At 69.7% G+C, this 55,023-nt stretch carries 58 protein-coding genes and 1 tRNA gene; 40 read left to right on the top strand and 19 right to left on the bottom strand.

Annotation, left to right across the window (positions count from 1 at the left end; translation table 11 throughout):
- Window positions 1–56 precede the first annotated feature (56 nt).
- Window positions 57–2,240, top strand: coding sequence for a fibronectin type III domain-containing protein (locus ACIBQX_RS31420; protein WP_397010851.1), 2,184 nt, complete (start codon window positions 57–59; stop codon window positions 2,238–2,240).
- A gap of 16 nt (window positions 2,241–2,256) precedes the next feature.
- Here the strand turns inward: ACIBQX_RS31420 and ACIBQX_RS31415 are convergent, their stop codons facing one another.
- Both ACIBQX_RS31415 and ACIBQX_RS31410 read right to left on the bottom strand, forming a co-directional pair.
- On the bottom strand, window positions 2,257–3,633 hold the full coding sequence (locus ACIBQX_RS31415) for a pyridoxal phosphate-dependent decarboxylase family protein (RefSeq protein ID WP_397010849.1): 1,377 nt from the start codon (window positions 3,631–3,633) through the stop codon (window positions 2,257–2,259).
- 21 nt (window positions 3,634–3,654) lie between these two features.
- Entirely contained in the window at window positions 3,655–4,407 is a 753-nt protein-coding gene (locus ACIBQX_RS31410; RefSeq protein ID WP_397010847.1) for a class I SAM-dependent methyltransferase, read from the bottom strand.
- A gap of 71 nt (window positions 4,408–4,478) precedes the next feature.
- Here ACIBQX_RS31410 and ACIBQX_RS31405 point away from each other — a divergent pair, with 71 nt between their 5' ends.
- Both ACIBQX_RS31405 and ACIBQX_RS31400 read left to right on the top strand, forming a co-directional pair.
- Window positions 4,479–5,048: a CGNR zinc finger domain-containing protein gene (locus tag ACIBQX_RS31405; protein WP_397010845.1), complete on the top strand. Its 570-nt coding sequence runs from the start codon at window positions 4,479–4,481 to the stop codon at window positions 5,046–5,048.
- A 145-nt stretch (window positions 5,049–5,193) separates the two neighbouring features.
- Window positions 5,194–5,331: a hypothetical protein gene (locus ACIBQX_RS31400; protein ID WP_397010843.1), complete on the top strand. Its 138-nt coding sequence runs from the start codon at window positions 5,194–5,196 to the stop codon at window positions 5,329–5,331.
- 239 nt (window positions 5,332–5,570) lie between these two features.
- Here ACIBQX_RS31400 and ACIBQX_RS31395 read toward each other — a convergent pair whose 3' ends face one another.
- Window positions 5,571–5,879 (bottom strand): hypothetical protein, encoded by a 309-nt coding sequence (locus ACIBQX_RS31395; protein WP_397010841.1) that lies wholly within the window; start codon window positions 5,877–5,879, stop codon window positions 5,571–5,573.
- A 412-nt stretch (window positions 5,880–6,291) separates the two neighbouring features.
- On the opposite strand from ACIBQX_RS31395, the gene ACIBQX_RS31390 reads away from it, so the two are divergent.
- The 4 genes from ACIBQX_RS31390 to ACIBQX_RS31375 all read left to right on the top strand — a co-directional run bounded on the left by ACIBQX_RS31390 (window position 6,292) and on the right by ACIBQX_RS31375 (window position 10,699).
- Complete coding sequence (locus ACIBQX_RS31390) at window positions 6,292–8,070, top strand: glycosyltransferase family 2 protein (RefSeq protein WP_397010839.1); 1,779 nt, start codon at window positions 6,292–6,294, stop codon at window positions 8,068–8,070.
- 72 nt (window positions 8,071–8,142) lie between these two features.
- Entirely contained in the window at window positions 8,143–9,162 is a 1,020-nt protein-coding gene (locus tag ACIBQX_RS31385) for an energy-coupling factor ABC transporter permease (RefSeq protein ID WP_397010837.1), read from the top strand.
- 74 nt (window positions 9,163–9,236) lie between these two features.
- The gene (cbiQ, locus tag ACIBQX_RS31380; protein WP_397010835.1) at window positions 9,237–9,944 is read left to right on the top strand and encodes a cobalt ECF transporter T component CbiQ; all 708 of its coding nucleotides are present in this window, start codon (window positions 9,237–9,239) and stop codon (window positions 9,942–9,944) included.
- A complete protein-coding gene (locus tag ACIBQX_RS31375) occupies window positions 9,941–10,699 on the top strand; it encodes an energy-coupling factor ABC transporter ATP-binding protein (RefSeq protein WP_397010833.1) in 759 nt (252 codons plus the stop codon). Before cbiQ ends, ACIBQX_RS31375 begins: the two co-directional genes overlap by 4 nt.
- Here ACIBQX_RS31375 and ACIBQX_RS31370 read toward each other — a convergent pair.
- Window positions 10,671–11,693: a potassium channel family protein gene (locus ACIBQX_RS31370; RefSeq protein ID WP_397010831.1), complete on the bottom strand. Its 1,023-nt coding sequence runs from the start codon at window positions 11,691–11,693 to the stop codon at window positions 10,671–10,673. The genes ACIBQX_RS31375 and ACIBQX_RS31370 overlap by 29 nt on opposite strands.
- A gap of 73 nt (window positions 11,694–11,766) precedes the next feature.
- On the opposite strand from ACIBQX_RS31370, the gene ACIBQX_RS31365 reads away from it, so the two are divergent.
- From ACIBQX_RS31365 to ACIBQX_RS31350, 4 genes are all read left to right on the top strand, one after another.
- Window positions 11,767–12,105: an STAS domain-containing protein gene (locus tag ACIBQX_RS31365; protein ID WP_189141294.1), complete on the top strand. Its 339-nt coding sequence runs from the start codon at window positions 11,767–11,769 to the stop codon at window positions 12,103–12,105.
- A gap of 49 nt (window positions 12,106–12,154) precedes the next feature.
- Entirely contained in the window at window positions 12,155–12,928 is a 774-nt protein-coding gene (locus tag ACIBQX_RS31360; RefSeq protein WP_397010828.1) for an SDR family NAD(P)-dependent oxidoreductase, read from the top strand.
- 25 nt (window positions 12,929–12,953) lie between these two features.
- Window positions 12,954–13,718: a crotonase/enoyl-CoA hydratase family protein gene (locus ACIBQX_RS31355; RefSeq protein WP_397010827.1), complete on the top strand. Its 765-nt coding sequence runs from the start codon at window positions 12,954–12,956 to the stop codon at window positions 13,716–13,718.
- A 125-nt stretch (window positions 13,719–13,843) separates the two neighbouring features.
- Window positions 13,844–14,467 carry a rhomboid family intramembrane serine protease gene (locus tag ACIBQX_RS31350; RefSeq protein WP_397010826.1) on the top strand — a complete coding sequence of 208 codons (624 nt, stop codon included), beginning with the start codon at window positions 13,844–13,846 and terminating at the stop codon, window positions 14,465–14,467.
- A 50-nt stretch (window positions 14,468–14,517) separates the two neighbouring features.
- Here the strand turns inward: ACIBQX_RS31350 and serC are convergent, their stop codons facing one another.
- Window positions 14,518–15,627, bottom strand: a complete 1,110-nt coding sequence (serC, locus tag ACIBQX_RS31345) for a phosphoserine transaminase (protein WP_397010825.1) — start codon at window positions 15,625–15,627, stop codon at window positions 14,518–14,520.
- Between the two features lie 187 nt (window positions 15,628–15,814).
- On the opposite strand from serC, the gene ACIBQX_RS31340 reads away from it, so the two are divergent.
- Entirely contained in the window at window positions 15,815–18,400 is a 2,586-nt protein-coding gene (locus ACIBQX_RS31340) for a hypothetical protein (RefSeq protein ID WP_397010824.1), read from the top strand.
- 77 nt (window positions 18,401–18,477) lie between these two features.
- Here ACIBQX_RS31340 and ACIBQX_RS31335 read toward each other — a convergent pair whose 3' ends face one another.
- Complete coding sequence (locus tag ACIBQX_RS31335) at window positions 18,478–19,584, bottom strand: citrate synthase 2 (protein ID WP_397010823.1); 1,107 nt, start codon at window positions 19,582–19,584, stop codon at window positions 18,478–18,480.
- Between the two features lie 175 nt (window positions 19,585–19,759).
- Here ACIBQX_RS31335 and pdxH point away from each other — a divergent pair, with 175 nt between their 5' ends.
- Window positions 19,760–20,413, top strand: a complete 654-nt coding sequence (gene pdxH / locus ACIBQX_RS31330; protein ID WP_397010822.1) for a pyridoxamine 5'-phosphate oxidase — start codon at window positions 19,760–19,762, stop codon at window positions 20,411–20,413.
- Between the two features lie 10 nt (window positions 20,414–20,423).
- Window positions 20,424–21,659, top strand: a complete 1,236-nt coding sequence (locus ACIBQX_RS31325) for an MFS transporter (protein ID WP_397010820.1) — start codon at window positions 20,424–20,426, stop codon at window positions 21,657–21,659.
- 59 nt (window positions 21,660–21,718) lie between these two features.
- Here the strand turns inward: ACIBQX_RS31325 and ACIBQX_RS31320 are convergent, their stop codons facing one another.
- Entirely contained in the window at window positions 21,719–22,357 is a 639-nt protein-coding gene (locus ACIBQX_RS31320; RefSeq protein ID WP_397010818.1) for a UdgX family uracil-DNA binding protein, read from the bottom strand.
- A 105-nt stretch (window positions 22,358–22,462) separates the two neighbouring features.
- On the opposite strand from ACIBQX_RS31320, the gene ACIBQX_RS31315 reads away from it, so the two are divergent.
- The 3 genes from ACIBQX_RS31315 to ACIBQX_RS31305 all read left to right on the top strand — a co-directional run bounded on the left by ACIBQX_RS31315 (window position 22,463) and on the right by ACIBQX_RS31305 (window position 26,304).
- Window positions 22,463–23,167 carry a metal-dependent transcriptional regulator gene (locus ACIBQX_RS31315; RefSeq protein WP_397010816.1) on the top strand — a complete coding sequence of 235 codons (705 nt, stop codon included), beginning with the start codon at window positions 22,463–22,465 and terminating at the stop codon, window positions 23,165–23,167.
- Between the two features lie 123 nt (window positions 23,168–23,290).
- Entirely contained in the window at window positions 23,291–25,510 is a 2,220-nt protein-coding gene (locus ACIBQX_RS31310) for a SpoIIE family protein phosphatase (RefSeq protein WP_397010814.1), read from the top strand.
- 17 nt (window positions 25,511–25,527) lie between these two features.
- Window positions 25,528–26,304, top strand: a complete 777-nt coding sequence (locus tag ACIBQX_RS31305; protein ID WP_397010812.1) for an alpha/beta fold hydrolase — start codon at window positions 25,528–25,530, stop codon at window positions 26,302–26,304.
- Between the two features lie 21 nt (window positions 26,305–26,325).
- On the opposite strand, the gene ACIBQX_RS31300 is transcribed toward ACIBQX_RS31305, so the two are convergent.
- The gene (locus ACIBQX_RS31300; protein WP_397010810.1) at window positions 26,326–26,487 is read right to left on the bottom strand and encodes a hypothetical protein; all 162 of its coding nucleotides are present in this window, start codon (window positions 26,485–26,487) and stop codon (window positions 26,326–26,328) included.
- A 180-nt stretch (window positions 26,488–26,667) separates the two neighbouring features.
- Between ACIBQX_RS31300 and ACIBQX_RS31295 the strand changes: the two genes are divergently transcribed.
- Window positions 26,668–27,852, top strand: a complete 1,185-nt coding sequence (locus ACIBQX_RS31295; RefSeq protein ID WP_397010808.1) for an RNA-guided endonuclease InsQ/TnpB family protein — start codon at window positions 26,668–26,670, stop codon at window positions 27,850–27,852.
- A gap of 78 nt (window positions 27,853–27,930) precedes the next feature.
- Here ACIBQX_RS31295 and ACIBQX_RS31290 read toward each other — a convergent pair whose 3' ends face one another.
- Window positions 27,931–29,076, bottom strand: coding sequence for an acyl-CoA dehydrogenase family protein (locus ACIBQX_RS31290; RefSeq protein WP_397010806.1), 1,146 nt, complete (start codon window positions 29,074–29,076; stop codon window positions 27,931–27,933).
- Between the two features lie 182 nt (window positions 29,077–29,258).
- Between ACIBQX_RS31290 and ACIBQX_RS31285 the strand changes: the two genes are divergently transcribed.
- A complete protein-coding gene (locus ACIBQX_RS31285) occupies window positions 29,259–30,608 on the top strand; it encodes a hypothetical protein (protein WP_397010804.1) in 1,350 nt (449 codons plus the stop codon).
- Window positions 30,608–31,393, top strand: a complete 786-nt coding sequence (locus ACIBQX_RS31280; protein WP_397010802.1) for a class F sortase — start codon at window positions 30,608–30,610, stop codon at window positions 31,391–31,393. Before ACIBQX_RS31285 ends, ACIBQX_RS31280 begins: the two co-directional genes overlap by 1 nt.
- A gap of 248 nt (window positions 31,394–31,641) precedes the next feature.
- Here the strand turns inward: ACIBQX_RS31280 and ACIBQX_RS31275 are convergent, their stop codons facing one another.
- Window positions 31,642–32,259, bottom strand: coding sequence for a hypothetical protein (locus tag ACIBQX_RS31275; RefSeq protein WP_397010800.1), 618 nt, complete (start codon window positions 32,257–32,259; stop codon window positions 31,642–31,644).
- A 141-nt stretch (window positions 32,260–32,400) separates the two neighbouring features.
- Between ACIBQX_RS31275 and ACIBQX_RS31270 the strand changes: the two genes are divergently transcribed.
- The 3 genes from ACIBQX_RS31270 to ACIBQX_RS31260 all read left to right on the top strand — a co-directional run bounded on the left by ACIBQX_RS31270 (window position 32,401) and on the right by ACIBQX_RS31260 (window position 35,056).
- On the top strand, window positions 32,401–33,156 hold the full coding sequence (locus ACIBQX_RS31270) for a class F sortase (RefSeq protein ID WP_397010798.1): 756 nt from the start codon (window positions 32,401–32,403) through the stop codon (window positions 33,154–33,156).
- 24 nt (window positions 33,157–33,180) lie between these two features.
- Entirely contained in the window at window positions 33,181–33,846 is a 666-nt protein-coding gene (locus ACIBQX_RS31265; RefSeq protein ID WP_397010796.1) for a hypothetical protein, read from the top strand.
- 64 nt (window positions 33,847–33,910) lie between these two features.
- A complete protein-coding gene (locus ACIBQX_RS31260; RefSeq protein WP_397010794.1) occupies window positions 33,911–35,056 on the top strand; it encodes an acetyl-CoA C-acetyltransferase in 1,146 nt (381 codons plus the stop codon).
- A gap of 45 nt (window positions 35,057–35,101) precedes the next feature.
- Here ACIBQX_RS31260 and ACIBQX_RS31255 read toward each other — a convergent pair whose 3' ends face one another.
- The 6 genes from ACIBQX_RS31255 to ACIBQX_RS31230 form a co-directional block, all read right to left on the bottom strand.
- Complete coding sequence (locus tag ACIBQX_RS31255) at window positions 35,102–35,359, bottom strand: hypothetical protein (protein ID WP_397010792.1); 258 nt, start codon at window positions 35,357–35,359, stop codon at window positions 35,102–35,104.
- Complete coding sequence (locus tag ACIBQX_RS31250; protein WP_397010790.1) at window positions 35,360–36,214, bottom strand: hypothetical protein; 855 nt, start codon at window positions 36,212–36,214, stop codon at window positions 35,360–35,362.
- Window positions 36,205–36,510, bottom strand: a complete 306-nt coding sequence (locus tag ACIBQX_RS31245; RefSeq protein WP_397010788.1) for a hypothetical protein — start codon at window positions 36,508–36,510, stop codon at window positions 36,205–36,207. Before ACIBQX_RS31245 ends, ACIBQX_RS31250 begins: the two co-directional genes overlap by 10 nt.
- Window positions 36,511–36,559: 49 nt before the next feature.
- Window positions 36,560–36,946 (bottom strand): YbaB/EbfC family nucleoid-associated protein, encoded by a 387-nt coding sequence (locus tag ACIBQX_RS31240; protein WP_397010786.1) that lies wholly within the window; start codon window positions 36,944–36,946, stop codon window positions 36,560–36,562.
- On the bottom strand, window positions 36,946–37,350 hold the full coding sequence (locus tag ACIBQX_RS31235) for a YbaB/EbfC family nucleoid-associated protein (RefSeq protein ID WP_397010784.1): 405 nt from the start codon (window positions 37,348–37,350) through the stop codon (window positions 36,946–36,948). Before ACIBQX_RS31235 ends, ACIBQX_RS31240 begins: the two co-directional genes overlap by 1 nt.
- A 183-nt stretch (window positions 37,351–37,533) precedes the next feature.
- Complete coding sequence (locus ACIBQX_RS31230) at window positions 37,534–37,680, bottom strand: hypothetical protein (protein WP_397010782.1); 147 nt, start codon at window positions 37,678–37,680, stop codon at window positions 37,534–37,536.
- Between the two features lie 294 nt (window positions 37,681–37,974).
- On the opposite strand from ACIBQX_RS31230, the gene ACIBQX_RS31225 reads away from it, so the two are divergent.
- The 4 genes from ACIBQX_RS31225 (at window position 37,975) to ACIBQX_RS31210 (ending at window position 43,127) form a co-directional block, all read left to right on the top strand.
- Complete coding sequence (locus tag ACIBQX_RS31225) at window positions 37,975–39,837, top strand: acyl-CoA dehydrogenase family protein (RefSeq protein WP_397010780.1); 1,863 nt, start codon at window positions 37,975–37,977, stop codon at window positions 39,835–39,837.
- A 185-nt stretch (window positions 39,838–40,022) separates the two neighbouring features.
- On the top strand, window positions 40,023–41,288 hold the full coding sequence (locus ACIBQX_RS31220) for an extracellular solute-binding protein (protein ID WP_397011535.1): 1,266 nt from the start codon (window positions 40,023–40,025) through the stop codon (window positions 41,286–41,288).
- Between the two features lie 70 nt (window positions 41,289–41,358).
- Entirely contained in the window at window positions 41,359–42,243 is an 885-nt protein-coding gene (locus ACIBQX_RS31215) for a carbohydrate ABC transporter permease (RefSeq protein ID WP_397010778.1), read from the top strand.
- On the top strand, window positions 42,240–43,127 hold the full coding sequence (locus ACIBQX_RS31210) for a carbohydrate ABC transporter permease (protein WP_397010776.1): 888 nt from the start codon (window positions 42,240–42,242) through the stop codon (window positions 43,125–43,127). Before ACIBQX_RS31215 ends, ACIBQX_RS31210 begins: the two co-directional genes overlap by 4 nt.
- Before the next feature lie 9 nt (window positions 43,128–43,136).
- Here ACIBQX_RS31210 and ACIBQX_RS31205 read toward each other — a convergent pair whose 3' ends face one another.
- Complete coding sequence (locus tag ACIBQX_RS31205) at window positions 43,137–43,871, bottom strand: class I SAM-dependent methyltransferase (protein ID WP_397010774.1); 735 nt, start codon at window positions 43,869–43,871, stop codon at window positions 43,137–43,139.
- Between the two features lie 123 nt (window positions 43,872–43,994).
- Here ACIBQX_RS31205 and ACIBQX_RS31200 point away from each other — a divergent pair, with 123 nt between their 5' ends.
- Together ACIBQX_RS31200 and ACIBQX_RS31195 are read left to right on the top strand one after the other, a co-directional pair.
- Complete coding sequence (locus tag ACIBQX_RS31200; RefSeq protein WP_397010772.1) at window positions 43,995–44,534, top strand: RNA polymerase sigma factor; 540 nt, start codon at window positions 43,995–43,997, stop codon at window positions 44,532–44,534.
- Complete coding sequence (locus ACIBQX_RS31195) at window positions 44,521–45,243, top strand: hypothetical protein (RefSeq protein WP_397010770.1); 723 nt, start codon at window positions 44,521–44,523, stop codon at window positions 45,241–45,243. Before ACIBQX_RS31200 ends, ACIBQX_RS31195 begins: the two co-directional genes overlap by 14 nt.
- Here ACIBQX_RS31195 and ACIBQX_RS31190 read toward each other — a convergent pair.
- Window positions 45,232–46,251, bottom strand: a complete 1,020-nt coding sequence (locus ACIBQX_RS31190; protein ID WP_397010768.1) for an adenosine deaminase — start codon at window positions 46,249–46,251, stop codon at window positions 45,232–45,234. The two genes, ACIBQX_RS31195 and ACIBQX_RS31190, sit on opposite strands and share 12 nt — an antisense overlap.
- Window positions 46,252–46,373: 122 nt before the next feature.
- Between ACIBQX_RS31190 and ACIBQX_RS31185 the strand changes: the two genes are divergently transcribed.
- Window positions 46,374–46,853: a hypothetical protein gene (locus ACIBQX_RS31185; RefSeq protein ID WP_397010766.1), complete on the top strand. Its 480-nt coding sequence runs from the start codon at window positions 46,374–46,376 to the stop codon at window positions 46,851–46,853.
- 54 nt (window positions 46,854–46,907) lie between these two features.
- On the opposite strand, the gene ACIBQX_RS31180 is transcribed toward ACIBQX_RS31185, so the two are convergent.
- On the bottom strand, window positions 46,908–48,116 hold the full coding sequence (locus tag ACIBQX_RS31180; protein WP_397010764.1) for a pyridoxal phosphate-dependent aminotransferase: 1,209 nt from the start codon (window positions 48,114–48,116) through the stop codon (window positions 46,908–46,910).
- Window positions 48,117–48,273: 157 nt separating this feature from the next.
- Between ACIBQX_RS31180 and ACIBQX_RS31175 the strand changes: the two genes are divergently transcribed.
- The 10 genes from ACIBQX_RS31175 (at window position 48,274) to ACIBQX_RS31130 (ending at window position 54,495) form a co-directional block, all read left to right on the top strand.
- Window positions 48,274–48,346: transfer RNA gene (locus ACIBQX_RS31175), tRNA-Trp, on the top strand.
- 77 nt (window positions 48,347–48,423) lie between these two features.
- Window positions 48,424–48,669 (top strand): preprotein translocase subunit SecE, encoded by a 246-nt coding sequence (gene secE, locus ACIBQX_RS31170; protein ID WP_397010762.1) that lies wholly within the window; start codon window positions 48,424–48,426, stop codon window positions 48,667–48,669.
- A gap of 65 nt (window positions 48,670–48,734) precedes the next feature.
- Window positions 48,735–49,523 (top strand): transcription termination/antitermination protein NusG, encoded by a 789-nt coding sequence (gene nusG / locus ACIBQX_RS31165; RefSeq protein WP_397010760.1) that lies wholly within the window; start codon window positions 48,735–48,737, stop codon window positions 49,521–49,523.
- Window positions 49,524–49,640: 117 nt separating this feature from the next.
- Window positions 49,641–50,072: a 50S ribosomal protein L11 gene (rplK, locus tag ACIBQX_RS31160; RefSeq protein ID WP_189141257.1), complete on the top strand. Its 432-nt coding sequence runs from the start codon at window positions 49,641–49,643 to the stop codon at window positions 50,070–50,072.
- A 59-nt stretch (window positions 50,073–50,131) separates the two neighbouring features.
- Window positions 50,132–50,851, top strand: coding sequence for a 50S ribosomal protein L1 (rplA, locus tag ACIBQX_RS31155; protein WP_397010758.1), 720 nt, complete (start codon window positions 50,132–50,134; stop codon window positions 50,849–50,851).
- 187 nt (window positions 50,852–51,038) lie between these two features.
- Window positions 51,039–51,869, top strand: coding sequence for a DUF1396 domain-containing protein (locus tag ACIBQX_RS31150; protein WP_397010756.1), 831 nt, complete (start codon window positions 51,039–51,041; stop codon window positions 51,867–51,869).
- 244 nt (window positions 51,870–52,113) lie between these two features.
- Window positions 52,114–52,638, top strand: a complete 525-nt coding sequence (gene rplJ, locus ACIBQX_RS31145) for a 50S ribosomal protein L10 (protein WP_397010755.1) — start codon at window positions 52,114–52,116, stop codon at window positions 52,636–52,638.
- A gap of 68 nt (window positions 52,639–52,706) precedes the next feature.
- On the top strand, window positions 52,707–53,096 hold the full coding sequence (gene rplL / locus ACIBQX_RS31140) for a 50S ribosomal protein L7/L12 (RefSeq protein ID WP_397010753.1): 390 nt from the start codon (window positions 52,707–52,709) through the stop codon (window positions 53,094–53,096).
- Window positions 53,097–53,500: 404 nt separating this feature from the next.
- A complete protein-coding gene (locus ACIBQX_RS31135; RefSeq protein WP_397010751.1) occupies window positions 53,501–54,001 on the top strand; it encodes a hypothetical protein in 501 nt (166 codons plus the stop codon).
- Window positions 53,998–54,495 (top strand): hypothetical protein, encoded by a 498-nt coding sequence (locus tag ACIBQX_RS31130; RefSeq protein ID WP_397010749.1) that lies wholly within the window; start codon window positions 53,998–54,000, stop codon window positions 54,493–54,495. The genes ACIBQX_RS31135 and ACIBQX_RS31130 overlap by 4 nt, the downstream gene beginning before the upstream one ends.
- The last annotated feature ends 528 nt before the right edge of the window (window positions 54,496–55,023 follow it).

The following is a 55,023-nucleotide window of genomic DNA, read 5'->3' as shown; positions in this document are numbered from 1 at the left end:
TTCGGGCTGATTCTCAGAATGATCGCCAACACCCCCGCCCGGAAGGGAGAGCCCTGGTGATCACCAGCTCGGAAGCCTGTTCGAGGGTCCTCACGCTGCTGGTCGCGGTGACCCTCTCGGTCACCGGAGTGGTGGCCGTGGCCCCCACCGCAGCCGCGGCTGTCGCGGCGGTCGCGGATGAGAACGAGGGCGCCGACTGCGTGGTGACCGGCCTGCCCAGCGAAGGATCGCTGCCGACCGACTCCAGGCTCCCCGACCCCTTCACCAGGCTGAACGGCACCCGTATCGCCGCCAAGTCCGACTGGCGGTGCCGGCGGGAAGAGATCAAGAAGCTGGCGGAGAGGTTCGTCTACGGCGAGAAGCCCGCGAAGCCGTCGAGCGTCACGGGCACGGTCTCCAGCAGCAACATCACGGTGAACGTGAGCCACAACGGCAGAAGCTCCACCTTCTCGGCGAGCGTCTCCCTGCCGAGCGGCTCCGGGCCCTTCCCCGCCGTCGTCGTCCTGGGCGGGTTCGGCGCGGACACCGCCGCCATCCGAGCGGCCGGCGCCGCCGTCATCAACTACGACCCTTACGCGGTCGGCCGGGAGGGCACCCCGCGCACCAACAAACAGGGCGCGTTCTACAGCGTCTACGGCTCATCGAGCAGCACCGGGCTGCTGATGGCCTGGGCCTGGGGCGTGAGCCGGATCATCGACGTCATCGAGCAGTCCGGCGGTACCGTACTCAAAGCCGACGCGACCGGTGTCACGGGGTGCTCACGGTTCGGCAAGGGCGCCTTCGTGGTGGGGGCGTTCGATCAGCGCATCGCGCTGACCATGCCGATCGAGTCCGGCAGCGCCGGTGTGCCCATCTTCCGTGGCATTCCCGGAGAGGGCGCGCAGAGCCTGAGCAGCGCTTACGGCGAGCAGCCGTGGCTGGGCGACGCGTTCGGCTCCTTCACCGGAAATCCGAACAGGCTGCCGGTGGACACGCACGAGATGGTGGCCATGGTCGCGCCGCGCGGGCTGTTCATCATGGACAACCCCCACATCACCAACCTGGGCCCCAGGTCCGCGAGCGTGGCGGCCCTGGGCGGCGCGGAGGTCTACAAGGCGCTCGGCGCGGGCGAGAACATCACCTACTGGTCCGACGTCCAGGACGGCAGCCACTGCGCCAACAGGTCCGAATGGCGGACCCCGCTGCAGCAGAACATCCAGAAGTTCCTCCTGAAGACGGGCAACGCGCCCGGCGCGATGAGGATCTCGTCCAGGGCGCAGGGCAACCTGGCGCAGTGGAGAGACTGGCAGACCCCGACCCTCGGCGACGATTCCAGTGACACCACCGCGCCGAGCACGCCGGGCACCCCGGCCGCGTCCGACGTCACCGCCACCAGCGCCACGCTGACCTGGAGCGCGTCCACCGACCAGGGCGGTTCCGGCCTGGCCGGCTACACCGTCCACCGCGAGCAGGGCGCCACCGACCCGCAGCTCGGCCAGTCCACCACCGCCTCGACCACCCTCACCGGACTGGCCGCCAACACCCAATATCAGGTGTACGTACGGGCGCGTGACGGCGCGGGCAACCTGTCCGGCAACTCGCCGGCGGTCACGTTCACCACGACCACCGGCGGCGGTGGCGACACCTCGCCGCCCACGGTCCCGACCGGCCTGACGGCCTCGGGCACCACGGCCACGGGCACGAGCCTGAGCTGGACGGCCTCGACGGACGACAACGGCGTCGCCGGGTACGACGTCCTGCGCGCGCCCGGCGCGAGCGGCGGCACGTTCGCCCAGGTCGGCACCTCGGCCACGACCTCGTTCAGCGACACGGGCCTGACCCCGGGCACCACCTACCGTTACCAGGTCAGGGCCCGGGACGCCGCGGGCAACACCTCGCCAGTCTCCAGCACCGCGCCGGTCACCACCCAGCCCGGCTCGTCCACCGGCACCTGCACGGCCGTGCCGACCGTGCAGACGCAGTGGAGCACCGGGTACGTCATCCAGCCGCTGACCATCACCAACACCGCCACCTCGGCGATCACCGGATGGACGGTCACCTTCACCCTGCCGGCCGGCCACACGCTGACCGGCTCGTGGAACGGCGGCGTCACCGTCAGCGGTCAGACCGTGACCATCGAGAACGCCGCCCACAACGGCGCCCTCGCCCCCGGAGCCAGTACCGGCAGCGTCGGTTTCCAGGCGACCCGCCCGAACGGCGACACCGCGGTCCCGTCCGGTTACACCTGCGCGGGACGGTAACTCTCCCGATGTCCGCTCAACAGGCGCGCGACAGCGCCTTGGCCACCCTGTCCACGTCGTCCTCCGTGGTGCGCCAGCTGCTGAAGGCCGCGCGCAGCGCCGGTACGCCGTCGTACACGGTCGTCGTCAGGAACGCCTCGCCCGAGTCGGTGACCGCCTGGGCCACCCGGCCGATGCCGGTGGGGTCGCCGGCGAGGGTGAAGCAGACCACGTTCAGCCTGACGGGGGCGAGCAGCCGGTAGGCGGGCATGGCGGCGATCCGCTCGCCCAGCCGGCTCGCCAGGGCGAGGTCGCGCCGGACGATCTCGGCGTGGCCTTCGCGGCCGTACGCCGCCAGGGTGAACCAGGCCGCCAGCGCGCGCAGCCGGCGCGAGTTCTCGGGGGTCAGGTGGACGAAGTCCGGGTCGTCGCCCGGAGAGCCGAGGTAGGCGGCGGAGTTCTGGAAGACCCGGGTCTGCAGGTCGCGGCGGCGGGTGAGCTGGATGGCGCTGTCGTACGGCACGTTGAGCCATTTGTGCAGGTCCACGCAGATCGAGTCCGCCTCGGCCAGGCCGTCGAGCAGGTGGGCGTGGCCGGGGGACAGCGCGGCGAACGCGCCGAAGGCGGCGTCGACGTGCAGCCAGAAGGGGTGGCGGTCGCGCAGGGCGGCGATGGCGCGCAGGTCGTCGAAGTCGCCGGTGTTCACCGTCCCGGCGTTGGCGACCACGATGGCGGGCTCGCCGTCCAGGGCTTCGAGGGCCGAGGCGAGGCGGGATACGTCGACCGCCTCCCTCGTGGGCAGCACGTCCACCGGGCGCAGGGCCGCGCGGCCCAGGCCGAGCATGGACAGCGCCTTGCCGACGCTGGAGTGCGCCCTGCCGGACAGTACGTGGACCGGTCCGAGGGCAGCCGTGCCGTGCTCGGCGATGGAGACACCGCGCTGTTCGCCGAGCCATTCGCGGGCGATGGCCAGGCCGGCGAAGTTGGACATGGTCGCGCCGCTGACGAAGGCGCCTTGGAGCGCGGCGGGCAGCCCGAGCAGCTCGCGCAGCCAGGCGATCGTCTCCCGTTCCAGGTCGGGCGCGGTGGAGTCGAGGCCGGAGGTCGGGTTCTGGTCCAGGACGCCGGTCAGCCAGTCGCCCGCCAGCGCGGCGGGGGTGCAGCCGCCGGTGACGAAGCCCAGGTAGCGGGAGCCCGCGCCGGCGGAGAAGCCGGGCTCCCACCGCTCGGCGAACGCCGCCAGCGCGCCCCGCGTCCCGGCTCCCGGGGCCGGCAGGGGGAGGGGCTCCCGCCGCGCGGGCGGTCGCGCGACGGGGCGCTCGGCGAGGCCGTCCAGGATTCGTACGGCGTACGCGCTGGTCGCGTCGATCAGTTCCGGGATCTGGGCGAGATCGTCACCGAGGCGGGAGTCCATACGGCCACAGTAGAAGCCTGCCTAACGCACGGCGCAGAGCAGGCGGTTGTTGCCGCGCTGCCAGAGGGTGCCGATCTCGCTGAAGCCCGCCTCCCGCAGCGCGTCGGTGTGCTGGGACAGCAGGTGGGACTCGGAGCCGTGGTGGTCGGCCCCGGCGGTGGTGCGGGCGGCGTTGAGCGCGGCCATGGCGGGGTCGGCCTCGACGGCGTCCCACCAGGCGCGCCAGTCCTCGGGCTGGTCTCCGGCGAAGGTCCGCTCGGTCTGCTTGTCGTGGACGGCGCGTTCGAGCCGGGCGAGGGTGGGGGTGGTGTCGCCCGCGTCGAGGTGGTCGCCATTGAGCAGCAGGCCGCCGGGGCGCAGGGCGGTGGCGAGCTCGGCGTACATGCGCTGCAGGTCGGGCGGCGAGATCCAGTGCAGCGCGGTGGTGCTGACGGCGGCGTCTGCGGGACGGTCGAGGCCGAGCGCGGCCGTCCAGCCGGGGGTGCGGAGGTCGGCGGCGACGAAGGTGAGGTGCGGGTAGGCGGCCCGGCCCAGGCCGAGCAGCAGCGGGTCGGCGTCCACGGAGATCACCCTGGCCTTGGGCAGGCGGCTCAGGAGGCGGGCGGACAGGGAGCCGGGGCCGCAGCCGAGGTCGATGACCAGCGGGTCGGGGCGGTCCAGGGCTTCGACGGCGTCGATGAGGGCGGTGAAGCGCTCCTCACGGTCGGGCAGGTAGCCCTCCTGCTGACGGTCCCAGCGCGCGATCCAGTCGAGTGCGGCATCGTGGGTGAGCACAGAAGTCTCCTTGTGACTGTCGTTTAGACTTTCGATAGTCACAAGCTAAAGCAGAAAGCGTAACTGGTCAATTGGACTTCAACAGTCACACGGATGGGGTCATCAAGGTGGCCGTGGGGCTGGTCAACAGCCTGACCCCCGGTGAGCGGCGAGGCCGGCCCGCGCCGCCGCCCGCCGACGTCGCCGCGGCCGCCACCGAAGGGCTGCGGGTCGGCTACCCCGATCATCGGCCCGCCACCGAGGCCGAGGCCGCCGAGCTGGTCGGGATCGCGCTGCGGCTGCGCGCGGTCTTCGAGGCGGTCGCGGCGGGAGACATCGACGCCGCCGCGCTGCGGGTCAACACCCTGCTGGCGGAGACCGACGCCAGGCCGACGCTCCAGCGGCACGACGGTGAGCCGTGGCACCTGCACTTCCACGGCCCCGGCGGCGCCATGGCCGGGGACTGGGCGGCGAGCTGCGCCACCGGGCTCGCGCTCGTGCTGGGGAGCGAGTTCGGCGACCGGCTGGGGGTGTGCACGGCGCCGCACTGCGATCGGGTGTACGTGGACGTCTCGCGCAACGGGACCCGCCGGTTCTGCTCCACGCCGTGCCAGAACCGGGTCAAGACCGCGGCGTTCCGGGCCCGGAGCAAATCCTCATAAGGCGGGAAAAGCTGCCATGGCCTGCGGAAACTGTCGGAGCGCCAGCCGGTCGAGAGGACGCGAACAAGACTCGCGGAGGCACCTGACGTGCGAGAATGGCGCCACTGTGATCTCCTCCCCGCCATTCCCCGTTGACCTCGTCGGCATGCCCAACGGCGACCTGCTGATGTTGCCCGCCGTCTGGCCCGTGCGGCTTTCGCCGGAGCAGCGGCGCCAGCTCGTGGAGCGCCTGCTCGCCGCCGACCCGGACGGCGACGAGGTGCTGCCCGGTCACGCCGACTGAGCGGCGTCCGCACGGCGGATGCCCCCTGCCCCAGCTCCCCGGCGTCACCCGGGGAGCTGGAGCCCGTTCATTCGGCGGCCAGCCGTTCCGCCTCTTCGTGCAGCGCCGCGATCACCAGCAGCTCCAGCCGGAGCTCGTCGAGATCGGTCGCCGCGAGACCGTCAAGGACGCGCATGTGGGCCTCCCTGACCTAGAGACGGCCCAGGAGCCACAGAGGTTCACAAGCGATAGGCGAACGGTCAGGCCACGCCGGACAGGCGGTCGCGCTCGATCTGCGCCTGAAGGATCTCCTGCCGCTCCTCGTTGATCCTGCGGCAGATGATCACGTACGCGTTCAGCACCTTGGCGTAGGCCTGACGGGCCTCCTCCAGCTCTCCGGTCAGGGTCAGCACCCGCCCCGCGTCGCCGCTCCGCTCGGCCTCGGCGAGCAGCGCGCGCGCCTCGTCGACGATCTCCTCCGACCGCAGCCTGGTACGTCGGAGCAGCGCGGAACATTCGTAGAGCTCTCCCAGCCGAGCTGAGGAGACGATGAATTCAGCAGTGTGCACAGCCGACCCTTTTCCTGCCATCCGTGTGCGGAGAACCGATCCCATAGCCGCCACCTCCACCGTCAAGGTTGCCTAACTGTAGACGCGTTACCCGCTCCTGTGGATCACTCGCCGGTGGCGGGGGGTACGGCACTGTTCCCTCGGAGAGGTTCTCTCCTCCCCAGGGGGATAACAACGCCCCTGAAGCCGATTCGGTGCCGGCTGAATGTGGTAATTGGCGGTCTTACCAGGGCATTTTTGGGGATTGCGATGAATGGCCATCCTGAGCAAAGCCGGAGTACCAAGACCCTCGATCGCCCCACGCCGCCCTGGCCCCTGGTCACATACTGATACGAGGCGCAAGCACGCTGTGACGCCGAGGGGCGGGTTGATAGTGGCGATGGTGACAACCGGCAGCGACGACGCGATTGATGTGAGCATCATCATTCCCGCCCACAACTGCCGGGCGTACCTGGACAGATGTCTCACCTCCGCGCTCGTGCAGCGCGTCCGTAAGGAGATCGTCGTCGTCGACGACGGGTCGACGGACGGCAGCGCCGAACTGCTCGAGCTGTACGCCGCCTACCACCGCAGCATCGTCAAAGTCATCCGGGTCGAAGGCGGCGTCGGCGCCGGCCGGCCGCGCAACGTCGGCCTCGACCACGCCGGCGGACGCTACGTGTTCTTCTGCGACGCCGACGACCACCTCGGCCCGGAGGCCCTCGAACGCCTGGTCGCGATGGCCGACAGGAACGACTCCGACATCGTGCTCGGCAAGATCGTGGGACATGGCAGGCGGGCGCCGTCCTCGATGTTCCAGCGCAGCGCGGACCGGGCGGAGCTGGGCGACAGCGCTGTCTACAACAGCTTGAGCTGCTTCAAGCTGTTCCGCAGGCAGATGCTGGAGCGGCACCGCATCAGGTTCCGCGAGGGGGTGCTGGTCGGCGAGGACATCTACTTCAGCGTGCACGCCTACTGCCACGCCGAGGGGATCTCCGTGGTCGCCGACTACGACTGCTACCACCTGGTCGCCAGGGAGGACGGCAGCAGCGTCATGCAGCGTCCGGACAGCCGGGATCCGGTCGCCTGGCTGGCCATGATCCGCGGGCCGATCCAGCTCATGGCCGAGCACATCCCGCCGGGGCCGCTGCGCGACCACCTCCTGCTGCGTCACTTCAGGCTGGACGTCTTCGCGCAGCTCGGCGCCTCGTTCCTGGCCGCGGGGGACGTGAAGCGCAAGGACATCGCGCAGGCGGTGGCCGGCCTCTGCGACCAGTGGCTCACCCCCGGCGTCTACCAGCGGCTGAGCGGCACCGACCGGCAGCGGCTGGCCGCCCTCGGCGACGTCGACCGGCTGGTCCGGCTGGCCGACATCGAGAGCGCGACCGTGCGGCGGCGGCTGACCGGCCTGCGCTGGGACGGCGACCGGCTGGTGGTGATGGGCGTCGCCGCGCTGGCGGGGGTCGGCGCGCACGAGGCCGTGTCCCTGGTGCTGCGCTCACGGCAGGAGCCGGAGTGCGAGCTGGTCGTGCCGGCCGAGCTCACGGGTGACCGGTTCACCGCCCGGATCGACGTGGGCGCGCTCGGCTCCGGGGTGTGGGACCTGCGGGTGGCCATCGAGCTCGAAGGCGTCGTCAGGTCCGGCAGGCTCGGCGCGGACCGGGAGGACGGGCTCACCCGCCCGGCGCCCCGGCTGCTCGACGGCGTGGTGGTGCTGCCGTACTTCACCAGGGAGAACGGCAACCTCAGCATCGACGTCGGCGGGTACGTCGTCGGGGTGCCCGGCAGGGTGCGCATCACCAGGACGAGCTGGTCGTTCGGCCGGCGGCTGGTCGTCGACGGCGAGATCACCGTGGTCGGGACCGTCCCGCCCGCCTCCGCCGTGCGGCGGCTGGTCTGGCGCGAGCGGCGCAGCGGCCGTGAGCGGGCCGAGCGGGTGGTCTCGCTGCCCGGCGGCGGATTCGTCGCCAGGCAGGCCATGGGGCGTTACACCCCCGGCACCTGGGACGCCTATCTGGAGCTGGAGCTCGGCGGGCCGCCCGCCAGGTTCAGGATCGAGACGGACGCCGAGACGGTCGCCGCGCCGCGCCGCTGGCTCGGCGGGACCGTGCTGCGGAGCGTGCGCCCGTACGCGACCTCGGGCAAGGGGCGGCTCAGCACGGTCGTGCGGCAGCTCACCGCGCGGATGGTCTTCCGAAGAATCATGCGCTAATGCCACCTATGTGCAACTGCAAGACGATGTCCTAAAGTAGGGACGTTTGTACTCTTTGTTCGGAGGATCGTCGTGCACGTACCCGATGGCTTCTTCAACGCGGCCGTGTCCATCTCGGCCGGGGCGGTGGCGGCCGCCGGGGTGGCCGTCTGTCTGCGCGGGGCCAAGCGCGAGCTCGACGACAGGACCGCGCCCATGGCCGGGCTCGTCGCCGCGTTCATCTTCGCCGTGCAGATGCTGAACTTCCCGGTCGCCGGGGGGACCAGCGGTCACCTGCTGGGCGGCGCGCTGGCGGCCATCCTCGTCGGGCCGTATACAGGCGTGCTCTGTATGACCGTGGTCCTGCTCGTCCAGGCGCTGTTCTTCGCCGACGGCGGGCTCACGGCGCTGGGCGTCAACATCTTCCTCATGGGCATCGTCACGGTGCTGGTCGGCTGGGGCGTCTTCAAGCTGGTCACCAGGTTCGCCACCGGCCGGGGCGGGATCGGCGCGGCGGCCTTCGTCGCCTCGCTGCTCTCCGTGCCCGCCTCCGCGCTGGCGTTCACGGCGCTGTTCTGGATCGGCGGCACCGCGCCGATCGACCTGGCCGCCGTCGCGGGCGCGATGGGCGGGGTGCACGTGCTGATCGGCATCGGCGAGGCGCTGATCACCTCGCTCACCGTGGGGGCGGTGCTCGCCGTCCGTCCCGACCTCGTGTACGGCGCCCGCGGGGTCACCCGGCCGCTGGAGCTGCGCGGCGCGGACGGGACCAGCACGGTCACGCCGCAGGAGCAGGCCGAACCCGCGCCCTCGGTGTCCTCGGTGGGCAGCAGGCCGTTCGTGTTCGGCGCGCTCGGGCTGACGCTGCTGCTGGCGGGCGTGGTGTCCTTCTTCGCCTCGGGCGACCCGGACGGGCTGGAGGCCGTGGGCGAGGAGCAGGGCTTCCTGGCCCAGCAGACCGACCACCTGTTCGGCACCTGGAGCCTGGCCGACTACGGTGACGTGGGTGGCATCCCCGTGGGCGTCGCCGGGATCATCGGCGTCGGGGTGACGCTGCTGGTCGCGGGGGTGCTGGGCTACGCCGCGCGGAGCAAGGACAAGACGCGGGTCTAGGCGATCGGAAGGCGGCGAGCGAGCCGATGGGGGCGGGGCACAGGCATCAGCTCTACCGGCCGGGGGATTCGCCCGTGCACCGGCTGCCGGCGCAGTGCAAGCTGCTCGCCGTCCTGTGCTTCGCCATCGTGGTGGTGGCCACGCCGCGCGAGCGGTTCTGGGCCTTCGGGGTGTACGCCCTCCTCCTGGTCGCGGTGGCGGCCGTGGCCCGTGTCCCGGCGGCGTACATCCCGCGCCGGATGGTGATCGAGTTGCCGTTCGTGCTGTTCGCCTTTCTCATCCCGATCGTCGGGCTGGGGGAGCGGACCACCGTGCTCGGGCTGTCGCTGAGCGTCCCCGGCCTCTGGGCCGCCTGGAACATCCTGGCCAAGGCGACGCTCGGCGTGGTCGCCTCGATCCTGCTGGCGACGACCACCGAGCCGCGCGCGGTGCTGCTGGGGGCGCAGCGGCTGCGGGTGCCGGGCCTGCTGGTGCAGATCGCGATGTTCATGCTCCGCTATCTGGACGTGATCCTGGAGGAGATGCGGCGGATGCGGATCGCGCGGGAGTCCCGAGGGTTCGAAGCACGAAATTTCCGGCAAATTCCGGTGATTGCCCGGTCGGCCGGGGCGCTGTTCATCCGCTCGTACGAGCGCGGCGAGCGGGTGCACCTGGCCATGCTCAGCCGGGGCTACTCCGGACAGATGCCGCTAATTCAGGAAATTTCGGCATCTGCCGGACAATGGGGTGCCGCGCTCGCTCTGCCCCTCGCGGCCCTGGCAGTGTTGGGACTCTCGCTGTGACGCATCAGAAACTCTCTCTAGAGGTCGACCGGCTCGCCTACGCCTATCCCGACGGGACACAGGCCCTGTACGGCGTGGACCTCGCCATCAGGCGCGGCGAGCGGGTGGCGCTGCTCGGCCCGAACGGCGCCGGCAAGACCACCCTCGTCATGCACCTCAACGGCATCCTCACCCCCGGGCACGGCAGCGTGGCGGTGGCCGGCACGCCGGTGCGCCGGGACACGCTCAAGGAGATCAGGCAGCGGGTCGGCCTGGTCTTCCAGGACCCCGACGATCAGCTCTTCATGCCGACGGTCCGGGACGACGTGGCGTTCGGCCCCGCCAACTCCGGCCTCCGGGGCGAGGAGCTGGAGAGCGTCGTCAGGGCCGCCCTGGAGCGCGTGGGCATGCTGGAGGCCATCGACCGGCCGCCGCACCACCTGTCCTTCGGCCAGCGCCGCAGGGTGGCGGTGGCGACCGTGCTGGCGATGCGGCCGGAGATCCTGGTGCTCGACGAGCCGTCGTCCAACCTGGACCCGGCCGCCCGCAGGGAACTGGCCGAGATCCTGCGCTCGCTCGACGTGACCGTGCTCATGGTCACCCATGACCTGCCGTACGCGCTGGAGCTGTGCGAGCGCTCGCTCATCCTCTCGGACGGGGTGATCGCCGCCGACGGCCCCACCCGCGACCTGCTCGCCGACCCCGAGCTGCTCGCCCGCCACCGCCTGGAGCTGCCCTACGGGTTCGCTATTCCAGCGGCGATTGAACGTGCATGAGCACCAGGCGGTCGCTCGCGCGCAACTCCGCGACCCCGGGGTCGGCGTACGTCATGATCTTGCCGTCGCGCACCACGGCCACCACCAGCTCCTCGCCCTGGACCAGTGGCTTGCCGGTCTCCGACGGCAGGACGGCCCGCTCGTACAGGTCCAGGCCCTTGCCGTAGGCGAGCAGGTCCTCGATCAGAGAGCTCACGGCCGGGCTCTGCGTGGCGACACCGAGCATGCGCCCGGCGGCCTCTGCCGAGGTGATCACCACGTCGGCGCCGCTCTGCCGCACCAGGGGGTCGTTCTCGGCCTCGCGGACGGCCGCCACGATCGTGGCCCTGCTGTTGAGGCTGCGGGCGGTGAGCGTGACCAGGGCCGTGCTGTCGTCGCGGCGGGTGGCGATGATGATCTCGCACGCCTCCCGGATCCTGGCGCGGTTGAGAACGTGGCTGCGGGTGCCGTCGCCGACGATGCCGGCGAAGCCGTCCTCGGCCGCCTCCGCGATGACGACGGGGTCGGGGTCGACCACCACGATCGACTCCTTGGAACGGCCGTTCTCCAGCAGGGTGCGGCTCGCGGCGCTGCCCTTGGTGCCGTACCCGATGATCACCGTGTGGTCGCGCAACCTGGCCCTCCAGCGTTCGATCAGAATGGCGTCCCTGGTCCGCTTGGTGAGTACCTCCAGCGTCGTGCCCACGAGCACGACCAGGAAGGCGATGCGCAGCGGCGTGACGGCCACGATGTTGACGATTCTGGCCGCCTGGCTGACCGGGGTGATGTCGCCGTAACCGGTCGTCGAGATCGACACCGTCACGTAGTAGAGGGCGTCGATCAGGGAGACGTGGCCGTCGGCGTTGTCGCGGTAGCCGTCGAGATCCGCCGCTACCAGCGCGAACATGGCCAGCAGCATCCCCAGCGCGATGGCCATCCTGCGCAGCACCGCCCGCAGCGGGCTCAGCCGGGCGGACGGCATGCGGACACCCAGTGCCGTCTCGTCCTCGTGCATACGACTGATCGTAGTTTGTGCATGCTCGGTATCAGGGCAAGTCGAAGTACAGTGGCTCATCGAGGAGGGGCCAATGAAGCTGCGGCTTGCGCGACACGCCCTCGGTGACGCCGTGGTGGTGGCCGTTGCGGGAGAGCTCGACCTGTTCACCGCGCCATTCCTCCGGGACGAGGTGCGCGACGCGATCAAGCAGGACAGCGCCAGACTCGTCCTCGATCTCCAGCAGTTGTCCTTCATGGACTCCAGCGGTCTGTCCGTGCTGATCGAGGCCTGGCGGCTGGCGACCAGCGAGGGCGGCGGCGTCTCGCTGGCGGCTCCGCAGGCGCCGGTGGCCCGGATTCTGCGCACGACCGGCCTGGACCGGCGCATCAAGGTCTACTCCGACGTGGACAGCGCCGTGGGAGGAATTTGACCCGCCCCCGAGTAGAACTTCATTCGGTTGGCGGGTTAGGGTCCGTGCTATGGACGTGAACGGATCTGCAGCAATCATTTCCGGCGGTGCCAGCGGCCTCGGTGAGGCCACGGCCCGAGAGCTGGCGCGGCTGGGCGCCACCGTGGTCATCGCCGACCTCAACGAGGAGCGTGGCAAGGCCGTCGCCGACGAGCTCGGCGGCGTCTTCGCCAAGACAGACGTGTCGGACGACGAGCAGGTGCAGGCGGCCGTGGACGCCGCCGTGGCCACCGGCAAGCCGCTGCGCGTGGTGATCAACAGCGCCGGCATCGGCTGGGCGGAGCGCACGGTCAACCGCGAGGGAGCGCCGCACAACCCGGCCTCCTACCGCAAGGTCATCGAGGTCAACCTGATCGGCACGTTCAACCTCATGCGCATCGGCGCGGCCGCCATCGCCAAGACCGAGCCGGCCGACGCTGACGGGCAGCGCGGCGTGGTGATCAACACCGCCTCCGTGGCCGCGCTGGAGGGGCAGACCGGCCAGCTCGCCTACAGCGCCTCCAAGGGCGGCATCGTGGGCATGACCGTGCCCGCCGCCCGCGACCTGGCCGCCATCGGCGTGCGGGTCAACACGATCTGCCCCGGCATCATCGACACCCCCATCTACGGCTTCTCGCCGAACTCCGAGGAGTTCAAGGCCAAGCTGGTGGCCCCGGTGGTCTTCCCCAAGCGCATGGGCCGTGCCGACGAGTTCGCCCACCTGGTGGCCTCGCTCATCGCCAACGACTACATGAACGCCGAAGTCGTCCGCTTCGACGGCGGCATCCGCTTCCAGCCCAAGTAGGCCGGCCAAGACAGAGTGAGGTCTCGTGTCTGACGAAGTACTCGTCGAGGAGTCCGACGGCGTAGCCGTGATCACCATCAACCGTCCCAAGGCGCGCAACGCCATCAACGGGGCGGTCGCGCGGGGTGTCGCGGAGGTGCTGGACGCACTCGACGCACGTCCCGAAATTTCGGTGTACGTCCTGACCGGGGCGGGTGGCACGTTCTCCGCCGGGATGGACCTGAAGGGGTTCCTGACCGGCGACCTTCCCGTGGTGAAGGGGCGTGGCTTCGGCGGCCTGACCGAGGCGCCGCCCAAGAAGCCCGTCGTCGCCGCCGTCGAGGGGTACGCGCTCGCGGGCGGCTTCGAGCTGGCCCTGGCCTGCGACCTCATCGTGGCCTCGGCGGAGTCGAAGTTCGGCCTGCCGGAGCCCAAGCGCGGCCTCGTGGCGGGCGCGGGCGGCATCATGCGCCTGCCGCGCAGGATCCCGTACCACGTCGCCATGGAGCTCGCCCTGACCGGCGACCACTACCCCGCCTCCCGCCTGTACGAGCTGGGCCTGGTCAACCGGATCACCGAGCCGGGCGCGGCCCTGGAGGGGGCGCTGGAGCTGGCCCGCAAGGTCGCCCAGAACGCGCCGCTCGCGCTCGCCGCGACCAAGAAGGTGATCATCGAGTCGCAGGACTGGTCGCTGGATGAGATGTTCGCCAAGCAGTCCGAGATCATCAACCCGGTGTTCGGCTCCAAGGACGCCATGGAGGGCGCCGCGGCCTTCGCGGAGAAGCGCGCTCCCCAGTGGAAGGGCGAGTAGCCCGGCACCCTCGCACCACCGCCCCCTCCCGCCATCGGCCACCTCCGATGGCAGGAGGGGGTTTTTACGCGGGCTTGCGGCTTCCTACGTACGGTTGAGGGACACGACCTCTTTGGGAGACGCGGATGAGCGACTATTCGAGATCCCCGTTCGAGTCCGCCAAGCGCGGCGCGGGGACGCTGCTGTCAGGTGCCCTGAGCGCGTTGCTCCTGATGGTGGCCGTGCTCGGTGTCATGTGGCTGATCGAGATCTTCGACTACGTCACGCCGGGTGACCTGGACGCGGAGTTCGCCATCGTCGGCGGGGAGCCTGCCGGGCTGATGGGCATCTTCACCGCGCCCTTCATGCACGCGGGCTTCGGGCACCTGATGGCCAACTCGCTGCCGCTGCTGGTGCTCGGCTTCCTGGCGGGGCTGCGCGGCATCGGCAAGTTTCTCGCCGCCAGCCTTCTGATCATCGTCATCGGCGGCATCGGCACCTGGTTCACCAGCCCGAACGTCTTCACCGTGGGGGCCAGCGGGCTGGTGTTCGGCTACTTCGGCTATGTCGTGGCCCGTGGTCTGTTCGACCGGCACCTGTTGGACATCGTCATCGGCGTCGGGGTCGCGATCGCCTACTGGTCCATCCTGGCCGGCGTGCTGCCCAACCAGCCGGGCATCTCCTGGCAGGGGCACCTGTTCGGGCTCGTCGGCGGGGTGATCGCGGCCTGGGTGCTGCGCCGCAGCCCGACCGCCAAGCCTGCCTACTGAAACAGCGAACCGGCACCGGCGCGGGCCGGTGCCGGTTCGCGTGCGACAGGCTAGAGGCGCTCGACCACGTGGTCGATGCACGCGGTCAGCGCCTCGACGTCGGCCGGGTCGATGGCCGGGAACATCGCCACCCGCAGCTGGTTGCGGCCCAGCTTGCGGTAGGGCTCGGTGTCGACGATGCCGTTGGCGCGCAGCACCTTGGCCACCGCCGCCGCGTCGACGCTGTCGGCGAAGTCGATCGTGCCGACGACCTGTGAGCGGAACTCGGGGGCGGCGAACGGGGTGGCGTAGGACGACTTGTCGGCCCAGGTGTAGAGGCGCTGGGCGGAGTCGGCCGTGCGGGAGGTGGTCCAGGCCAGGCCGCCGTTGCCGTTCATCCAGTCGAGCTGGTCGGCCAGCAGGAACAGGGTCGCCACCGCCGGGGTGTTGTAGGTCTGGTCCTTGGCGGAGTTGTCGACGGCCACCGGCAGGCTGAAGAACTCCGGCACGTAGCGGCCGCTGCCGGCGATCTCCTCGACCCTGGCCAGGGCGCGCGGCGACATGAGCGCGATCCACAGGCCGCCGTCGGAGGCGAAGCTCTTCTGCGGGGCGAAGTAGTAGACGTCGGTCTCCGACACGTCCACGGGCAGGCCGCCCGCCCCGGAGGTCGCGTCGACGAGCACGAGGGCGTCGTCGCCGCCGACCCGGCTGATCGGCATGGCCACGCCGGTGGAGGTCTCGTTGTGGGTGAGCGCGTAGACGTCGACGCCGTCCTCGGCGACCGCCCGCGGGTGGGTGCCGACCTCGGAGGTGATCACCGACGGCTCGCCCAGCCAGGGGGCCTTCTTGGCCACGGTGGCGAACTTCGAGGAGAACTCGCCGAAGGACAGGTGCTGTGACCGGTCGCGGATGAGCCCGAAGGAGGCGATGTCCCAGAAGGCCGTGGTGCCGCCGTTGCCGAGCACGACCTGGTAGCCCTCGGGCAGCGAGAACAGGTCGGCCAGTCCGGAGCGCACCCGGCCGACCAGGTTCTTGACCGGCTTCTGGCGATGGGAGGTGCCCATCACGCTCGCGCCGGCCGCGGCGAGCGCCGCCAGCTGCTCGGGGCGAACCTTCGAGGGCCCGCAGCCGAAGCGGCCGTCGGCGGGCTTGATGTCAGCGGGAATCACGATGTCAGCCACGTCACCAGGTTAGCGAGCTTGGGAAACTGCCCGAGCCAGGGTCCGGATGGTGAGAAATCTTCCGGTCAGTGATCCACCGGGAGCCGGTCACGGGAGTTGATCGAAAGTTCCGTGGATCACGGGCGATTTGCCATGGAATCGATGAGGATGGGGGGAGCCTCGGGGGCGGCTGCTACAGGGAGTTCTCATGGCGGGGAGTGAAATCGGCAGGTCCCTCGAAGATCTGTTTCGCAGGCTGGTCGAGCGGCCCGCCCCGTGGCGCGGCGACTCGCCGCTGCCGCAGCTGACGATCTTTCTGGACGGCCCGGACGACGTTGACCTCGAACCGGTCATGGTGCCCGACGATCCGAGCATACCGATCTGCTCGCTGGACGCGGGCGAGGCCGGGGACGTGCGGGCGGTCGTGCGGAAGGCCGTGGACAAGCTCGGCCAGCGGATCGGGCACAAGGGGCTGCCGCCGATCCGGTTCCAGCTCACCGAGTTCGTGCTGCTGGTGATCGAGCGCAAGCTCGCGGGGGAGACCGAGATCCCGCAGATGGAGAAGGCGCTCTCCGCGCACCGGCCGGGACGGCTCCAGGACGGCCAGGAGCGGCCGATCGTGGTCTGGCTGGACTATCTGAGCAGGCTGCTCACCGGCTGGATCCCGGCGGCCTCGCTGCTCGCCGCCCTGGCCGGTCAGCTGATCACGATCGCCGGCTGGGCGCTGAGCGTGGCGGGCGCCACGGTGGTGGCCGCCGGCCACGCCGTGCTGCTCGCTCGCACCCACATCAGGAGCTCGTGGTTCCGCCGCCAGCGGCTCCGCCCGCGCCACCCGTGGGAGCGGCTGCCCGCCTACGCCGAGAGGCTGGCCAGGCTCACGCCGGAACAGCTGGAGATGGTGCTGGTCAACGCCTTCCTGGAGGATCTCCGGCAGGCCTACCGGCGGCGCCGGCTGTTCCTCTGGCCGTCCTGGGCCCGCGCTTACTACTGCACCGTCTACCTGCGCAATGTGGGCGGCGCGCAGCCCCCGCCCTTCCTCACCCGGGTGAACGACGTGCGCCGCCAGGTGGCGCGCTGGGATCCCCTGCTGGTCGTCACCTCCGGGCCGAAGCGGGATGACCTGCTGCCCAGCCTACGGACGGTGCGGGTGAACGCCGCGCGGCGGGGCGAGCCGATCGGGGACGAGGCGTACCGGGACTGGCTGCACCAGGCACGGCCCCGGCACGGCCCTTCCTCTCTGGTGATCGAGGGGGTGGCGCTGGACGAGGTCAGGCAGGCCGTCGCCCAGGACTCGCAGCGACAGTCCAAGCTGGGCCACAAGCGGGTCAGGGCCTACTGGGTCGTCGTGGCGGCGCTGCTGGTGGGGCCGCTGGTCGCGTCGGGAGCGTACATCTGGAACCTCGACAGGACCTACTGCCAGAGCCCCGACGTGTGGCGGGACCAGGGCGAGTGCATCGGCCTGTCCGACGGCGGCCACGTCTTCCACGAGCGGCTGGCCAGGCCGATCGGGCTCATCGCGGCCGAGAACGTCAAGGCGGTGGAGAGCGGCCGCTACGTGGAGGTCGCCTACATCGGTCCGATGACCGGCTCCCCGCAGGCGCTGCTGGCGGGCTCCCATGGTGAGCTGTTCGGCATCGCCGCTTACCAGCAGGCGTTCAACGCCGCCACCGGCTCGCGGCCCAAGCTCCGGGTCCTGCTGGTCAACCCGGGGCAGGTGTTCAGGAAGGTCGTGGAGGCGGCTCATCAAGTGGTCGACCGGCTGGAGTCGGGCGCGCCGGTCGTCGGGGTGATCGGCATGGCGCAGAGCAGGGCGCGCAACCAGGAGGCCATCGCGGTGCTGAACGCCGCCGGTCTCCCGGTCATGGTGACCGTGGGCACGGCCGACGACCTGGCCGTGCACCAGCGGGTGCCCGCGCCGTACTTCTTCAGGATGGCCGCCGCCAACGGCCGGCAGGCCCGGGCGACGGCCGAGTGGATCAAGGCGGGCACCGGCGACCTGCCGCGGGCCAGGACCGTGGCGCTGCTGGAGGACGTCACCGAAGGCGACCTCTACAGCACCGGCCTGTCGCGTGACTTCGCCGCCGCCTTCGGCGAGGACAAGGTCACCACGCTGCGGTACTCCGGCGGCGAGCAGCTCAAGACCCAGGTGAAGCAGGCCTGCGACGGCGACCACGACCTGATCTTCTACACCGGGCGCGGCGACGACTTCGCCACCTTCGTCGAAGGGCTGAACGTGGGGTGCAGCCAGGCCCGCACCCACCAGGTACTCGCCTCCGACGACGTGACGAAATACGTACAGGACAACCACCAGGCGCTGGGCGAGCACCCCAACATGCGCCTGCACTACGTCACGCTGGCGTGGGAGGGAGCCTGGGAGTCACCGTGGGCGGGGGAGGGAAGGGGAGGCAAGGCGCAGATCGCCAGGATCCTGGCACTGATCAAGGCCGACCCGCAGCCGTCGAAGCTGCACTCCATGCTCGCCTACGACGCCACGCTCGCCCTCGGGCTCGCCATCGGCTCCGCCTACGGGGGCACCGGCTCGCTGCCCGACAAGGGCACGGTCCTGTACGGCCTGGGCGCGCTGGGCACGCAGTACGGGACGACGGGGGTGATCGAGTTCACCCGGGGACGGGAGCCGCACGAGTCGGTCGGCAAGGCCGTCATGCTGGTCCAGGTCCCGGAGCGGGCGGTCGGTCAGGCGAAGGAGCAGCGCCTGGTGGGCCTGTGCGGCAGGCTCACCGAGCTGGTGCCGCCGCGGCCCGCCTGCCCGGACGCGGCGCTGCGCGGGGGGTGAGAACGGAGAACGGCCCGCCGGTCGGGCGGGCCGTTCGCTGCGAAGCCGAGATCGTGCCGTGATCGGTGGTGCGGTGATCAGATGGTGCCGGCGACCTCGGTGGCGCCGGGCACGTCACTGAGCGGACGCGACGCCGGGCCGATGTAGTTGGCGCTGGGACGCACCAGCCTGCCCGTGAGCTTCTGCTCAAGGATGTGCGCGGCCCAACCGGCCGTGCGGGCGCAGGTGAACATCGACGTGAACATGTGCGAGGGCACCTCGGCGAAGTCCAGGACCACCGCGGCCCAGTATTCGACGTTGGTGGCCAGCACCCGGTCGGGCTTGCGGGCGTGCAACTCCTCCAGCGCCGCCTGCTCCAGCGCCGCCGCGACCTCGTACCGCGGCGCGTCGAGCTCCTTGGCGGTGCGGCGGAGCACCCGGGCCCGCGGGTCTTCGGCGCGGTAGACGCGGTGACCGAAGCCCATGAGCCGGCTGCCCTTGTCGAGCTCGCTCTGCACGTACTTCTTGGCGTCGCCCAGCTTCTCGACGCCCTCGATCATGCCCAGCACGCGGGCCGGAGCCCCGCCGTGCAGCGGCCCCGACATCGCGCCGACCGCGCCGGAGAGCGCGGCGGCCACGTCGGCGCCGGTGGAGGCGATGACACGGGCGGTGAACGTGGACGCGTTCATGCCGTGCTCGGCCGCCGAGGTCCAATAGGCGTCGATGGCCCTGACATGCTTGGGATCGGGCTCACCGCGCCAGCGGACCATGAAGCGTTCGACGATGGTCTTGGCCTCGTCGACGCGGCTCTGCGGCACCATCGGCAGGCCGAGGCCCCGCGCCGACTGCGCCACGAAGGACAGGGCCATCACGGAGGCGCGTGCGAGCTGGTCGCGGGCCTCCTCGTCACTGATGTCGAGCAACGGCTTGAAGCCATAGGCCGGAGCCAGCATGGCCAGCGCGCTCTGTACGTCAACGCGGATGTCACCGGAATGGACAGGGATGGGGTACGGCTCCGCCGGGGGTAGACCCGGTTGGAACTTGTTGTCGACCAGCAGGCCCCAAACGTGCCCGAAGGGGACACGGCCGACCAGCTCCTCGATGTCAACGCCCCGGTATCGAAGGGCGCCCCCTTCTTTGTCCGGTTCCGCGATCTCGGTCTCGAAAGCTACAACGCCCTCGAGGCCGGGTTTGAAGTCGGACATTCTCGGCCGCCTCCCTTTCTTGCCATGTTCCGGCAATGCCTTGATGTCGAGATACCGGCGGGTCAATTTAACCCCCTCCCGCCCGGTGGTCGCCCTCCGGACCCGCCGAAACGCCATAACAGCTGGTGAGAGGCGGTGTGAGGGTTCTGCCCCCGAGCGCGGGAGAATACCGCTTGTGGATGCCACCTCGCGCCCGCCCTCACTGGCGGGGCTCCGCCGCACCTACGAGGGCGAACCGCTGCTCGAAGCCGCCGTCGCGGCCGATCCCATCGCGCAATTCACCGTCTGGTTCGGGGAGGCGCTCGACGCCGGCCTGCCCGAGCCCAACGCCATGGTGCTGGCGACCGCCTCCAAGGCCGGTCGGCCGAGCGCCAGGACCGTCCTGCTGAAGGGCTACGACGAACGCGGGTTCGTCTTCTACACCAACTACGAGTCCCGTAAGGGCCGCGACCTGGCGGAGAACCCGCGGGCCTCGCTGCTGTTCCCGTGGCACCCGATGCGCCGCCAGGTGCGCGTCGAGGGCTCGGTTGTGCGGCTGCCTCACGAGGAGTCGGCCGCCTACTTCGCCTCCAGGCCGTACGGCTCCCGCATCGGGGCCTGGGCGTCACGACAGTCCGCCGTCGTGCGGTCCAGGGAGGAGCTGGACGCCCGCTACGAGGAGCTGGCGGCCCGCTGGCCGGACGATCCGCCGGTGCCCGACTTCTGGGGCGGCTATCTGGTGGCTCCGGTGGAGATGGAGTTCTGGCAGGGGCAGCTCGACCGGATGCACGACAGGCTTCGCTACCGGCGCACCGGACCCCGGTGGGTGGTGGAGAGGCTCGCCCCTTAATGTCCATCAAGTGGCTTTCGGGGAGTTCGTCAAACGTCATCTGGTAGACACCCGGCCACTGTCGGTGCCCGCCTACCGGCGGCTGTGGGCGGGCCAGGCCGTCTCCCACGTCGGCCTGGCGGTCACCGTCGTCGCGGTCAGCCAGCAGGTCTACGAGCTGACCGGCTCGTCGTTCTGGGTCGGCATGCTCGGCCTGGCCAACCTCATCCCGCTGGTGGTGTTCGGGCTGTGGGGCGGCGCGGTCGCCGACGCCGTGGACCGGCGCAAGCTGCTCGTGGCCGGGTCGCTGGTGGCCTGGGTGAGCACCGTGCTCATCCTGATCCAGTCGCTGCTCGGGGTGCCCGACGTGTACGTGCTGCTCGGCACGGTCGCGCTGGGCGCCGCCGGTTTCGCCATCAGCTCCTCCACCAGGGGCGCGATCATCCCGAGACTGCTGCCGCCCGAGCTGGTCCCGTCGGCCAACGCCCTCAACTCGCTCGTCTACAGCATGGGCGCGGTCGGCGGGCCGATGCTCGGCGGCGTCGTGCTCGTCCACGGCGGCTTCGCCGCGGCCTACGCGGTCGACGCCGTGCTCTTCACCGCCGGCCTCTACGCGGCCCTGAGGCTGCCCTCGCTCGCGCCCCTGGGGGCCGTCTCCAGGCCGGGCTGGCGGTCCGTGGCGGAGGGGCTGAGGTTCATCCTCACCACGCCGGTGTTGCTGATGTCCTTCGTCGTGGACATCATCGCGATGGTCTTCGCGCTGCCCCGGGCGCTCTTCCCCGAGCTGGTCGACCTGCGCTTCGGCGGGTCGCTGTTCGCGCTGAGCTGGCTGGTCGCCGCGATGGCCGTCGGCTCGGTGTTCGGCGGGCTGTTCTCCGGCTGGGTCACCCGGGTCAAGCGGCAAGGGCTGGCGCTGACGCTCGTGATCGCCGTGTGGGGCCTGGCGGTCGCCGCCGCCGGGCTCTCCCAGCAGCTGTGGCTGGTGCTGCTGTTCATGGCCGTCGGGGGAGCGGCGGACGTGGTCTCCTCGGTGTGGCGGCAGTCCATCCTGCAGCTCTACGCGCCCGACGAGATGCGCGGGCGGATGCAGGGCGTCTTCATGGTCGTGGTCGCGGGCGGTCCCCGGCTGGGCGACGTGCGGGCCGGCGCCACCGCCTCGGTGTTCGGGCTGACCACCGCGTGGGTGGGAGGCGGCCTGGCGTGTGCCGTCGCCGTCCTGGTCATCGGCCTGTCGGTGGCCGGCTTCAGGACGTACAGGGCGCGCTGAGGGCGTTCAGGACGTGCTCAGGACGTGTTCAGAACGTACAGAGCGCGCGCTGAGGGCGTTCAGGCGGTGCGGGCGGCCACCTGGAGGTCGGCGAGGAAGCCCGCGTAGGCGGCGTCCCTGTCGGGGGCGCGCAGCACGGCCGAAGGGTGCACGGTGGCCACCGCCACCGCGGTCACCTCCGCCGGCACGTCGTCGCCCAGCGGCACCGGCTCACCGCGCTGCCTGGTGACGCGGAAGTCCCGGCCGAGCACCGCCCGCGCGGCCGTCGCGCCGAGCACTACGACCACTTCCGGCCGCACCACGGTCAGCTCGGCGTTCAGCCACGGACGGCAGGCGTCCACCTCGGCCGCCGTCGGCTTCTGATGGATCCGCCGCTTGCCCTGGGACGTGAAAGAGAAATGTTTGACCGCGTTCGTCAGATAGACCTCGTCCCGGTCGATGCCCGCCTCCTCCAGACCCCGGTCGAGCACGCGCCCCGCCGGGCCGACGAACGGGTGGCCCTTGAGGTCCTCCTGATCTCCCGGCTGCTCGCCGACCAGCATGAACCTGGCTTCGGCCGGGCCCTCGCCGAACACCGTGCGGGTCGCGTTCCGGTACAGGCCGCAGCCTTCGCAGCCGGCCGCCGCGCCCCGCAGGGACGCGAGATCGAGGTGGTCGGGAAGGAACCGGGCCGCGGAGTTGTTGCCATCCTTTGCCATCGTCAGTCGTTCTCCCCATAGGCTTTGGCACCTGACTTCCTGTGCCCGTAGCGGACGGGCTCAGTCCCTGCCCTGACCGGCGTAGCATTTCAGTTGGGAGGAGCCTTGACCGCACACGGCCTGATCGACACTACGGAGATGTATCTCCGTACGATTTACGAGCTCGAGGAGGAGGGCATCGTCCCCCTCCGCGCGCGCATTGCCGAGCGCCTGCAGCAGAGCGGCCCCACCGTGAGCCAGACCGTCGCCCGCATGGAGCGGGACGGCCTCGTTCGCGTGGAGGGTGACCGCCACCTGTCCATGACCGAGCTGGGGCGCACACTCGCCACCCGCGTCATGCGCAAACACCGGCTCGCCGAATGCCTGCTGATCGATGTGATCGGGCTTCCGTGGGAAGAGGTGCACATCGAGGCGTGCCGCTGGGAGCACGTGATGTCGGAGTCCGTTGAGACGCGCCTGGTCAAGCTGCTCAACAACCCCACGTCCTGCCCCCACGGCAACCCCATTCCGGGGCTCGCCGAGCTGGGCGCCACCGAGCCCGTCGAGCACGTCGGCAGCGCGCTGGTCGCCATGACGGAGCTCGCCGGAGCTCATGGCGTCCCCGTGGTGGTCCGGCGAATTAGCGAACAAGTGCAAAGCGATCCCGCTCTCATGCTTAAACTCAAGCAAGTTGGGATACAACCCGGACGCGAGGTGACGCTCGCGGCGAGCGACGACGGTGTGCGGGTGACAGGTGACGGTGACGCGAACGACTCTCTCGCGGAGATTCCGCGTGACGTTGCCGCGCACGTTTTCGTCACCAAGCGCTGACGCACGCGCGGCTGATTGGTTGAATCCCACCCGGGAGACACTCCACTCCCCCCCGGCCAAGACTGTTGCAGGAGCGCCCGTGGTCCGCTTTTCGCGCATGCCTCCCCGAGGAGTGGTTCCCGGATGAAGCGATGGGGGGATCTTTCCCAGGACGCGACCGACCAGCTCACCGCCGCGTCTGTCCTCGATCACGCCGACATGGCCGTGGTCGTCACGGACCGCTTCAGCAATCTCCTTTACTGGAACCCGTTCGCCGAGAAGCTGTTCGGCAGGCCAGGCAAGTCCGCGCGCGACGCGTCGGCCCTGTCGCTCGGGATCATGGAAAAGGACCACCCGCAGGCCATCGAGCTCGCCAAGCACGTGCTCAAGGGCGGCGTGTGGGAGGGCACGGTCGACGTCCGGCGCCCCGACGGCACGATCGTCTACGTCCGGGCCCAGGCCGTGCCGCTGCGCCACCCGTCCGGCTCGGTGACCGGGATCGTCATCAGCGCCCGGGAGGCGCTGCGCAGCAACGAGCGCGAGAAGGACCGCTTCGGCCTGCTGGAGCGCATCGGCGAGCGGCTCGCGGGCTCCCTCTACGTCGAGGAGACGCTCAAGCGGGTCGCCGAGATGCTGGTGCCGCAGTTCGCCGACCACTGCTTCATCGAGCTGATGGAGGGCGACCGGCTGGTCCGCCGGATCTCCCAGCACGTGCAGAGCTGGGAGCCGCCGCCCGGCACCTGGAAGCCGGTGGGCGCGGAGATCCGCTATCCCGCCGGCCACTACGCCGACGCGGCGATGCGCCGCCAGGAGACCATCCTCGTCGACGACTTCGCCGCCAACAGCTTCCCCGCCCCGTCCGAGGGCAGCGCGCGGCTGTGCGGCGAGGTCGGCATGAACTCCGCGATCGTCGCCCCGCTCAGCGTGCGCGGCGAGACGCTCGGGCTGATGTACCTCGGGCTGTCCAACCTCACCGAGCGCCGCAGCCCCCACTACGACGCCTTCGACCGTGACTTCGTGGGGGCCATCGCCACCCGGGTCGCGCTCGCGATCGACAACGCGCTGCTGTTCGAGGAGGAGCGGCACACCGCCGAGTCGTTCCAGAAGCACCTGCTCCCCAGGGCGCTGCCGCAGCTCGACGGCCTGCAGATCGCCGTCCGCTACTACCCCGCCGCGCCGCTCGCCTCCCACGGCCAGGGCATCCAGACCCAGGTGGGCGGCGACTGGTACGACGTGATCCCGCTGTCGGCCGGCCGGGTCGGCATCGTGATCGGCGACGTGGAGGGCCGGGGCGCCAAGGCGGCGGCCATCATGGGCCAGCTCAGGGCCGCGCTGCGCGCCTTCGCCCAGGACGACAAGTCGCCCGCCGACATCCTGGCCAGGCTGGACGAGTGGACGCGCATCATCGCCACGCCCGAGCGCGACGACAGCGGCACCGACGTGAGCGTCCCGCCCATCGTGACCTGCCAGTATCTCGTCTACGACGCCTGGTCGCGGCAGCTGTCCTTCGCCAACGCCGGGCACGCGCCGCCCCTGCTGCTGGCCGACGGTCAGTGCGTGGAGCTCGACATCGAGGAGGTCGGGCAGCCGCTGGGCGTGCGCGCCAAGGGCCTGCACGCCGACCTCGTCTACAAGGAGGAGACCCGCACGCTGCCGCCCGGCGCCGCGCTGCTCCTCTACACCGACGGCCTGGTCGATCGCCGCCCCAACCGCCACGGCCGGATGCCCACCGACGCCGAGACGCTCGGCGTGCTCTGCGAGAAGCTCGCCAAGATGACCGACGCCGAGGTCGAGCGCATCGCCGACGTCGCGACGGTCGCGGTGCCCGGCGAGATCGACGACGACATGGCGATCCTGGTCGTCCGCTCCAGCGACCATGAGCTGGACGTGGAGGAGCGCACCTTCCCGGCCCAGCCCATCATGGTGGGGGAGGCGCGCCGGATGGCCTCGGAGGCCTTCGCCGACTGGAATGTGCCCGAAGAGCGCGCGGAGCTGGCCTGCCTGCTGGTCTCCGAAGTGGTCACCAACGTGGTGCTGCACGCCTCCACGGCGAGCGTGCCGCGCAGGGAGCTGGTGGTCGAGGGGCCGCCGCTGCCGTTCGAGGAGTCCTGGGACGTGCCGGGCTTCGAGGACGAGGTGGCCGGCGACAAGGAGTTCACGCTGCGGTTGCGCCGCGGCGGGGAGTCGGTCTGGGTCGAGGTGTTCGACCAGGACCTGCGGCTGCCCCGGATCCGCAGCGCGGGCGAGAACGACGAGGGCGGCCGCGGCCTCTACCTCGTCGACCAGCTGGCCAAGCGCTGGGGCTCACGGCCGACCAGGGAAGGTAAAGCCGTCTGGTTCGAGATTCCCACCCGTAGCCGTTGAGTGGTCTACTCGGGGCCATGGAGCTGGCCTTCGAACGCCGCGGCACCGGCGAGCCGCTGATCCTCATGCATGGCATCGGCCATCACTGGCAGGCCTGGCTGCCCGTGCTGGACCGGCTGGCGGCCTCGCGGACGGTGATCGCCGTCGACCTGCCCGGCTTCGGCCGCTCGCCCGACCTGCCCGCGGGCGTCCCCTACACCGCCGAGACGCTCGCGGACGCGGTGGAGGGGTTCTGCGCACTGCTCGGCGTACGTGAACCGCACGTGGCGGGCAACTCCCTGGGTGGCTATCTCGCCCTGGAGCTGGCCTCGCGCGGCACGGTCCGGTCGGCCACCGCGCTGTCCCCGGCGGGCTTCTGGTCCCGTGCGGAATTGCTCTACTGCCGAGGGGTGCTGCGCGCGATGCGGGCCTCGGCCCGGTCGATGCCGCCGGAGCAGGCGGAGATGACGGCGGAGAGCCCGTTGGGGCGCGCCCTGACGGCGGGGCTGCTGGTCGCGCACCCGGCCAGGCTGACGCCGAGCGCCCTGATCGCCGCCACCCAGGCGCTGGGGGAGTCCACCGGGTTCGAGCCGACGCTGGAGTCGTTCGCCAATGTGCTGCCGCCCGCGCCGCCGAAGTCGCCGATCACCATCGCCTGGGGCGAGCACGACCGGCTCCTGCCGCGCCGCCAGGCGGTGCGCGCCGCCAAGTGGTCAGGGCAGCGGGTCAAGCTGCTCAAGGGGTGCGGGCACGTCCCGATGTGCGACGATCCCGGCCTGGTGGCCGGCGTGCTGCTGGCGGGCAGCGGCGGTTAGGCGGCGGCGGCGCGCCGAGCTTCAGCGCATGGTCTGGCCCCACAGCAGGAGCATGACGATGATGAACACGATCATCACCCCTGCGTAGCCGACAGGGCCGAGCTTGATCGCCCGGCGCACGCGGTTGAGGCACCAGGCGAACAGCAGTGCCAGAAAGACCAGGAGGATCAGGCCGCCGTCCATCAGTTCCTCCCGAGGGGACCGTCACCTTTAGGCGACGGGGGAATCGGGAGCGGGAGGGCCGTCAAGGCCCGAGCGTGCCCTGACCTGTCAGGTCCGCGCATCACGGATGTCCTTCCGGGTTTTGTCGGCGCCAGCCGATATCGTGGTGGTGTCGTTACCGAACGTGAGGGGAGGTGGGGTGTGCGCAGGTCGTTCACGTTCCTGCTGCGTCCCACCGCCCGGCAGGTGGTGGCGCTGGCGGCGTGTCTGGAGGACCACCGGCAGCTGTACAACGCCGCCCTGGAGCACCGCCGTACCGCCTACGCCAAGGCGGGCGTGAGCGTCCGCTACGGCGAGCAGTCCGCTGAGTTGAAACACATCCGGGGTGATGACCCCGACGGGCAGGGCCGGTGGTCGTTCTCCTCCCAGCAGGCCACCCTGCGCCGTCTGGACAAGGCGTTCACCGCCTTCTTCAAACGGGTCCGCGAAGGCCGTACGCCGGGTTTCCCCCGGTTCAAGGGCCGGGGCCGGTTCGACAGCGTCGAGTGGCCCAAGGACGGGGACGGCTGCCGGTGGGACTCCCAGCCGCAGCACCCGACCGCGACCTACGTGCGGCTTCAGGGCGTTGGGCACGTGCGGGTCCATCGGCATCGCCGCGTGTCCGGCACCGTCAAGACGATCAGCGTGAAGCGTGAAGGCTCCCGCTGGTTCGTGGTGCTGTCGTGCGCTGAGGTGTCCGCAGGACCGCTGCCCGCCACGGGTGCGGTCACCGGGATTGACCTGGGCGTGGCCTCGCTCGTCACCACCAGCGACGGCGAGCATCTGGACAACCCGCGTCACCTGATGGGTTCGGCCGGCCGTCTCGCCGCAGCGCAGCGGGACCTGGCCCGCAAGAAGCGGGGCTCCAAGCGGCGGCGCAAGGCGGTGGCCCGCGTCGCCGCGCTGCACGCCAAGGTGCGTAGGCAGCGCCTGGACGGCGCGCACAAGGCCGCGCTCGCCCTGGTCCGCGCCTACGACGTGATCGCGCACGAGGACCTGCGGATCACCAGCATGACCCGCAGCGCCTCCGGCACTCTCCAAGCGCCGGGGCGCAACGTCGCCGCCAAGTCCGGGCTCAACCGTTCGATCCTGGATGCGGGCTGGGGGGTGTTCCTGACGATCCTGTCGCACAAGGCTGAAAGCGCCGGTCGAGAGCTGATCGCGGTGAATCCTGCCGGCACCTCCCGCAGGTGCGCCGAATGCGGGCACTGTGCGAAGGAGAACCGCGTCAGCCAGGCCGAGTTCGCCTGTACGGCGTGCGGGCATGCCGCGCACGCCGACGTGAACGCGGCGATCAACATCTTGAGGGCAGGGCTTGCCCTTCGTGAGGCTGCGCAAGCGGCTTAGCGAGAAGCCGCTCCCTTGAGGGAGCGGAGGAGTCACGCTGACCAGTATGCGCCGCTGGACGGCCGGGCGCGCGGCGGTTCAGAAGCCGAAGGATCGGCCGATGATCTCCTTCATGATCTCGGTCGTGCCGCCGTAGATGGTCTGCACGCGACTGTCGAGCCAGGCCTTGGCGACCGGATACTCCATCATGTAGCCGTAGCCGCCGTGGAGCTGGAGGCAGCGGTCGATGACCTTGGTCTGCAGCTCGGTGGTCCACCACTTGGCCTTGGCCGCGTCCACCGCGGAGAGCTCCTCGGCGTTGAGCGCCAGGATGCACTTGTCGACGTAGTGGCGGGCGATCTCCGTCTCGGTGGCGAGCTCCGCCAGGACGAACCGGGTGTTCTGGAAGGACCCGATGTTCCGCCCGAAAGCCTGCCGGCTCTTGCAGTACTCGATCGTCTGCTCCAGCACGGTCTCGGCCGCGGCCACCGCCGCCACCGCGATCGACAGCCGCTCCTGGGGCAGGTTGTGCATCAGCTGGATGAAGCCCTCGCCGTCGTTCGGGCCGAGCCGGTTGGCGATGGGCACCCGCACGTTCTCGAAGAACAGCTCGGCCGTGTCCTGCGCCTTCATGCCGACCTTGTCCAGGTTGCGGCCGTGGCCGAACCCGTCCATCCCGCGCTCGACCACCAGCAGCGTGGTGCCCCTCGCCCCGGCCGACGGGTCGGTCTTGGCGACCACCACCACGAGGTCGGCGTTGATGCCGTTGGTGATGAACGTCTTCTGCCCGTTCACGAGGTAGTGATCGCCCTCGCGGACCGCCGTGGTCCTGATCCCCTGCAGGTCGCTGCCGGCGCCCGGCTCGGTCATCGCGATCGCGGTGATCAGCTCGCCGGCGGCGAAGCCGGGCAGCCAGCGGCGCTTCTGCTCCTCGTCGGTCAGGTGGACGAGGTAGGGCGCCACGACGTCGTTGTGCAGCGAGAAGCCCAGGCCGGACGCGCCCTGCCGCATGATCTCCTCAAGGATCACCGCGTTGTAGCGGAAGTCCGTGATGCCGGCGCCGCCGTACTCCTCGGGCACCGAGAAGCCGAAGACGCCGATCTCGCCGGCCTTCTTCCAGACCTCGCGGGGGACGATGCCGTCCTTCTCCCACCGGTCGTGGTGGGGGGCGACCTCACGGGTCAGGAACTCCCGCACGGTGTCGCGGAAGAGCAGGTGCTCCTCGTCGAAAAGATCTCGCCGCATATCGCCTCCAAGCAGGGGAAATGTGACTGCAGAATACTATTCTGTTACTCGTACGTATAACTGCGCTGATCGGATGGTTTCCGGTGCGGACACGGGTTCATCACAAGTGATGGTAGATGTACTTGTTGCACGGCTGCCGACCCTAAGATCTACCTTCGGTTTACTGTGTGATCGGAGTTGCCGTGAGTCGGTGGCGCAAGGCGTGGATCGCCGCAACGTTCGGCTTGGCTGCCTCGGCCTCGTTCGTCGCGATACCCGCCGAGGCCGAGACGTTCAGCCTGGTCGTGGACTACAGCTGCACCGGCGGGATCGCCGGGAGCGCCACGGTCAATCTCAAGGCCCGCGTGCAGATCCCGACCACGGTGCAGCGGGGCGGCATGCTCAAGCTGGGCTGGTCGATCGAGCAGGTGGGCACCACCCGGTTCAAGTCTCCCGACTACTACGCCGAGGGCGCCCAGGTCTCCCTGATCGGCAACGTCAAGCTCGACGGCGCGTGGAACGGCACCCTTGAGGCGCACGGCAGCGAGGAGCAGGGCGCGCTCAAGCCCCACCTGCCGTTGACGCCCCCGGAAGGCCTGTCCTCCGAGGCGCACATGACCGAAAGCGGCGTCATCAAGCTCACCCCGCAGGCCATGAGCGTGGACTTCGTCCCGCCCGCCGGTGAGGTCGTCGTCAACAACGACGACCCCCGGGTGATCTATCGCAACAACTGGGCTCTTGAGGGTCACACCAACGTCGAGTACGGCGACTGGCTGCGGGACGTGCACGTCACCACCACACGCAAGGACGAGGCGATCATCCGGTTCCGGGGCACCGGGTTCGAGTACATCGGCCGCGAGCAGCCCGGCCTGGGCCAGGTCAGAGTGATCATCGACGATGACAACGGGACGGTCGTGGACCCGACCCTGGACTCCAGCGGCAACCCCACCGCCTCGATCAAGGGCAACGTCTCCCTCTGGGAGCGCACTGACCTCCCGTACGGGCTGCACACCGCCCGGATCAGGAGCATCGACGACGGCAAGCCCATCTACCTCGACGCCTTCAAGCTGCACACGCGCGAGCTGATCGACCCGCCGACAGAGCACCGCTCCACCTGCACGATCACCAACAATCCGGGCACCGTCGAGATCACCGTGGGCGGGGGGACGACCCCGGACCCCACGGACGAACCGACCGATGACCCTACGGACGAACCCACGGACGACCCGGATCCCGACCCGGATCCGGACCCGGGCGACGACACGCCCCCGCAGCACAACACCTTTCCCACGGGCAACCACGTGACCGTGGTGGTGCCCGGCAGCACCAAGTCGCCCACCCCTAGCCCCTCGGCCTCCGCCAGCCCCACCCCCACGAAGGCGCAGGTCGCCAACACGCCCAAGGGCGGCGTGGACACCGGTGAGGCGCCCGAGCCGGGGGCGGCGGGACCGTACGGGCTGATCGCGGGCGGATCCCTGATGCTCGCGGGGAGCGTCACCGGAGGGCTGTTGCTACGGCGGCGGCGCGCGCGACACGCCGGAGGGACGATCTGATGACCGAGCAGAAGTCACTGCTGACCAGGGCCACGCCGGCGCTGCTGATCGCCGGCTCGCTGGGCGGCGTGGGCGCCATCATGGTGGGGCTGCTCGCGCTCGCCCCCACGGTTGACGACGGTTCGGCGTCGGTCCCCGTGGTGGCGCAGGACCAGCCGAGCACCCTGGAGTACCAGAACGCGGGCGCGTTCGAGCTGCCGCCGAGCGTCGGCCCCGGCGGCAAGAACGTGCCGCTCACCCCGGCCCGCCTCGACGCGCCCCCACCCCTGGCCGCCGCCCCGGTCGTGGCCGCGATCCCGCCGGCCAAGACCAAGGCCGCCAAGGCCAAGGCCAAGCCGCTGCGCATCCGGATCCCCAAGATCAAGGTCAACGCGCCGGTCGGCACCGTGACGGTGTCCAAAACCGGGGTTCTGGGCACGCCGCCGCTGAGCAAGCCCAACCTCACCGGCTGGTACCGCCACAGCCCGCTCCCCGGCGAGCTCGGCCCTTCGGTGATCAACGGCCACGTCAACACCAAGAAGGGCGCGGCCGTCTTCAAGCGCCTCAGTGAGCTGGCCAAGGGCGACAGAATCTACGTGTACCGCTCGGACGGCAAGGTCACCCGCTTCACGGTGAGCGGCATCGAGCAGGTGGGCAAGAAGACGTTCCCGACGGCCCGCGTCTACGGCAACACGGCCAACTCCCAGCTCAGGCTGATCACGTGCGGCGGCATCTACAACAAGTCGGCGCACAGCTACACGGACAACATCATCGTGTACGCGACGCTGTCGAAGAAGAAGGGCTGACTGCGGGGTTTTGGTCTTTTACAGAAGATTGACAGGATAAGTTCGTATGATCTAAACCCAACCGTGACACGCGGCTGGAAGCGTGAGTACGCCCTGTAGTGAACTGTGCTGAAATGGAGAAGGACAGTGCTGACGTCCAAGGCGCGGCGCCGCCTCGCCCTCAAGACATCTGCTTTTGCCCTCCTTGGCGCAGGCGTTCTTGGTGTCGTACCGGCGGTGGCCGCAATTGCAGCGCCGGTAGAGGTTGTCTACTCGTGTACCCCCACGGGGGGTACGGCGACGAACATCCCCTTCCAGATGGAGCTGAGAGCTCCGGTCGCGACTCCGGTCGCCAGCGCGACGGTGACGATGACCTGGGACATCCGGCAGCCCACGAGCACAGCTAGCCAATTGAAGGCCACGGCTGAAATCACCCCAAGGAGTACCGTCGTAGCAGAAGGCACTGTCACTCCCAGCGGCAGTCCGGTGCCGAGCACTCCAGTGACAGCGGTCGCGACCTTAACTCCACAGACTGCCGTGCCTAGCGGTTCTCCCATGTCGATACCCACCATGAACGTCGTGGTCAGGCCCACCGCCACCGGCACCGTCGCGGTGAAGGCCAGCGGGTTCGCGCTGAAGGTGAACAACGCTGTGTGGTACAACTGCACGCCCCCAGCATCGGGTGGCCCTTCCGTGAATCTGGTCGTCGGCACCGGCACACCTACGTCCACCTCCACCTCCACCCCGACGCCGACCCCCACCCCCACCACGCCGACCCCCACAGCCACCACCCCCACCCCTACTCCCACCAAAACCACCACCGTGACCGTCACCGAGACGCCCACGACGCGGAAGAGTCCTACGACGCGGTCGTCGCAGACGCCCAAGAAGGGTGCCGCTACCGGTGCCGGTGGGGATGCGGGGCCGGATGGGCGGATGTTCCTGTTGGCCGGGTCCGTGCTGGTCCTGGGCGCCGGGGCCGGTGGGCTGATGCTGCGTCGGCGTAACGTCGCCAGGGGCTGATCGAGGTGGCCAACCACTATCCGTACGGCGGCGCGCCCGTACCGCCGCCGCCCTCGGATCAGGGTGGGAAGGTGCTGCGGGGCGCGCTGCTTCTGGCCGCGATCGCCGGTGTGGTGACCGTGGTCGCCGGGATGCTGATCGTGCTGGGTTCGCCCGAGGAGTACGGCCTGGCCAGCGACCGGGAGGCGCTGCCCCTGTCGGCGCAGCCCAAGCAGGCGCAGCCGGAGCAGGCGATGTTCCAGGCGGCGCCGGATGTGCCGCCGCCGCTGCCGCAGATCGTGCCGGCGGCGGCGATGCTGCCTTCGACGCCGGTCAGGATCTCGGTGAAGCGGCTCGGGATCAACGCGCCGATCAAGTCCGTGGGGCTGGCCGGTGACGGGACGATCCAGGTGCCGCCGTTGAACAACCACAACCTGGTGGGCTGGTACCGGAACATGTCGACGCCCGGCGAGGCCGGCCCGGCGGTGCTGCTGGGGCACAAGGACACGGCGACGCGCAGCGCCGTCTTCAGCCGCTTGCCGGAGCTGGTCAACGGCGACACCATCGAGGTGAAGCGGCAGGACGGCATCACGGCGGTGTTCACGGTGGGCGGCGTCGAGCAGGCGGACAAGAAGACGTTCCCGACCGAGCGCGTCTACGGTCCGCGGGAGAACGCCCAGCTCCACCTGATCACCTGTGGTGGCACCTACATCCGCAGGACCGGGCACTACACCGACAACGTCATCGTCTACGCGACGATGACGAGCTCGTATCGAAGCTGATCGCGGAGGCGCGCAATGGGCTGGATGGCGAAGCGGAGACTGCGTACTGGCCCCACGGCGGCACTGCCCGCCAAGCCGGACCGTGCGACGTTGCTGCGGATGGTACAGCTGGCCGATCCGGGCGCCCGCGAGGACGGTGACGACATCGTGGCGGCGGATGTCAGGGTGCACGCCCCGGTCGAGGCGGAGCCGGATCTGGTGGGCGGCGAGCTGGAGAAGGTGTGGGCGTGCCGGGTGACGGCGGAGGGCCCGCTGCCGTTCGACTACTTCGACCGCTATCTGGCCGAGGGGCTGGCCTTCCGGCTGGGCGGGCTGGCGGTGTGCCGGGGCGAGGTCGCCGATCCGTCCGATGACGGGCACGGGGGCGGGCCCGCGGTGATCCTGCCGGTCCGGCCGTCGGCCGAGGAGCTGCTGGAGCTGCTGGAGGGCGAGGTCGAGCAGGAGGAGGAGTTCGTCTTCAACGCCGGCGGCATCCGGGTCCTGGTGGTGCCGCAGAAGGGCCAGCCGCCCGCCGCGCAGGAGTTGCTGCCGTTCGCGACCGAGCTGACCGCGATCGAGTTGCGGGGCGACGACCAGGCGAAGCTGGGCGCGCTCGCGCTGTCGCTGTCGGAGGCGTTGAACGGCCTGGCGGTGGACCGGTGGCGGTTCCGGGTCGACACCGCGGAGGATCTTCTGCCGCCGACTGAGTAGAGCAACGTTCTGTTGTACCCTTCCTGGTAAGGACCGAATGATGCTCGGTTTACCAGGAGGCACTGTGGCAGAGGCGTACATCGTCGGGGCGGTTCGCAGCCCGGTCGGCAAGAAGAAGGGCGGCCTGTCCACCGTCCACCCCACTGACCTGGCCGCGCACTCGCTGAAGGCGTTGATCGACCGTACGGGCGTGGACCCGGCGGCGGTCGAGGACGTCATCATGGGGTGCGTCATGCAGTTCGGCCCCCAGAGCATGGACATCGCGCGCAACGCCTGGCTGTCGGCCGGGCTGCCGGAGACCACCGCCGGGGTCACGATCGACCGCCAGTGCGGATCCTCCCAGCAGTCGATCCACTTCGCCGCGCAGGGCGTGCTGTCCGGCACGCAGGACCTGGTCGTGGCCGCCGGTGTGGAGTCGATGAGCATCGTGCCCATGGGCTCGTCGATCACCGCCGCGCTGGAGAAGGGCATGCCGTTCCCGTTCGGGGAGAAGTGGGTCGAGCGTTACGGCATGCAGGAGATCTCGCAGTTCCGCGGCGCGGAGCTGATGTGCGAGAAGTGGGGGCTCAAGCGGGACGAGCTGGAGCGCTTCGCCTTCGAGTCGCACCAGCGTGCCGCCAAGGCCATCGCCAACGGCTACTTCAAGGACCAGATCGCGCCCATCAACGGCGTCGACCACGACGAGGGGCCGCGCCCCGACTCCACGCTGGAGAAGCTGGCCTCGCTGAAGACGCTCAAGGAGGGCGGCCAGATCACCGCCGCCACCTCCTCGCAGATCTCCGACGGCTCGGGCGCCCTGCTGATCGCCTCCGAGCAGGCGGTCAAGGACCACGGGCTCACTCCCCGCGCCCGCATCCACCAGCTCGCGCTGATGGGCGACGACCCGGTCTACATGCTCACCGCGCCGATCCCGGCGACCCAGAAGGCGCTGAAGAAGGCCGGGCTGTCGATCGACGACATCGACGTGACGGAGATCAACGAGGCGTTCGCGCCGGTGCCGCTGGCGTGGCTGAAGGAGCTCGGCGCCGACCCCGCCCGGGTGAACCCCAACGGCGGCGCCATCGCCCTGGGCCACCCGCTGGGCGGCACGGGCGCGATCCTGATGACCAAGCTGCTGCACGAGCTGGAGCGCACCGGCGGCAGGTACGGCCTGCAGACGATGTGCGAGGGCGGCGGCCAGGCGAACGTCACCATCATCGAACGGCTCTGACCTCAGTGGCGATGCCCCGGCCGGTCCGGCCGGGGCATCGCCCTGTCACAAGTGGGTGCCGTAGCCGTTGCCGGCGGGCGGCTCCTCCTGCTCTACCAGGTCGTAGTAAACGGTGACGAACGGCCAGGGATCGCCGTCGTCGTCGGTGTCGGTGTGCAGCACCAGATCGCGGACCTCGATCCGCCCCAGCTCCTCCAGCGTGCTGGCGAGCCTGCGCAGGAGCATGGGCACATCTCCCTGCTCCTCGCCGCGCGGATTGTTCAGCGAGAAGTGCCGCGTCGTGAATTCGAGCCGGTCAGCCATCTATTTCTTCCGTCCTCGCTTCTGCGCGTTCCTGTCTCCCGCGAATTTCTCCGCCTTCTTCTCTTTCTGCGCCGCCCTGTTGAACACGCTGCGGTCGTACGGCTGCCCCGCGTTCTTTGCGTCCACCGCCGCCTGCTCCTCGGCGCTGAGGTTGGCCTCGCTCTCGTTACGTCCGCGCCCGCCACCACGGCCACCCTTGCCACCACGCTGCATGATCCAGGGGGACCGGTCGAAGGAGTCGCGCAGACCGGAGGCGGGCATCCGACCGGGACCCGCGCCCGCCAGGGCGGTACGGCCGCCCCCCGGTGGTCGTAGCCTGTCCAGGATGTCACGCATGGGCTGGGTGACGCGCTTGGTGACCGCGGGAGCCAGCACTCTGCCGCTGCCCTCCGCGGCCTCCCGGAAGACTTTCACCCCCGCGCGCCGGGTGGCGAGCAGGGAAGCGGTCGCCGACAGCCCGGCGAAGGGCCCGCCGCTCAGCAGGGCCATGGCCAGGCGCACCGTGCCGATGGCGGCGATGGTGCCCACGGCGACCTTGGTGCCCGTCACCACCGTGGCCAGCCCGTCCAGCGCCACCGGCGCCACCCGCATGGCGGTCGTGGCCTGCGCCAGGTGGCCGGAGTCGGTGCCGGTCTCCTGCCAGTAGCTCGCGAGCCGGGTGGCGGAATCGCCGGTGTAGCCGGCCAACGCGGCCTGGACCCCGGTGGTCGCCCCGGCACTCGCCTGGGCCGTGCCCGCCTGGACGATCCGGGCCGCGTCGGCGTCGAGGCGGATCTCGTCCTCGTTCACATTCGGGAACCAGAGTCCCGCCAGTTCCAGAGTCGTGTTCAGCTCTGGAGGCAGCATCATGGCCATGGGACGGTCTCCGTCATCCGGCTGGCCTGCTCCGCCGCCTCGACGTTGGCCGGGACCACGGTCAGGCCGTCCCCGACACCGGTGACCGCGCCGCCCAGCGCGGGCACGGCCGTCACCATGGTGTCGCGGGCCTCGCCCCAGGCCACCTCGATGGCGGCGAACAGGCCGTCGTCGCCCCATTTTCCGCTACGGTCCCGCAGCCGTGCGATCGCCGCGTCGTACTCCGACCCGTGTACGCGGACCCGCGAGGCCTGCTGCCGCAGCGTCTCCTTGCCCATCTCAAACCCCGTAGTCATTTTTCTGACAATAGCGGGTCAGTTGTGACTATTGGGATCAATTGTGGAGTCAGTCGAGGAGGCGGCCGAGTCGCTCGCGCAGCGCGGCGGGGTCGAGTGACGTGCCCGGCAGCGCCTCCTCAAGCGACTCCCTGACCAGGGCGTCCACCTGCCGGAGTGCGTCCTGCTGGGCTCGTCGTACCGTCAGGACGATCGCCTCGGAGAGTGCTTCGCTTCCCTCGCGGACCGCGCGCGGCTCGATGGAGATCTTCAGCACGCGGCCGTCGGCGGCGACGGCCGCGTGCACGTGGCCGCCGTCGCCACGGCCCGTGCCGACGATCTCCGCCAGTCGCCCGCCCTCCTCGGCGAGCAGTGTCTCGACCCGCGCGGCCTGCTCGGCGGCGCGCTCGACATCCTGCGGGCGGATGTCGCGGGGATCCAGCTCGAACCCGAACATCACAGCTCCGCCGAGTAGAGGTCGCGGGCGGCGGCGTCCACCCGGGCGCGCACGAAGGTCTCGTCCAGCGGCTCGGGCAGCGCGCCGGCCCCGCCCACGGCCTCGGCCACGATCTCGGCGGTGCGCCGGGTGGCGTCGCCCTGTGCCGCCTGGACGGCCTCGGTCACCGCGGCGCCGAGCGTCGCCACATCCAGCCGCAGCGCGCGCGGATTGAGCTCGATCCTGGTCAGCCCGCCGCGCCCGTCGGCCGCCGCCCGGATCATTCCCTGAGCGCCTTCGCCCGTGCCCTCCACCTGCCCGATCAGGTGCTTGGCCTGGCGGAGCCCGCGCATGGTGGTGCGGGTCTGCTCGATGACCTGCTCAAGGTAGTGGTGATCGTGACGGGGATCGGGAGGGGAAGTCACGTCACAGCCCCTTGTCGGCGATGAATGACGAATTCATGGCCGACAGATTGCCACAAGATGGCCGAGGGGTGTCAAAAACCGGTGCCCCGGCTCCTCTGCTGAGGGGCCGGGGCACCGGTCTGTCGCGGCTCGCCCATGGCGTGGCGGGCGTGCGCCGCGACTTCCACCATCCAGGTAGTGGTCCTAGCGGCCCTTGGGCGGGATCCGCCGGGGTGGCGCGATCGGCCGCTGCGGCATCTTGGGCATCTGCCGGGGCATGGGCGGAAGCTCCCGGCCGGGGTGGCCTGGGACGTTCCGCTTGGTCTTCTTGCCGGATGAACGTACTCGCATGAGAAGGCTCCTTTACGCGACTCACGACGCGGCCGAAGGCCGGTCCGCAAGCTCAGCTGCCGCGTCTGCATGGGCGTGGGCGGTTTCGCTGACTGGCCGGGCCGCTCCAGGCGGCCCCGGCGCTTCACAGGTAAAGGCGCATGTCCTCGACCCTAGGTCGCGGATGTCGTACGGCACAACCGGTTAAATTCGCCGACGCGTCAGCGAGAAAGATTCGTCCAGGGGGCGCAAAGCGCCGCCAGTCGGGCAGTACACAGCAATCTCCATCAGGCGTACTGTCAGCGGGAGGATGCTATGAGCGAGTACGCCAAAGCAAGGGAGCTCGGCGAGCAGGCCCGCGAGCGAGAGTGGACCCGCCCCAGCTTCGCCAAGCAGTTGTTCCTCGGCGACCTGCGGCTGGATCTGGTCCATCCGGCTCCGAAGATCCCCGAGGAGGCCGCCGAGCGGGGCGAGGAGTTCGTCAGGGCGCTGCGGCGCTTCCTCGACGGGCACGTCGATCCGGCGCTGATCGAGCGGACCGCGCAGGTGCCCGACGAGGTGGTCAAGGGGCTGGCCGGGCTCGGCGCCTTCGGGATCACGATCGGTCAGGAGTACGGCGGGCTGGGCCTGCCGTACCTGTACTACTGCCGCGCGCTGGTGCTCGTCGGCTCCTACTGCCCGGCGCTGGCGACGCTGCTGTCGGCGCACCAGTCGATCGGGGTGCCGCAGCCGCTCAAGCAGTTCGGCACCGAGGAGCAGAAGCGGGAGTTCCTGCCGAGGTGCGCGCGGGGCGAGATCTCGGCGTTCCTGCTCACCGAGCCCGACGTGGGCTCCGACCCGGCGCGGCTGAGCACCACCGCGGTCAGGGACGGCGACGAGTACGTGATCGACGGCGTCAAGCTGTGGACGACCAACGGCGTGATCGCCGACCTGCTCGTGGTGATGGCCAGGACGGGCGAGAAGATCAGCGCCTTCGTCGTGGAGGGGGACTCGCCCGGCATCACGGTCAGGCGGCGCAACGCGTTCATGGGGCTGCGCGGGATCGAGAACGGCGTGACGGAGTTCTCCCAGGTGCGGGTCCCGGCCCGGAACCTGATCGGCCGCGAGGGTCAGGGTCTGAAGATCGCGCTCACCACCCTCAACACCGGCCGGCTCTCGCTGCCCGCCACCTGCGCGGGCAGCGCCAAGTGGGCCGTGAAGATCGCCCGCGAGTGGGGTAACGCCCGCGTCCAGTGGGGGCGCAAGGTCGGCGAGCACGAGGCCGTGGCGACGAAGATCGCCTTCATCGCGGCCACCGCCTACGCCCTGGAGGCGGTCTGCGACCTGACCGCGAGGATGGCCGACGACCGGCGCAACGACATCAGGATCGAGGCCGCGCTGGCCAAGCTGTACGCCTCCGAGCTGTCGTACCAGGTGCTCGACGAGCTCGTCCAGATCAGGGGCGGCCGCGGCTTCGAGACGGCCGAGTCGCTGGCCGCGCGCGGCGAGCGCGGGGTGCCGGCGGAGCAGATGCTGCGCGACTCCAGGATCAACCGCATCTTCGAGGGCTCCTCGGAGATCATGCGCCTGCTCATCACCCGGGAGGCGGTCGACGCGCACCTGTCGGCGGCCGGCGAGCTGATCAACCCGGACGCCTCCCGCCAGGAACGCGCGCAGGCGCTCAAGCGGGCCGGCGCCTTCTACGCCCGCTGGCTGCCCGGCCTGGTGACGGGAGCGGGCAACCTGCCCACCTCCTACGCGCCCTTCGGCCCGCTGGCGGCACACCTGCGGTTCGTGGAGCGGACCAGCAGGAAACTCGCGCGGGTCACCTTCTACGGGATGTCGCGCTGGCAGGGCGGGCTGGAGCACAAGCAGTCGTTCCTCGGCCGGATCGTGGACATCGGCGCCGAGGTGTTCGCGATGACGGCGGTCTGCGTCAAGGCCCAGGAGGACGCCCACGAGCTGGGCCGCAGGCCGTACGAGCTGGCCGACGCCTTCTGCCGGCAGGCGAGGCTGCGGGTGGACGCGCTGTTCGACAGGCTGTGGGACAACAGCGACAGCCAGGACGTCCGGCTGGCCCGCCATGTGCTCGGCGGCCGCTACACCTTCCTGGAGGAGGGCGTTCTCGACCCGTCGATCGAGGGACCGTGGATCGGGTCGCCGCAGGGCGGGGAGAACGTACGCAGACACGTGGTCTAGACCGCCGATACCGTGGTGTTGTCAAACCGAGACCAACCGGTATAGACCGGCTGTTGAACAGAGGCTTACTCTGGCGCAAACGCGTCGAGCTGCGTCTCGCGCGGCCCCATCCCCCTGGGCCGGGTCTGGTGACTGGTACGGACCAGTGTGACCCGTCCGACGAGAAGGCGGTACTTACGGTGAGAATGAGACTTGTGGGCGGCGCCGCTCTCGGCCTGGCAACCGCACTGGTCCTGTCCAGCTGTGGCTCCTCCAGCGCGCCCACCACCGAGGGCGGCGACCAGGCAGCCGCGGGCGGCCAGGTCACGCTGAAGATGGTCGCCGCCGACTACGGCGACGGCCCCGGCAAGCCGAACTCGGGCGAGACGTTCTGGAAGGGCGTCGTGGACGAGTTCCAGGCGGCCAACCCCACCATCAAGGTCGACGTCCAGGTCATCAACTGGAACGACATCGACTCGCAGGTCGCCACCATGATCCAGAACGGTCAGGTGCCCGACATCCTGCAGACCGGCGACTACTCCGGTTTCGTCGCCGACCAGCTCCTGTACAAGGTCGACGAGGTGCTGTCACCCGCGACGTCCGGCGACATGCTGGAGAAGTTCGCCGAGTTCGGCAAGGTCGACGGGACCGCCTACGGCATCCCGTTCGTCTCCTCCGCCCGCGCCCTGTTCTACAACAAGGAGCTCTTCGCCAAGGCGAAGATCACCGACCCGCCCAAGACCTGGGACGAGCTCAAGGCCGCGGCCGAGAAGCTGAAGGCCGCCGGCGTCAGCCAGCCCTTCGGCCTCCCGCTCGGCCAGGAGGAGGCCCAGGCCGAGTCGTTCCTGTGGATGCTCGGCAACGGCGGCGGCTACAAGGACGCCTCCGGCAAGTGGGCGATCGACTCCCCGCAGAACGTCGAGACCTTCGGCTACCTCAAGGGCCTCGTCGACGCCGGCCTGACCACCCCGAACCCGGGCACCAAGGACCGCAAGACGGTCTGGGAGGACTTCGGCGCGGGCAAGGTCGGCATGGTCAACGGCGGACCGATGTCCATCCCGATCTTCGACGCGGCCGGCCTGAAGGACTACGGCGTCGCGCCCATCCCCGGCAAGGCCGGCCCGCTCGACACCACGCTCGGCGTCATGGACTGGATCATGGCGTTCAACAAGAACGGCCACGCCGCCGAGATCAAGAAGTTCTTCGACTTCTTCTACACCGGCAGCGCCGCGCAGAAGATCAGCGACACCTACAAGCTGCTGCCCGTCACCAAGAGCGGCATCGAGAAGCTGTCCGGCGACGAGAAGCTCAAGCCGTTCCTCGACGGCCTGCCCAACGCCAGCTTCTACCCCTTCCAGGACCCGAAGTGGGCCGAGGTGAACCCGCAGATCAAGCAGATCATCGGCGGGGCCGTCAAGGACGACCCGGCCAAGGTCCTCGGCGAGCTCCAGAAGACCGCCGCGGCCGGCTGACCATCGAGGGTCCGGTACGGCCGGCGCCTGCCTGCCAGGGCGCCGGCCGTACCTTCATGGAAGGTTCTTCATGAGAAGGTTGCGCGCCCTGGAGCCCCTCGCCTGGGTCGGGCCCGCCGTGCTGCTGATCGCGCTCGTGGTGCTCTGGCCGGTCGTCGAGATGATCCGGTCGTCATTCCTGGAGATCAGCCGGGTCGGCATCGTCCGCGGCTCCAACGGGCTGGACAATTACCACAAGCTGTTCGCCGAGAAGGACTTCGCGGACGTCATGGTCCGCAGCGTGATCTGGGTGGTCGCGGTCGTCGTGCTCACCGTGGTGATCTCGCTGGCCCTCGCCCAGCTGTTCAACCAGCGCTTCCCCGGCCGCAAGGTCGCCCGGTGGGCGCTGATCGCGCCGTGGGCGGCCTCGGTGCTGATGACCGCGATCGTCTTCAAGTGGATGCTCGACCCCGAAGTAGGCGTGATCAACCAGATCAGGCTCAAACTCGGGCTCATCGACGCGATGGGCGGCGCCTCGGCCGACCAGCTCGGCGACGCCTCCACGGCCATGCCGTGGCTGGTGTTCGTGGCCGTGTTCGTCTCCGTGCCGTTCACCACGTACGCGCTGCTCGCCGGACTCGCGACCATCCCCTCGGACGTGTACGAGGCCGCCAAGATGGACGGCGCCCGCCGGATCCGTACGTACTGGTCGATCACCCTGCCGCTGCTCAGGCCCGCCCTCACCGTCGCGGCCCTGATCAACGTGATGAACGTCTTCAACAGCTTCCCGATCATCTGGGCGATGACCCACGGACAGCCGGGCTACTCGACGGCGACCTCCACCATCCTCATGTTCATCCTCAAGGGCTCCGACATCGGCGAATCCGCCGCGATGTCGGTGGTCAACTTCGGAATGGTGCTCGTGATCACCGCGCTCTTCCTCAAGATCTCCCGCTGGAACAGGGCGGTGGCATGATGGCCGTCGAAACGGCTCCCAAGGCGCCGCCGCGCGCCCACGCCAGGCCCAGGCCGACCGGCCCCCGCGCCATGCCCAGGCTCAAGACGACACTCGTCGCGGCCACCGCCTACGTGGTCGCCTTCATCTTCCTGTTCCCCTACGTGGTGATGGTGCTGACCTCGCTGCGTCCCCAGGAGACCCTGCGCGACGTCACCCTGCTGCCCTCGCAGTGGGAATGGTCGAACCTGGTCGACTTCTGGAGCAGTGGACTGGCCGGCAACCTGTTGGTCACCCTCCAGGTGGCGGCCGGCTCGACCGTCCTGGTGCTGCTGGTGGCGCTGCCGGCGGCCTACTACTCCGCCCGGCACAACTTCCGGGGCCGCACCATGTTCCTGATCCTGGTGCTGATCACCCAGATGTTCCAGCCCACGGCCATGCTGGTCGGCATCTACCGGGAGTTCTCGCAGCTCGGGCTCGTCGACTCGATCTGGTCGCTGATCCTGGTCAACGGCGGGTTCAACCTGGCGTTCGCGGTGTGGATCCTGAACGCCTACTTCGCCTCGATCCCGCGCGAGCTGGAGGAGGCCGCCTTCATCGACGGCAACGGCCGCTTCGGCGCGCTGTTCAGGATCACGCTGCCGCTCGCCATGCCCGGCGTGATCACCGCGCTGATCTTCACGTTCATCGCCGCCTGGAACGAGTTCGTCGTCGCCCTGACCCTGACCACCACGCCGGAGAAGCAGCCACTGACCGTGGCGCTCAACTCCTTCATCGGCCAGTATCAGGTCGACTGGCAGAACCTGTTCGCCGGCTCCGTGATCGCCACCATCCCGGTGATCATCCTGTTCGCCCTCATCGAGCGGAAGGTGGTCGGGGGCCTCACGGCCGGGTCCATCAAGTAGCCCTGGTCATCACGCAGGGACGCGGGCCACGCAGAAGACCGTCTGGCCGAACGGGGGGCGGATGAAGCGCTCGATCAGCCGCGTGGCCGGCACCACCGTGCGGTCGTAGATCTTGACCAGGCGCGGGTCAGGGTAGCCGACGCCGCCCCGGCGGACCGCCGCCCACCAGGCGATCCCGCCCAGGAAGTTGATCGGCTTGAGCACATCGACCTCAAGGCCGGCCTTGTCGACCGTGGCGCGCAGCGTCTTGGGCGTGTAGCGCTGGACATGGCCGACCTTACGGTCGAAGTCGCCGTACAGCTGCATGTAGCCGGGCACCCAGATGATGATCCGGCCGCCGGGCAGCGTCACCCGGGCCAGCGAGCGCAGCGCCTCGGCGTCGTCCTCGATGTGCTCCAGGACGTTCATCATCACGACCGTGTCGACCTTGTCCTTCAGCGGGATCTCGGTCGGCAGGCCGAACTGCAGCACGTCGATGTCGTCGCGGCCCTCGAAACGCTTCTGCAGCTGCTCCACGCAGTAGGGGTCGAAGTCGCTCACGACCAGCCGGTCGAGCCTGGGCAGGAACTGGTCGGCGAAGTGGCCGAGCCCCGAGCCGATCTCCAGCATCGAACGGCCGACATGGGGGGCGACCATGTCGAACTCGTACTGCCGATAGTTCTTGGCCTCGTCCCCACCGAGATGGTTCTCCAGGGCCTCGTCACCGGCCGCCGGTTGCACTACACGGTCATACCCAGAAGACATAGTCCCGTTCCTTAGGGGCTCGAGGAATGGCCCGAGTCTAGTGCCAGGCAGGAACGAGAGGTCACCTCATGGACGAAACGCCCTTCCGCGTGGCTTCCGGATGCGGTGGAATCTGACTCGTCCATGGACGACGACGAGGCCATCGGCCGCTCGCTCCAGGGTGACCTGTCCGCCTACGAGGCGCTGGTCGCCCGCTACAGCGCGCTCGCCCACCGCACCGCCGCCGTGCTGGGCGCGGGGGACGAGACCGAGGACGTGGTGCAGGAGGCGTTCGTCAAGGCCTTCAAGCACCTGCGGTCGTTCCGCCGCGAGTCGGCGTTCCGGCCGTGGCTGCTGCGCATCGTGGCCAACGAGACGCACAACCTGACCCGGTCGCGCGGGCGCAGGTCCCGGCTCTCCGTACGGCTCAGCGCGACGGCGGAGCTGACGGCCGGAGACGATCCCGAGGGCACGGCCGTGGCCACCGACCGGCGCGCCCGGCTGCTGGAGGCGGTCCGCACGCTGCCGGAACGGGAACGCGACGCCGTCGTCTGCCGGTACTTCTTACAGCTGTCGGAGGCCGAGACCGCCCAGGTGCTCGGCTGCCCGATCGGCAGCGTCAAGTCCAGGACCCACCGGGGCCTGGCCCGGCTGAGGGAGGAGGTGCGCGATGAGCTCCGATGACCTTGAGGCCGAGCTGCGCGCCCTGGCCGAGTCCCTCGATGTGCCGGCGCCGCCGCCCGACCAGGTGGCGGCGACGGTGCGCGCCCGGCTCGATGCCCTGCCCCCGCACGCCCCTGCGAACGCGCGGCGGCGGGTCAGGTGGAGGGTGGTCGCGGTCGTCGTGGCCGTGATCGTCGCCGTGACCGCCGCCACGCCGCAGGGCAGGCAGGCCGTGCTCACCATCCTGCGCCACGCCGGGATCGAGCTGACGCTGACCAGCGACACCCCGCCCCCTGTGGCCACCCCCACCGTGCTGCCCGGCGAGCGCGCCGTACCCCCAGGACAGGCGGCGGCCCAGGCCCGCTTCCCGGTGCGGACCCTGACCGCGCTGGGCCCGCCGCGACGCGTCACGGTGAGCGACGGCGGCCGGGTGGTGTCGATGTTCTGGCCGGGCGGCATCCGCTTCGACCAGTTCGACGGCGGCATGGACCCCTACTTCTTCAAACGCCTCGGCCCGCCGTTCCCCCAGGACGTCCCGGTGAACGGCGTCACCGGCTGGTGGCTGTCAGGTGAGCACCCGGTCGGCTACATCACCAGGCCGGACGACACCGAGATCCCGCTGCGCCAGGCGGGCCCCACCCTCGTCTGGCAGACCGGCGCCGTCGGCTACAGGCTGGAGGGGGTCACCGCGATGGACCGGGCCGTCGAGCTGGCCCGCTCACTCGGGTGAGGCCAGCCAGTCGTCGATGCCCCGCATCAGCTCCTTGCGCACCGAATCGGGCGCGGCCGACGACCTGATCGACTGCCTGGCCAGCTCCGCCACCTCCGCGTCGCTGAAGCCGTACGCCTCCCGCGCCAGCTCGTACTGCCGCAGCAGCCGCGCACCGAACAGCAGCGGGTCGTCCGACCCCAGCGCGATCGGCACCCCCGCGTCGAACAGCCTGCGCAGCGGCACGTCGGACGCCCGCTCCACCACCCCGAGCCCCACGTTGGAGGTGGGGCAGACCTCGCAGCAGATCTGCCGGTCGGCCAGCCGCTCCATCAGCCGCCGGTCCTCCGCCGCGCGCACGCCGTGCCCGACCCGGTCGGCGCCCAGGTCGTCCACGCACTGTGCCACGCTGCGCGGCCCCAGCAGCTCACCCCCGTGCGGCACGGCCAGCAGCCCGGCCCGCTTGGCGATCCTGAAGGCCCGCTCGAAGTCGCGCGCCTGGGCCCGCCGCTCGTCGTTGGACAGCCCGAACCCGACCACGCCCTGGTCGGTGTACTGCGAGGCCAGCCGGGCCAGCGTGTTGGCGTCGAGCGGATGCCTGGTCCTGTTGGCGGCCACGACCACCGCGATGCCGATCCCCGCCTCGTCGGCGGCCCGCCGCGCCGCGTCCAGCACCAGCTCCAGCGTGGCCGTCAGCCCGCCGAACCGGTGCGCGTAACCGGACGGGTCCACCTGGATCTCCAGCCACCGCGAGCCCGCCGCCGCCTCGTCGCGCGCCGTCTCGCGCAGCAGCCGGTAAACGTGGTCCGGCCGGCCCAGCACGGACCTGGCGATGTCGTACAGGCGCTGGAAGCGGAACCAGCCGCGCTCGTCGGTCGCCCGTAGCTTGGGCGGCCAGTCCTCCTCCAGCGCGTCGGGCAGATGCAGGCCCTGCTCCCTGGCGAGCTCGATCAGCGTGGCGTGCCGCATCGAGCCGGTGAAGTGAAGGTGCAGGTGGGCCTTGGGAAGCGTGTGCAGGGACCGTGCCATCGCCATATTTTGCCACCCGACGGGCCTGGCCTCGGCCGAACGGTCTTGCCGCCTCGCCCCCGGCTCCTGTAGGAGACTAAGGGCCCTATTCCCGACGTCCACCTGAAAGTCATGGTGTTGTGATGCGGCGCCTGGCGGCAGCGATGCTGGTGCTCAGCTTGACCGCGTGCGGCCCCACCACGCCGAGAACCCCCGTCGCGCGGCCGAGCAACGCCCCCATCTCCCAGTCGGGCTTCACCCTCGCCTGCGGCGCCGTACCCGTCACGATCGGGACGATGCCTCCGGGGTCGGCCCGGTCCGGTACGTTCCGGCGGCTCGGGTCGCTCACCGAGCGCCTCAAGGTCAAGGGACAGATCTGGAGCATGGGGGACGAGCGGTTGTACGTGGGGGTGGTGTGCGGGGTGCGGTCACCCGAGCGGTTCGCCTCCCTCGTCATCAAGGCGGGGCTCGTCATGCACCAGGGCAAGCCCGCCCTGCACTGGCGGACCCGCGGCGGGATGCGGCACTTCATGTGGCTCGAACACCCCGGCACCGCCGTCTACATCGCCGCCACCCGGGGCATCACCGGGCAGATCGCCAAGGTGGCCGCGAGCGTCGAATAGGCCCTCCGCGCGCGGGCCGCCCGCCGGCCGGTGGCGGGCCGCCCGCGCGTCGGACTAGTGCGCCTCGGCCAGCAGCTTGGCCAGGCGGCTGACGCCTTCGACCAGGTCGTCGTCGCCGAGGGCGTAGGACAGCCGGAAGTAACCGGGCGTGCCGAACGCCTCGCCGGGGACGACCGCCACCTCCGCCTCCTCCAGGATCAGCTCGGCCAGCTCGGCCGAGGACTGCGGCCGCCGGCCGCGCAGCTCCTTGCCGAGCAGGTCCTTGACCGTCGGGTAGGCGTAGAAGGCGCCCTTCGGCTCCGGGCAGAACACGCCCGGGATGTCGTTGAGCATCCGTACCATCGTCTGGCGGCGGCGGTCGAACGCCTCCCGCATCTCCGCCACCGCCGACAGGTCGCCGGAGACGGCGGCCAGCGCGGCCATCTGCGACACGTTCGCGACGTTGGAGGTGGCGTGGGACTGCAGGTTGGCGGCGGCCTTGACCACGTCGGCCGGGCCGATCAGCCAGCCGACCCGCCAGCCCGTCATCGCGAAGGTCTTGGCCACGCCGTTCAGGATGACGACCCGGTCGCCGAGCTCCGGGACGGCGGTGGCGATGCTGGTGAACTCCGCGCCGCCGTACGTGAGGTGCTCGTAGATCTCGTCGGTGACGACCCAGAGGTCGTGCTCGGCCGCCCAGCGGCCGATCGCCTCGGTCTGCTCGCGCGAGTAGACGGCGCCGGTCGGGTTGGACGGCGAGACGAACAGCAGCACCTTGGTGCGCTCGGTGCGCGCGGCCTCCAGCTGCTCGACGCTCGCGAGGTAGCCGGTGCTCTCGTCGGTGACGACGTCCACCTGGACGCCCCCGGCCAGCTTGATCGCCTCGGGGTAGGTCGTCCAGTAGGGGGCCACCACGAGCACCTCGTCGCCCGGGTCGAGCAGTGTGGCGAACGTCTCGTAGACGGCCTGCTTGCCGCCGTTGGTGACCAGCACGCGCGACGCGTCGACCTCGTAGCCGGAATCGCGCAGCGTCTTGGCGGCGATCGCCTTCTTGAGCTCGGGCAGGCCGCCCGCCGGGGTGTACTTGTGGAAACGCGGGTCGCGCGCCGCCTGCACGGCCGCTTCGACGATGTAGCCGGGTGTCGGGAAGTCGGGCTCGCCGGCGCCGAAGCCGATGACCGGCCGACCGGCGGCCTTCATCGCCTTCGCCTTGGCGTCCACGGCGAGGGTCGCGGACTCGGAGATCGCGGAAATCCGTGTGGAGACACGGGGACGGGTGGACATGTCCCCATGCTTTCATGGGCGTGTGACCTGGGCGATCGGGGATCAGTTCGACGTGGCGGCCAAACACCCCTACACTTTTTCCTGGTCGTGCCGCCGCATGTCGGTGTGCGGTTCGGTCCAGGCAGTGAGTCGATCAGGGTAGTGTGGTTGACGACATAGGGCACTGGCGCAATTGGTAGCGCACCGGTCTCCAAAACCGGCGGTTGGGGGTTCGAGTCCCTCGTGCCCTGCGAGTGCGGTCCGCGCAATACTTGGCGTGTAAGCGCGCCGCAAAACTGCGTTGGATACGACAGATCAGGTGGGGACTGTGGCGATCGACACGCGCGGCGAGACCGCAGGTAAGCCTGGTGGAGAGAAGAAGAAGCGAACTTCTCCCGCCCTCTTCTATCGGCAGATCGTCAGCGAGCTGCGTAAGGTCATCTGGCCGACACGCAATGAGCTCGTCACGTACACCTCCGTCGTCATGGTATTCGTTGTGATCATGGTCGGCATCGTCTACGCGTTGGACGCCGGCTTCGGCTGGGTCGTTCTGCGTGTCTTCGGCGGGGCCTGATCCTGACGCCTCCGGTGCATCCTGACGGAGTCGCCATTCTTTACGACGAAAGAGGAAGAGTCACCGTGTCCGAGTCTTCAGTGCCGGCGGACGAGTCCCGCGAGCCGGAAGAGGCCTTCGAGGCCGCTGAGGAGACCGTCGAGGACGTTGCCGACCACGACGAGGAGGCCGTCGTCGAGACAGACGACGACGCTCCGGTCGACGGCGACGAGTCCGCCGACGCCTCTCCCACCGTCGACGAAGACGGGGACGTCCTGCCCGACGTCGATCCGGTCGAGGAGTTCAAGCGCGGCCTGCGCGGCCTCCCCGGCGAGTGGTACGTCATCCACTCCTACGCCGGTTACGAGAACCGGGTGAAGTCCAACATCGAGAGCCGTAACGTCTCGCTCAACATGGAGGACTTCATCTACCAGGTCGAGGTGCCCACGCACACCGTCCAGGAGTTCAAGAGCGGCAAGAAGGTCCCGGTCAAGGAGCGCGTGCTGCCCGGCTACGTCCTGGTGCGCATGGAGCTGACCGACGAGTCCTGGGCCGCCGTCCGTAACACGCCCGGCGTGACCGGCTTCGTGGGCCTGTCCAACAAGCCGAGCCCGCTCAGCATCGACGAGGTCGGCAAGCTGCTGGCCCCGGAGCCGAGCGAGGAGAGCAAGAAGGCCGCCGCCAAGACCAGCACCGGACCCACCGTCGAGTTCGAGATCGGCGAGTCCGTCACGGTCATGGACGGCCCGTTCGCCACCCTGCCCGCCTCGGTCAGCGAGATCAGCCCCGAGTCGCAGAAGCTCAAGGTGCTCGTTTCGATCTTCGGACGGGAGACCCCGGTCGAGCTGTCGTTCAACCAGGTCTCGAAGATCTAAGACGATCACCTACACTTAGACGTTCGGCCGGCCGCCTTTCGCGAAGGGCGGCCTTCCGACATGTCCGGGCGCATCCGCGTCAGGACAGCATCACGATCAGGACCCGGAGAAGGACTCATGCCTCCGAAGAAGAAGATCGCGGCTCTGGTCAAGGTCCAGCTTCCCGCTGGCCAGGCCACGCCCGCCCCGCCGGTCGGTACCGCACTCGGTCCCCACGGCGTCAACATCATGGACTTCGTCAAGCAGTACAACGCTGCGACGGAGGCCCAGCGGGGCAACATCATCCCCGTCGAGATCACCATTTTCGAAGACCGCAGCTTCACCTTCATCACGAAGACGCCCCCGGCGCCCGAGCTGATCAAGAAGGCTCTGGGCCTCGACAAGGGCAGCGCGGTCCCGCACAAGGACAAGGTCGGCAAGCTCAGCCGCGAGCAGCTGCGCAGCATCGCCGAGACGAAGATGCCGGACCTCAACGCCAACACCGTCGAGGCCGCCGAGAAGATCATCGCCGGCACCGCCCGGTCCATGGGCATCACCGTCGCCGAGTAAGACCTTTCCCGACACCGTGGGAGGGCCGGATGCGGCCCGCGCACCACAAGGAGACAGACATGCAGCGCAGCAAGGCGCACAAGGACGCGGAAGCCAAGATCGACCGCGACAAGCTCTACACGCCCGCCGAGGCCGCGAAGCTGGCCAAGGAGACGTCCGCCACCAAGTTCGACGCGACCGTCGAGGTGGCGTTGCGGCTGGGCGTCGACCCTCGCAAGGCCGACCAGATCGTGCGCGGCACGGTCAACCTCCCGCACGGCACCGGTAAGACCGCCCGGGTCCTGGTCTTCGCGACCGGCGACCGTGCCGAGACGGCCCGCGAGGCGGGCGCCGACATCGTCGGCGCCGACGAGCTGATCGACGAGATCGCCAAGGGCAACCGCCTCAACGAGTTCGACGCCGTGGTCGCCACCCCGGACCTCATGGGCAAGGTCGGCCGTCTGGGCCGCGTCCTGGGCCCGCGTGGTCTCATGCCGAACCCCAAGACCGGCACCGTGACCCCCGACGTCGCCAAGGCCGTGACCGAGATCAAGGGCGGCAAGATCGAGTTCCGCACCGACCGGCAGGCCAACCTGCACTTCGTCATCGGCAAGACGTCGTTCCCCGAGCTTCAGCTCATCGAGAACTACGCCGCCGCGCTCGACGAGGTGCTGCGTCTCAAGCCGTCGGCCGCCAAGGGCCGCTACGTCAAGAAGGTCACCTTCTCGACGACCATGGGCCCCGGCGTCCCGGTCGACCCCAACGCCACCCGCGGCCTCACCGCCGACCTGGAGGCGTAGGACAGGCCCTGCGGGGCCGTCAGACCCGTACAGAGCCCCCGCCGCGCACCGCGGCGGGGGCTCTGTCGTGTCTCGGGGGGAAACGTCGTGTCTCGGGGAGAATCGCCCTCAGGGATAACCCTTAGTTTTCCATGAGATGTACGGGGAAGCCGCTCCTGACAGATCTCCGGCACGTAGGGTTCAAACCATGCTGAAGCGCAGGATTTCTCTCGCCACTGCCGCGGCCGGCGCCGCCCTTGTCGCGGTCACAGTCGCCGGTTGCGGAACGACCGCGCAGCCCATCCAGGTCAATCTGGCCGCCTCGGAGGTGCTGGCACAGGCCGCGCAGAAGACGGCCGACGTGAGCTCCTACACCGTTGACGCCGTCGTCAACGTGACGGACCCGCAGAACGGCGCCGGCAAGGCTCAGGGCCGCATGCTCTTCCAGAGCAAGCCCGAGCTCGCCGTGGACCTCACCATCGACAGCGCCGACTTCGGCGGTCAGAGCCTGCCCGGCGGGGCACGGGTCGTCCTGCAGGGCGACACCGTCTACCTGAAGGTCGACGCCCTCAACAAGGTGCTCGGCGCGACCAAGCAGTGGGTCAAGGTGCCGCTGAGCGAGGCCGGCGCCGACCGCGGCCAGATCGACCAGGTGCTCGGCCAGATCCAGCAGTTCGACCTGGCCGGCGTGACCGAGATGGTCACCGCCTCGCAGGACGTCAAGTCGGTCGGCACCGAGAACGTCGGCGGCGAGGACACCACCCACTACGCCGGCACCTTCCCGGTGGACGCGGCGCTGAAGCAGCTGCCCGCCGAGAAGCAGGAGCGGGCGCGGACCAACCTGGCCGAGCTGAAGAACGTCAAGTTCGACATCTGGGTCGGCGCCGACAAGCTGCCGCGCAAGGTCACGATGAGCGGCTCGGAGAAGGGCGCCTCGATGGACGCGGCCCTGATGTTCAAGGGCTACAACGAGCCCGTCAACATCCAGGCCCCGCCCGCCGACCAGGTCGGTGAGCTGCCCAAGGGCACGACCAACTAGAGAGCGATTTGGAAACTCGGCGGCCACCCCGTAGTGTGGTCGTTGCCGAAGACCGCCGGTCGTCGTCAGGTGCCTCAAAGCCTGGCGACCGAAGGATCCACGACATGTGGACGGCCCGCGCAGGTGTGATACGAGTTTCCCCGCATGACGTGAGTCATGTGCGTGAGCCCCGTGTGCGCCCTGCGCCCGGGGCTGTTCTCATGTCAGGGGGCCCTTCGCCGGTGGCACATCTGGAAGGAGGCCCATGGCGAGGGCGGATAAGGCGACAGCAGTTGCCGAGCTCAGAAGCGAGTTCGAAGGCAGCGCTGCGGCCGTTCTGACCGAGTACCGCGGTCTCACCGTCGCCCAGCTCAAGCAGCTGCGCGTATCTCTCGGTGAGAATGCGAAGTTCGCCGTGGCGAAGAACACCCTGACCAAGATCGCAGCGGACGAGGCCGGTCTTCCCGGCATCGGAGAGCTGCTGACCGGTCCGACCGCGATCGCGTTCGTCAGCGGAGACGTTGTCGAGGCGGCCAAGGGTCTGCGTGACTTCGCCAAGGCCAATCCCCTCCTGGTGATCAAGGGAGGCGTCCTCGACGGCAAGAAGCTGGACGCCACCGAGATCACCAAACTCGCTGACCTTGAGTCCCGCGAGGTTCTTCTCGCGAAGCTTGCTGGTGCGATCAAGGCGAAGCAGAGCTCTGCTGCTGCGATGTTCGCCGCGCTGCCCACCAACATGGCTCAGCTGGCCGATGCTCTTCGCGCCAAGCGCGAAGAGTCGGGCGAGTAAGACGGGGATTGCCGCAACACCCGCGGTCCCGTTCCTAAATTTCAAAGTCCCATACGGAGGAAACCATCATGGCGAAGCTCAGCACCGACGAGCTGCTCGACGCGTTCAAGGAGATGACCCTCCTCGAGCTTTCCGAGTTCGTTAAGCAGTTCGAAGAGGTCTTCGACGTCAAGGCCGCCGCCCCCGTCGCGGTCGCCGCCGCCCCCGTCGGTGGTGCCGGTGAGGCCGCCGCCGTCGAGGAGCAGGACGAGTTCGAGGTCATCCTCGAAGGCGCCGGCGACAAGAAGATCCAGGTCATCAAGGAGATCCGCGCCCTCACCTCCCTCGGCCTCAAGGAGGCCAAGGACCTGGTGGACGGCGCTCCCAAGTCCGTCTTCGACGGCAAGGTCAACAAGGAGCAGGCGGAGAAGGCCAAGGCTGCCCTCGAGGGCGCCGGCGCCAGCGTCACCGTCAAGTAACTCGTTCGCTCAGAACGCGTCACGAGGCGGCTCAACGCTTCATCGCAAAGGGGCGGTCACACCCAGGTGCCGGGTGTGCCGCCCCTTTCGCATGCCCGGACGACAGGCGTACATCCCTGTAAGCGTGCCCGCGCGACATGCGTACAGGGATGCCACCCGAAGAGGGCGCACGACTGCTGCGACCCCGCTTGCGGGCGCTCAGTGAGGGCTGACACGCCCTGGCGGCCCGCCGAGGCGTTTCCCGGAGTAGGGCGGGCGCTCACGGCCTCAGCGGCCATCTGAAGGCTTCCGGACCGCTCGTAGCCTGATCAAGGCCCATATCGACGGCATCGGTTGGTTCGCGCACCCCTGCCGAGGCCCGCGGGTTATGATCCCGGCGAATCGGTGCCGGGAAGGGGGCGTACGTGGCTGAGATCTTCGCTCGGCTGGGCCGCCACGCGGTCCCGGCGCTCGCCGTCGCGGCGGCGCTGCTGATCGCCGCCGTCGTCTGGCTGGTCATGCAGGCGCGCGACGCGCAGGCCAGAGCGGACGAGCGGCAGGCGGCGCTGCTCGCGGCGGGCACCCACGCGGTGAGTTTGCTCTCACTTGACCACAAGACCGTAGAGGCCGATCTGCAGCGCATCCTGGTCACCTCGACGGGCCCGGCGAAGGCGGGCTACGAAGCCGCCGCGAGCAAGCTCAAGAGCACCACGGTCGCCAACAAGGTCGTGCAGGAGGGCGTGCTGCGCGCGGCCGGGCTGGTGTCGATGTCGGAGAGCACGGCGAAGGCACTCGTGGTGGCCGACGTGGAGATCCGCTGGGACGGCTCCGACAACGCTCCACAGGAGCGGTTCTACCGGTGGTCGATGGACCTGACCAAGGTCTCCGGCGCGTGGCTGGTGTCGAAGGCGGTGCAGGTCTCGTGAGGAAGGCCGGGGTCGTCTCGCTGGCCGTCCTGGTGCTGGCCCTGGCGACCGTGACGGGCGTGCTCTGGCTGGACCTGAGCGCCATGCGCGACGGCGAGGCGGCCGGCGCCGAGGCGATGGCGGCGGCCAGGGCCGTCGCGCCCGATCTGCTGTCCTACGACTACCGCACGATCGAGCAGGATCTGGCGCGGGCGGCGGAGCACACGACGGGCGCGCTCACCAGTCACTACAAGGAGCTGTCCGGCACGCTGGTGGCCAAGGCGAAGGCGCAGCGGACCGTGCAGACCGCCGCCGTCGCGGCCGTCGCCGTGGAGCGCGCGGAACCCGGTCGCGTGGAGGTTCTGATGTTCGTGAACACGGGTACGGTAAAGAAGATCACCGGGAAGGCAGAGCAGCAGCAACAGGTCAGCCAGAACCGGGCGAGGTTCGTCATGGTCAAGCAAGGATCGCGCTGGCTCGTGGCCGACCTGTCGACGCTGATCGGGACCGCGTGAGGCGCCGGGCGCGCCGCTTACTTCAATTGTTACTAAAAATCAGGTTTGGCGGAGCCCAGGTCACGGGTATCTCCTTCGCAGCTACACCGGTTGTCAGCATGGGTTCGACCCCCGGTGTGACGGAGCGTTAGCCGCCCCCGTTCGCGGGTATCGTCTTGGGCCGGGCGGTAGGCGACCGATCACACAGGGGAGAAAACCCAGCGTCCAGGCCCCGAGACGGCTGAAAGTCGAGCTTTCGGGCTTGACGGATCCGCTCGGACGGGCGATGCTGCGACCAACGTGAAGCATGCAGCGAGAGCGAAGTGGACAGGCGTGTGCCGTTCGGCTACACTGCCCCTTTGCGCTGCCCTTTGACGACCCGCTCCGCTGCTCACGTTGCGAGGTTGTCTGGCGTGCGTGTAGTCAGTCCGCCGCGAGCCCTCGGAAGGACATCTGTTGGCAGCCTCGCGCAACGCCTCCGCCGTACCCGCCGGTCCCAGTCGCGTCTCGTTTTCGCGCATCCAGGAGCCCCTCGAAGTTCCTGACCTT

This window comes from Nonomuraea sp. NPDC049714, assembly GCF_044465295.1.
Taxonomy (GTDB): domain Bacteria; phylum Actinomycetota; class Actinomycetes; order Streptosporangiales; family Streptosporangiaceae; genus Nonomuraea.
This window is presented reverse-complemented; position numbering and strand designations above follow the sequence as displayed.

Bases quoted from the DNA above. Each gene is read 5' to 3' on its own strand.
- ACIBQX_RS31415 (WP_397010849.1), bottom strand. From the start codon at position 3,633: ATGGACTCCCGCCTCGGTGACGATCTCGCCCAGATCCCGGAACTGATC.
- ACIBQX_RS31400 (WP_397010843.1), top strand. From the start codon at position 5,194: ATGCCCAACGGCGACCTGCTGATGTTGCCCGCCGTCTGGCCCGTGCGG.
- ACIBQX_RS31370 (WP_397010831.1), bottom strand. From the start codon at position 11,693: ATGCACGAGGACGAGACGGCACTGGGTGTCCGCATGCCGTCCGCCCGG.
- ACIBQX_RS31365 (WP_189141294.1), top strand. From the start codon at position 11,767: ATGAAGCTGCGGCTTGCGCGACACGCCCTCGGTGACGCCGTGGTGGTG.
- ACIBQX_RS31360 (WP_397010828.1), top strand. From the start codon at position 12,155: ATGGACGTGAACGGATCTGCAGCAATCATTTCCGGCGGTGCCAGCGGC.
- ACIBQX_RS31350 (WP_397010826.1), top strand. From the start codon at position 13,844: ATGAGCGACTATTCGAGATCCCCGTTCGAGTCCGCCAAGCGCGGCGCG.
- ACIBQX_RS31340 (WP_397010824.1), top strand. From the start codon at position 15,815: ATGGCGGGGAGTGAAATCGGCAGGTCCCTCGAAGATCTGTTTCGCAGG.
- ACIBQX_RS31335 (WP_397010823.1), bottom strand. From the start codon at position 19,584: ATGTCCGACTTCAAACCCGGCCTCGAGGGCGTTGTAGCTTTCGAGACC.
- ACIBQX_RS31320 (WP_397010818.1), bottom strand. From the start codon at position 22,357: ATGGCAAAGGATGGCAACAACTCCGCGGCCCGGTTCCTTCCCGACCAC.
- ACIBQX_RS31310 (WP_397010814.1), top strand. From the start codon at position 23,291: ATGAAGCGATGGGGGGATCTTTCCCAGGACGCGACCGACCAGCTCACC.
- ACIBQX_RS31305 (WP_397010812.1), top strand. From the start codon at position 25,528: ATGGAGCTGGCCTTCGAACGCCGCGGCACCGGCGAGCCGCTGATCCTC.
- ACIBQX_RS31300 (WP_397010810.1), bottom strand. From the start codon at position 26,487: ATGGACGGCGGCCTGATCCTCCTGGTCTTTCTGGCACTGCTGTTCGCC.
- ACIBQX_RS31290 (WP_397010806.1), bottom strand. From the start codon at position 29,076: ATGCGGCGAGATCTTTTCGACGAGGAGCACCTGCTCTTCCGCGACACC.
- ACIBQX_RS31280 (WP_397010802.1), top strand. From the start codon at position 30,608: ATGACCGAGCAGAAGTCACTGCTGACCAGGGCCACGCCGGCGCTGCTG.
- ACIBQX_RS31265 (WP_397010796.1), top strand. From the start codon at position 33,181: ATGGCGAAGCGGAGACTGCGTACTGGCCCCACGGCGGCACTGCCCGCC.
- ACIBQX_RS31255 (WP_397010792.1), bottom strand. From the start codon at position 35,359: ATGGCTGACCGGCTCGAATTCACGACGCGGCACTTCTCGCTGAACAAT.
- ACIBQX_RS31250 (WP_397010790.1), bottom strand. From the start codon at position 36,214: ATGGCCATGATGCTGCCTCCAGAGCTGAACACGACTCTGGAACTGGCG.
- ACIBQX_RS31245 (WP_397010788.1), bottom strand. From the start codon at position 36,510: ATGACTACGGGGTTTGAGATGGGCAAGGAGACGCTGCGGCAGCAGGCC.
- ACIBQX_RS31240 (WP_397010786.1), bottom strand. From the start codon at position 36,946: ATGTTCGGGTTCGAGCTGGATCCCCGCGACATCCGCCCGCAGGATGTC.
- ACIBQX_RS31230 (WP_397010782.1), bottom strand. From the start codon at position 37,680: ATGCGAGTACGTTCATCCGGCAAGAAGACCAAGCGGAACGTCCCAGGC.
- ACIBQX_RS31225 (WP_397010780.1), top strand. From the start codon at position 37,975: ATGAGCGAGTACGCCAAAGCAAGGGAGCTCGGCGAGCAGGCCCGCGAG.
- ACIBQX_RS31220 (WP_397011535.1), top strand. From the start codon at position 40,023: ATGAGACTTGTGGGCGGCGCCGCTCTCGGCCTGGCAACCGCACTGGTC.
- ACIBQX_RS31215 (WP_397010778.1), top strand. From the start codon at position 41,359: ATGAGAAGGTTGCGCGCCCTGGAGCCCCTCGCCTGGGTCGGGCCCGCC.
- ACIBQX_RS31210 (WP_397010776.1), top strand. From the start codon at position 42,240: ATGATGGCCGTCGAAACGGCTCCCAAGGCGCCGCCGCGCGCCCACGCC.
- ACIBQX_RS31205 (WP_397010774.1), bottom strand. From the start codon at position 43,871: ATGTCTTCTGGGTATGACCGTGTAGTGCAACCGGCGGCCGGTGACGAG.
- ACIBQX_RS31200 (WP_397010772.1), top strand. From the start codon at position 43,995: ATGGACGACGACGAGGCCATCGGCCGCTCGCTCCAGGGTGACCTGTCC.
- ACIBQX_RS31195 (WP_397010770.1), top strand. From the start codon at position 44,521: ATGAGCTCCGATGACCTTGAGGCCGAGCTGCGCGCCCTGGCCGAGTCC.
- ACIBQX_RS31190 (WP_397010768.1), bottom strand. From the start codon at position 46,251: ATGGCACGGTCCCTGCACACGCTTCCCAAGGCCCACCTGCACCTTCAC.
- ACIBQX_RS31185 (WP_397010766.1), top strand. From the start codon at position 46,374: ATGCGGCGCCTGGCGGCAGCGATGCTGGTGCTCAGCTTGACCGCGTGC.
- ACIBQX_RS31180 (WP_397010764.1), bottom strand. From the start codon at position 48,116: ATGTCCACCCGTCCCCGTGTCTCCACACGGATTTCCGCGATCTCCGAG.
- rplK (WP_189141257.1), top strand. From the start codon at position 49,641: ATGCCTCCGAAGAAGAAGATCGCGGCTCTGGTCAAGGTCCAGCTTCCC.
- rplA (WP_397010758.1), top strand. From the start codon at position 50,132: ATGCAGCGCAGCAAGGCGCACAAGGACGCGGAAGCCAAGATCGACCGC.
- ACIBQX_RS31150 (WP_397010756.1), top strand. From the start codon at position 51,039: ATGCTGAAGCGCAGGATTTCTCTCGCCACTGCCGCGGCCGGCGCCGCC.
- rplJ (WP_397010755.1), top strand. From the start codon at position 52,114: ATGGCGAGGGCGGATAAGGCGACAGCAGTTGCCGAGCTCAGAAGCGAG.
- rplL (WP_397010753.1), top strand. From the start codon at position 52,707: ATGGCGAAGCTCAGCACCGACGAGCTGCTCGACGCGTTCAAGGAGATG.